Raw genomic sequence first — 57,032 nt, forward strand, 5'->3', positions numbered from 1 at the left:
TCCGGAAATGGAACGCCGTGGTTATCCCCGGGAGTTCGCCACGGCAGTGACCGTCAGCGGTTCGGTGCAAGCGCTGCTGACACCGCCCAGCCACAACTCGGTGCTCTACTCCCTGGCCGCCGGCGGCACGGTGTCGATTGCCTCGCTGTTCATGGCCGGTGTGGTGCCGGGCCTGTTGATGAGCGCGTGCCTGATGGTGCTGTGCCTGATCTTCGCCAAGAAGCGCGACTACCCGAAAGGCGAAGTCATCCCGATGCGCGAAGCGCTGAAGATCTGCGGCGAAGCGTTGTGGGGCCTGATGGCGATGGTGATCATCCTCGGCGGCATCCTGTCGGGTATTTTCACCGCCACCGAGTCGGCGGCGATTGCCGTGCTGTGGTCGTTCTTCGTGACCATGTTCATCTACCGCGACTACAAATGGAGCGAACTGCCCAAACTGATGCACCGCACCGTGCGCACGATTTCGATCGTGATGATCCTGATCGGTTTCGCCGCCAGCTTCGGCTACATCATGACCCTGATGCAGATCCCGGCGAAGATCACCACGCTGTTCCTGACCCTGTCGGACAACCGCTACGTGATCCTGATGTGCATCAACGTCATGCTGCTGTTGCTCGGTACGGTCATGGACATGGCGCCGTTGATCCTGATTCTCACGCCGATCCTGATGCCGGTGATCCTCGGCATAGGCGTGGATCCGGTGCAGTTCGGCATGATCATGCTGGTGAACCTGGGCATTGGCTTGATTACACCGCCGGTGGGTGCGGTACTCTTTGTGGGGTCAGCCGTGGGTAAAGTCAGCATTGAATCCACCGTCAAAGCCCTGCTGCCGTTCTACGGCGTGCTGTTCCTGGTGCTGTTGGCCGTGACCTACATTCCGGCACTGTCGCTGTGGTTGCCGCATCTGGTGTTGTAAACCCTTAAAAAGATCACAGCCTTCGGCAGCTCCTGCGTCGGACACGGTTTCCTGTAGGAGCTGCCGCAGGCTGCGATCTTTTCCACCATTGAACGCGAATCGATAAACCATGAACCTTCTGCAACTCGAAGACGAATTCACCCACCTCACCCTCGCCCCGGAACTCGGCGCCAGCCTCGTCAACTGGACCGTGCGCAGCACTGGCCAGCCCTTGTTGCGACACGCTGATGCTCATGCCCTGAACACCGGCCTTCCCGGCAAGCTCGGCTGTTTTCCCTTGATCCCCTGGTCCAACCGTATCGCCGATGGCGGTTTCGATTGCCCCGATGGCTGGCTGGCACTGGCGCCCAACAGCCTCACCGATCCCCTGCCGATTCACGGCAGCGCCTGGCAGCAGGCGTGGGACGTGGTTTCGCGGTCGAAAAATGAAGTGCTCCTGCAACTCGACAGCACAACCCCCTTCGCTTATCGCGCCCGGCAACGTTTCCATTTGAGCGCGGGCAAGCTGAGCATCGAACTGCACGTCACGCACCTGGCTGAACACGCTGCGTGGCATGGCCTGGGACTGCATCCGTACCTGCCGCGCACACCGAACACCCGCCTACAGGCGCCCGCCCGGCATGTGTGGATGTGCGACGGGGCAAAACTGCCGACCGAACTCGGCGCATTGCCGGTCGAGTGGGATTTCCAGCAACTGAAGGCATTGCCACAATCCCTGGTGGACAACAGTTTCTGCGAATGGAACGGCCACTGCCTGATCGAGCAAGCGGATCTTGGTTACGCGCTCGACTGCCAGGCCACCGGCAGCGACTACTACCTGCTCTACTGCCCTGTGGGCCTGGGGTTTTTCTGCATCGAACCGGTGAGCCACCCGGTCAACGCGCACCACCTGCCCGGCCGGCCAGGGTTGCGTTTGCTGGAACAGGGTCAATCCACCGAACTGGGCTTCACCCTGCAGTACCGGCCGCTTCAGGCAGATACCCCCAACAATTGACTCAACACCGCTCGCAACTTGCCGGGCTTCACCGGTTTGTTCAGCAAGGGTGCGTTGAGTCGCTGCAACGCACGCCGACAATGGTCGGTGCGGTCGGCGGTAATGATCACCGCGGGAATGTCCTGGTGAAAATGCTCGCGCAAATGTCGCACCACATCACAGCCGACCACCCCGTGATCGAGGTGATAGTCCGCCAGAATCAGTTCCGGCGCCTGCCCGCGCAGCGCCGCCAGCGCAGCCTCTTCATCGGTGGCGACCAGGACGTCGCAGCCCCACTGCCCGAGCAACGCGCTCATGCTGTCGAGAATGCTCACTTCGTTGTCGATCACCAGTAAACGGCGGCCCGGCAGCGGGTTGCCGGTGCCCGGTTGTGGCACCGCCTGGCTCACGGGCAGCGGAACCTCGTCGGATATCGGCACCTCGATGCTGAACATCGAACCCCGCCCCGGTAACGAGTACACGCCGATCCTGTAGCCAAGGATCTTGGCGATGCGCTCGACAATCGCCAGCCCCAGGCCCACGCCCTTGCGGTCGGCGGCGCGGCCGACGTCCAGCTGGTTGAACTCGAGGAAGATCGAATCGAGCCGGTCGGCGGCTATGCCACGCCCGGTGTCCCAGACCTCCAGGCGCAACATCTCGCCCCGACGCCTTGCCGCCAGCAGGATGCTGCCTTCATCGGTGTAGCGGCAGGCATTGCTGAGAAAGTTGCGCAGGATCCGCGTCATCAGGCGCAAGTCGGTACTGATGGCGTAATCGGCCATGCGCACCCGCAGGTTCAAGCCGGCCGCCTGGGTGACAGACTGGAACTCCGACACCAGCGGCCCGAGCAGTTCGTCGAGGCGGTACAACGCAACGTCCGGTTTGACCGCGGCCTGGTCGAGCCGGGAAATGTCGAGCAGATCCGTCAGCAGGTCTTCGGCCCCTTCCAGGGCCTGGTGAGTGCGCTCCACCAGCACCTGTTCGGCTTCCGGCAATTTGCGTTCACGCAAGGTCGAGATCAGCAACCGCGCGGCGTTCAGCGGTTGCAGCAGGTCGTGGCTGGCGGCGGCGAGGTATTTGTCCTTGCTGTGATTGGCGGCCTCGGCGGCATCGCGGGCGTCGCGCAAGGCCTTGGCGATCTGTTTACGCTGGGTGATCTGCTGCTGAAGGTTACGGTTGGCCTCGAGCAATTCATCGGTGCGCGCCACGACGCGCTGCTCCAGTTCGTCATTGAGTTGCTGCAGGCGTCGCTGGGCCAGTTTGCGCTCGGTGATATCGGAGACGAACCCTTCCACCAGCCCCTCCTGGCCGGGCTTGAGCAGCAGGTTCATCAATACATCCAGGTGACTGCCGTCCTTGCGCCGCAAACGGGTTTCATAGCCGTGCAGGCTGCGCTGGTGCCGGAGGATTTCGCCAATGCTTTCCAGCTCCTGCGCGCCGTCGACGAACAGGGTGCTGCCCAGGTCAGTCAGGGAGAACAGCACCTCCTGCGGGTCCTGGTAACCGAGCATGCGTGCCAGTGCCGGGTTGGCGGCGCGCATGCCGTCGTGCAGGCTGGCCTGGAAGATGCCGTGCACCGCGTTTTCGAACAGCCACTTGTAGCGGTTACGCTCGGCTTCCAGATCATCCAGGCGCGCGGCCAGTTCCGGGTAATGACTCTTGCGCGCCGAGTGGCTGCCCAGCCCCAGCAGCCCGGCCAGGGCCCGTTGTTGCTCGTCAGAGGGCTTCGCCATAGACGACCTCGACATCACGCTGGCTGGATTCGCGCGGGTTGGTCAGGATGCACGGGTCGTGCATCGCATGCTGCGACAGGAACGGAATATCCGAGGTCCTGACGCCATGCAAACCAAGGGTTTCGTGAAAGCCGATGGCGTGCTTGAGGGCGATCAGGTGTTCGACCAGGCGCCCGCAGATCTGCCGGTGATTCAGGCCTCGGCAGTCGATGCCCAACGTCTCGGCGATCACCTTGAAGCGGTCTGGCGCCGAGTTGTAGTTGAAGGCCACCACGTGCTCGACAAGGACCGCGTTGCACAGGCCGTGGGGCAGATCGAGAAAGCCGCCGAGGCTGTGGGACATGGCATGCACGGCACCAAGGATGGCGTTGGAGAACGCCAGCCCGGCCTGCATGCTGCCGAGCATGATCTTCTCGCGCAGGGCGATGTCCGTCGGGTTGGCGATCATTTGCACCAGGTTGCCATTGATCAGGCGCATCGCCTCCAGCGCATGGGGGTCGGTCAGCGGCCCGTGGCCGGTGGACACGAAGGCTTCGATGGCATGCACCAACGCGTCAATGCCGGTACAGGCCGACAGGAACGGGTCCATGCTCAGGGTGGTTTCCGGGTCGATCAGCGAAACGTCCGGTACCACCGCCTTGCTGACGATGGAGAACTTCATGCGTTCCTGCTGGTTGGAAATGATCACGAACTGCGAGACGTCCGCCGAGGTGCCGGCGGTGGTCGGAATCAGGATCAGCGGCGGGCTGGGCACGCGGATGGTGTCCACACCCTCGAAATCGAGAATGCTGCGGCCATGGGCAACGACGATACCGATGCCTTTGCCGCAGTCCATCGGGCTGCCACCACCGACGGCGACGATCACGTCGCAGTGGTTTTCCCGGTACATCTCGGCACCGAGCATTACCTCTTCGACCCGAGGGTTGGGCGAGACATCACTGTAAAGGCAATACTCGATACCCAGGGCTTGCAGGCTGGCTTCGACATCGGCGACCCAGCCAGCGGCAATCACGCCGGGATCACTGACCACCAGGACCTTGCGTGCGCCAAAGGTCTTGGCGTAATTGCCGACACTGTGCCGGCTACCGGCACCGAAGATGATTTCAGGTGAAACGAACTTACGCAGCTGGTTGAGACTCTGGCTCATTGGAAAGCCTGTTTTTATTGTTTTGGAAGGTAGAAACCACACTAAACCATCCAGCTGTGAATGCAATCAGACCAAAGAACAGCGCTGCCCGGGCTGTAACAGATCCCTGTGGGAGCGGGCTTGCTCGCGAAAGCGGAGTGTCAGTCACCATCAATATTGACTGACAGGGCCTCTTCGCGAGCAAGCCGGCTCCCACAGGGGATCTGCGGCGCTAGAACTATCCGCGATAGATCAGCTGCGAAGCCTTCGCATTACGCAATGTGAGGTGTTCGATCCCCAACCCCGGTGCCTGCGCTTCCTCCCGGGCCTTGAGGATCACGCCGTGGTGCGCAGACTTGCTGCACACCGGGTCGGCATTGCTGGCATCGCCGGTCAGCATGAAAGCCTGGCAGCGACACCCGCCCAGGTCCTTGTGCTTTTCATCGCAGGAGCGGCATGGCTCCTTCATCCAGTCATCGCCGCGAAAACGATTGAAGCCGAACGAGTCGTTCCAGATGTGCGAGAGGCTGTGCTCGCGCACATTGGGAAACTGCACCGGTAACTGCCGGGCGCTGTGGCAAGGCAAGGCCGTGCCGTCGGGAGTGATGTCGAGAAACAGGTTGGCCCAGCCGTTCATGCAGGTCTTGGGACGCTCTTCGTAGTAGTCCGGGGTGACGAAGATCAGCTTGCACGGGTGGCCCTGGGCTTCAAGGCGTTGGCGGTACTCGTTGGTGATGCGCTCGGCACGCTGCAATTGCTCGCGGGTGGGCAACAGGCCGACGCGATTCAGTTCGGCCCAGCCATAGAACTGGCAGGTGGCCAATTCGACGAAGTCCGCTTCCAGCTCCAGGCACAGTTCGATGATCTGCGCGATCCGGTCGATGTTGTGCCGATGGGTGACGAAGTTCAGCACCATCGGATAACCCTGGGCTTTCACCGCACGGGCCATGGCGAGTTTCTGGGCGAAGGCCTTGCGCGAACCGGCGAGCATGTTGTTCACCGCCTCGTCGGCGGCCTGGAAGCTGATCTGGATATGGTCCAGCCCGGCCACCTTGAAGTCACGCACCTTCTGCTCGGTCAGGCCGATGCCGGAGGTGATCAGGTTGGTGTAGTAGCCCATGTCCCGGGCGGCCTTGATCAGTTCGGCGAGGTCCTGGCGTACCAGCGGCTCGCCACCGGAAAAGCCCAATTGCGCGGCGCCCATGTCCCGCGCTTCACGGAATACACGAATCCATTCCTCCGTGCTCAGTTCCTCGCCGTGCCGGGCAAAATCCAGCGGGTTGGAGCAATAGGGGCACTGCAGCGGACAGCGGTAGGTCAGCTCGGCGAGCAGCCACAACGGCGGTCCGGGCAGCGTCTCACTCGATCCAGAATTGCGCATGGGCCACCTCCAGAAACGCCAGCACGTCTTCGTCGATCCCCGGTACGCCGGGAAAATTCGCGCTCAATCGCTCGATGATCGCCGCCACGCTGCGCTGGCCATCCACCAGGTCGAGAATCTGTCCGGCACTGGCATTGAGCTTGATCATGCCTTCGGGGTACAGCAGCACGTGGCAGTCCTGACGGGGCTCCCATTGCAGACGAAAACCGCGACGCAAGGCCGGTGACTGTTGGCGATTGATCAGGCTCACAGGGCGATCCCCCGGTGCCAGACTTTGTTATCGGTAACCGTGTGATACGGCGGGCGCGCAAGCTCGTAGGCCATGCTCATGGCATCGAGCATGCTCCACAGCACGTCGAGCTTGAATTGCAGAATCTGCAGCATGCGTTGTTGCCCCTCGGCCGTCACGTAGTGCGCCAGGGTGACGCGCAAGCCATGCTCGACATCGCGCCGCGCCTGGCTCAGGCGCGTGCGGAAATAGTCGTAGCCAGCAGCGTCGATCCATGGGTAGTGGGTCGGCCAGGCGTCGAGTCGCGACTGATGGATCTGGGGGGCAAAGAGTTCGGTCAGCGAACTGCTGGCCGCTTCCTGCCAGCACGCGCGACGGGCGAAATTGACGTAGGCGTCCACCGCGAAACGCACGCCGGGCAGCACCCGTTCCTGGGAGAGGATCTGCTCGCGATCCAGCCCCACCGCTTCGCCCAGGCGTAGCCAGGCTTCGATGCCGCCCTCGCTGCCGGGGACACCATCGTGGTCGAGGATCCGTTGCAGCCATTCCCGGCGCACGTCGCGGTCCGGGCAGTTGGCGAGAATCGCGGCGTCCTTCAGGGGGATGTTGATCTGATAGTAGAAGCGATTGGCGACCCAGCCCTGGATCTGCTCGCGGCTGGCGCGGCCGGCGTACATGGCTTGGTGGAAGGGATGGTGGATGTGGTAGTAGGCGCCCTTGGCGCGCAGGGCGGCTTCGAATTCTGTGGGGGACATGGGGGTGTCAGTCATTTTGTTCTCCGGGAATTTTTGCGGTGCCCGCGCTGGCCCTATCGCGAGCAAGCTCGCTCCCACAGGTGTTCGGTGGGAACACAAATTTCATGTACTGCAGAAATCCATTGTGGGAGCGGGCTTGCTCGCGAAGGTGTCAGTCGCTACAGCACGATATCCATGCCGTCATAAGCCACTTCGATCCCCCGCCGCTCCAGCAGCGCCCGCTCGGCCGAGTCTTCATCGAGAATGGGATTGGTGTTGTTGATGTGGATCAGCACCTTGCGCTGGCGGTTGAACCCCTCCAGCACTTCAAGCATCCCGCCGGGGCCGCTTTGCGGGAGGTGCCCCATTTCGCTGCCCAGGCTCTGGCCGACTTCGCAAATACGCATCTCGTCGTCGCGCCACATTGTGCCGTCCAGCAGCAGGCAATCGGCGCGCTGCATCCAGCCCAGCACTTCATCGTCGATTCGACCAAGGCCCGGGGCATAGAACAGCGATGCGCCGTTGCGCAGGTCTTCAATGAACAAGCCAATGGTGTCGCCCGGTTGCGGATTGCCGCGATTGGGCGAATACGGCGGCGCGTTGCTCACCAGGGGAACCGCGCGAAATTGCAGATGCCCGCAGGCCGCGATGCTGAATGGCTGGCGATCGAGGCCGACCGGTTGCCAGTGCAATCCGCCGTTCCAGTGTCCGAGCATGTTGAACAACGGGAAACCGCTGCTCAGGTCCTGGTGCACGCGCTCGGTGCACCACACGTCATGCGGGCAACCTTCACGCAGGCTGAGCAAACCGGTGCAATGGTCAATCTGGCTGTCCAGCAGCACGATGCCGGCGATGGCGCTGTCACGCAGGCGCCGCGCCGGTTGCAATGGCGCAAAACTCTCGAATTGCGCGCGAATGTCCGGTGACGCGTTACACAGCACCCACTCGACACCGTCGTCACTCAGGGCAATCGACGACTGCGTACGGCGCTGTGCCCGCAGGCTGCCATTGCGCACCCCGGCGCACTGGCTGCAGTTGCAATTCCACTGGGGGAAACCACCGCCAGCGGCGGAACCGAGAACGCGGATGTGCATGGCGGATGCTCCAGAAGGCAGGCCCGGCCAACGCATCGGCTGGCCGGGTGATCAATCAACGGTTGGCGAAATACATCGTCACTTCGAAGCCAATGCGCAGATCGGTAAACGCGGGTTTAGTCCACATGGGTCATTCCTCTTCTTGTGCCCGGGTGATTCCGGTAGAGCCATTAATGCACGGGGCAACGGGTGCCCGAATGCTACTTTCGAAGGAGTTGGCGGGGTGATTTGGTAGGGGGTGTTGCACAAATTCTGTACACACCAAAAACCAATGTGGGAGCGAGCTTGCTCGCGATGACGGCGCAACAGTCAACATAGATGTTGGATGTCATGGCCTCATCGCGAGCAAGCTCGCTCCCACAGGTTTTTCAGTGTTCTTGAGGAATCAGAAGAACCCCAGCGGATTGATGTCGTAGCTCACCAGCAGGTTTTTGGTCTGCTGATAGTGGTCAAGCATCATCTTGTGGTTTTCCCGACCGACGCCGGACTTCTTGTAGCCACCGAACGCCGCGTGCGCCGGGTACAGGTGGTAGCAGTTGGTCCACACGCGCCCGGCCTTGATCGCCCGGCCCATGCGGTAGGCGCGGTTGATGTCGCGGGTCCACAGGCCGGCACCGAGGCCGAACTCGCTGTCGTTGGCAATAGCCAGGGCTTCGGCTTCGTCCTTGAAGGTGGTGATCCCCACCACCGGGCCGAAGATTTCTTCCTGGAACACACGCATCTTGTTGTGACCCTTGAGCAGGGTCGGCTGGATGTAGTAACCGCTGGACAGGTCGCCCTCCAGACGTTCGGCCGCGCCGCCGGTGAGCAGCTCGGCGCCCTCCTCCTGGGCAATGGTCAGGTACGAGAGAATCTTGTCGTATTGCTGCTCGGACGCCTGGGCGCCGACCATGGTCTCGGTGTCCAGCGGGTTACCACGCTTGATCTTGACGATTTTCTTCATCACCTCGGCCATGAACGGCTCGTAGATCGACTCCTGGACCAGCGCCCGGGACGGGCAGGTGCAGACTTCGCCCTGGTTGAAGAACGCCAGCACCAGGCCTTCGGCGGCTTTTTCGATGAACTCGGGTTCCGCGTTCATGATGTCTTCGAAGAAGATGTTCGGCGACTTGCCTCCCAGCTCGACGGTGCTCGGGATGATGTTCTCGGCGGCGCAATGCATGATGTGCGCGCCCACCGGGGTCGAGCCGGTGAAGGCGATCTTGGCGATGCGCTTGCTGGTGGCCAGGGCCTCGCCGGCTTCGCGACCGAAGCCCTGGACGATGTTCAGCACGCCCGCCGGCAGCAGGTCGGCGATCAGCTCGGCGAAGACCATGATCGACAGCGGTGTTTGCTCGGCAGGCTTGAGCACGATGCAGTTGCCGGCGGCCAGGGCCGGGGCGAGTTTCCAGGCGGCCATCAGCAGCGGGAAGTTCCACGGAATGATCTGCCCGACCACGCCCAAGGGTTCATGGAAGTGATAGGCCGTGGTCAGCTCGTTGATCTCCGCAGCCCCGCCTTCCTGGGCGCGGATGCAGCCGGCGAAGTAACGGAAGTGGTCGGCCGCCAGCGGCACGTCGGCGTTCAGGGTTTCGCGCACGGCCTTGCCGTTATCCCAGGTTTCGGTGACGGCCAGCACTTCCAGGTTCTGCTCGATGCGGTCGGCGATTTTCAGCAGCACCAGGGAGCGGTCCTGGGCCGAGGTTTTGCCCCAGGCGTCGGCAGCGGCATGGGCAGCGTCGAGAGCCTTGTCGATGTCGGCGGCGCTGGAGCGCGGGAATTCGGCGATCACTTCACCGTTGACCGGCGAGGTGTTGGTGAAGTACTCGCCATTGATCGGGGCAACAAACTCGCCACCGATGAAGTTGCCGTAGCGCGGCTTGAAGGTAATGACGGCGCCTGGGGTTCCGGGTTGTGCGTAGATCATGGTGGGCCTCTGTCTGGGTCGATGCCTGTCGTACTGACAGGCGATGAACCGATACTAGAGAGCCCCGCGTGCCAGACGAATGCATCGTTGGCAGGAGGGGCTCTCGTTATTTGGTCGTAGATTTCACACAAAACACTGTGGGAGCGAGCTTGCTCCGGGCGGCGTTCCGACGATGAGGCCAGCACATTCGCCATTGATGTCGACTGTCAGACCGCTATCGCGAGCAAGCTCGCTCCCACAGGTTATGTGGTGGTCCTGACGTTAATGCTTGGCGACAAGATCCTTGGGCAGCTTGAAGGTCCAGAGCATGCCGCCCTGGTTGAAGTCCTTCACCCGCTTGGCCACTTCACCGCCCCACAGCGGTACCGCGCCGCCCCAGCCGGAGAGCACCGAGACGTACTGTTCGCCGTCCATTTCCCAGGTCACGGGCGAGCCGAGCACGCCGGAACCGGTCTGGAATTCCCAGACCTTTTCGCCGGTCTTGGCGTTGAACGCCTGCAGGAAGCCTTCAGGCGTGCCGGTAAACACCAGATTGCCCTTGGTGGTCAGCACCCCGCCCCACAGCGGCGCGTAGTTCTTGTGGCGCCAGACTTCCTTGCCGGTTTTCGGATCGATGGCCCGCAACACGCCGATGTAGTCTTCGTTCAACGGTTTGATGGTGAAGCCGGCGCCGAGGAACGCCGCGCCTTTCTTGTAGGCGATGCCTTCGTTCCAGATGTCCATGCCCCACTCGTTGGACGGCACATAGAACAGCCCGGTGTCTTGGTTGTAGGCCATCGGCATCCAGTTTTTCGCGCCGAGGAACGCCGGTGCCACGAAGACCGAACTGCCCTTGACTTCCGAGCCTGGGGCACCGGGACGGCTGGCCTCGTTGTAGATCGGCCGGCCGTTCTTATCCAGGCCGGTGGCCCAGGTGATCTTGTCCACGAACGGGAAGCCGCGGATGAATTTGCCGTTGGTACGATCCAGCACGTAGAAGAAGCCGTTACGGTCGGCAGTGGCCGCCGCCTTGATCTCCTTGCCGCCTTCGCTGTAGTTGAACGACACCAGCTCGTTCACGCCGTCGTAGTCCCAACCGTCGTGGGGCGTGCTCTGGAAGTGCCACTTGATGGTGCCATCGTCCGGGTTGAGCGCCAGGCGCGATGAGGAGTAGAGGTTGTCGCCAGGGCGCAGGTGCGAGTTCCACGGTGCCGGGTTGCCGGTACCGAACAGCAGCAGGTTGGTTTCCGGGTCGTAATAGCCGCCCAGCCACGGGGCCGCGCCGCCGGTTTTCCAGAGATCGCCCGGCCAGGTCTTGCCTGCCTCGCCGCCGGAGATGCCGTTTTCCACCGCTTTGCCGTCCTTGTAGACGTAGCCCATATGGCCTTCGACCGTTGGCCGGGTCCACAGCAGATCACCGTTTTTCGGGTCGTAGGCCTCGATCTTGCCCACCACGCCAAACTCGCCACCGGCCACGCCGGTAATCAGCTTGCCGTTGATCACCAGCGGCGCGGCACTGATCGAGTAGCCTTCCTTGTGGTCGGCGACTTTCTTGCTCCACACCACCTTGCCGGTGTCCTTGTTCAGCGCCACGAGCTTGGCGTCGAGGGTGCCGAAAATCACCAGGTCACCATACAGCGCGACGCCGCGGTTGATCACGTCGCAACAAGGACGGATGTCATCGGGCAGGCGTGCATCGTATTGCCAGAGTTTCTTGCCGGTGCGCGCATCCACGGCGAACACCCGGGAATAGGAACCGGTCATGTACATCACGCCGTCCTTGACCATCGGCTGCGCTTGCTGGCCACGTTGTTTTTCACCGCCGAAGGAAAACGCCCACACCGGGCGCAGCTCCTTGACGTTGTCGACGTTGAGAATATCCAGCGGGCTGTAGCGCTGCCCTTGAACGCCGAGTCCGTTGGTCACGACCTGTTCCGGGTTCTTCGGGTCCTGGAGAATGTCCTGGTCGGAAACCCCGGCCAATGCCTGGCCGGACAACAGCATGGCACTGAGCAGCAGGCTCAAGACGAAGGGCTGGCGACGTGCGGGTTGGGTCATGACGGCTTCCTCTGCGGATTTTTGTTATGTCCGGAAAGTTTTCCCGGTCTGGTGCAGATTCTTGAGCGCCGCCGCCCTGGCAACAATTGCCCGCAATGAGGAGATTGCTAGTTCCTTGGTACAGGGTGGGGGGTGATGAGCCGCGGATTTTGTGCCCGATGAAAGTCCCCCAGGGGTCTGTGTTTGCTCACTTTTGCGCGTTGGAATCCACCCGCGTCATCCGCCCACGCTCGTAGCGCGGGTACAGATGACTGACGCTGCGGATCAGTTCGTAGCGGCTCAGGTTGATCCCGGCGAAACGTTCGGGGACGGGGCTGCGGATCATCTCGGCCATGTCGCTGCCATTGGCGGCGCCGTCGCGCATCAGTTGATCGAGCCAGGTCAGGTAATCGCGCATTTGCTCGAAGGGTTGAGGGTCGCTCGCCACCGGGCCATGGCCCGGCACAACCTGCGTCCAGGGCAAGCCTTGCAGGGTCGCGATGTCCGCCAGCCACACTGCCAGCCCTGGACTGTTGGGTGTGGTCAGCGCCCGTTGATAAAACACCAGGTCCCCGGCAAACAACACGCCGGTTCGCTGGTCGAGAATAGCCAGATCCGCGCCCGTATGCCCACCCAGGCTCAGCAGACGCAGATCGTGATTCCCAAAACTTTTCACGCCGGGTGTCAGCACCTGGGTAGGCATCACCACTTCGGTGCCACGCATCCAGTCGCCGACCATCCGGTACATATTCTCGGCCATGGCATCGCCTTGCCGGTGCAACAGCTCGGTGGTGCCGGCCAAGGCGCCGATCGGCACGTCGCTGAAGGCTTGGTTGCCCAGCACATGGTCCGGGTGATGATGGGTCAGCAAGACCTCGATCACTGGCTTGTCGGTGGTGGCGGCAATGGCCTTGCGCATCGCTTCGCCGTAGCGCTTCGACGGACCGGTATCGATCACCACCACACCCCGGTCAGTGACGATGAACGCGGTGTTGACGATGTTGCCGCCGTTGGCCTTGGCAAAATTATCGGTGCTGCCTTCCAGCAGCCAGGTGTCCCGGGCGATCTGCCGGGGCTTGAGTGAGTACTCGAGATCGGCCAGGGCCGGCAGACTGACGCTCAGCACCATCAACAGGATCCAGCGCATGCCACGCTCCTTGAGGTCACGCTCCTTGGGGTCAGAGGATCGACGCATTGAACTCATTGCCACTGTTGTCCCGTATTAACAGGCGCGTTTGCCCTGCTCCTTCGATGTCGAAGGCCAGGTTGGGGTTTTCGCTGACTGCGGGAAACAGCTCCAGCCGGGCCAGCACCTGCTCGTTGTGGTCGCGCAACTCGACATGGTTGATGAAGAACTCCGGAATGCCGCTGACCATGCCATTGTCCATGGGATGGGCCACCTGCAACCGCAAACGGCTGAATTCGCCCCGGGGGTAACGGCCGCCGAACACTTCGCCGATGTGCTCTTCCCAGCCTGGTTGCGTGCGCACCACGCTCGGCGCGGTGCAGCCGCCACCCGCCGCATCAATCAGGGTCGAGCCGACATGCCACACGCCGTCGCGGGTCAACACCGCCGCGCGCAAGGGCGTGGCCTGTTCGATGCGAATGCGCAACGACAGCCAAGGCAAAACCGAATCAAGCGGCTGGAAGTCGACGATTTTCGGCAACGGGTTCAGCTCTGCCCAGGCGAGGATTTTCACCACCTCGCCCTTGAACGCCCGGGCGTCGATTTCCAGCGGCACCTGCCGGGCATCTTCGGCAAACGGCGGCGCCAGCAACTTGACCCGCTCATCGAAAACGAACGGCGCATTACCGAGGAACTGCTGCTGATAGAAATTCCACATCACCGATGGCACCGGGTCCTTACCGGGATCGATAGCGCCAGCTTGTGCCGCCAGGCTTAACCAGCAGGCCAACAGACAACTCCCTCGCCATTTCATCGCCTGCTCCTTATTGATACATCTCGGGCACGTCGTACTGCAGGCCGTAATGGCCGTAGATGGTCTTCACCGAACCCTCGCGGATCAGGCCTTCGAGCGCCTCTTCCACGGCATAGGCCAGTTGCCGGTTGCTTTCGTGCACCGCCATGCCGATTTCCCAAAGTTGCTTGCCCATGTTCGGGTAGGCGTTCTCAGCCAGTGCCACTTGCGGGTCGGCCGCTTCATGGATCTGCCAGTCGATTTCGCCGCGCATGGCCATCACCGCGTCGACCTCGCCGACCTTCATCCCGGCAAACGCCTGGGGCACGCCGGGATAGTGATGGGTCTTGCCAGCGAGCATGCCGTTGAACACCGACGTCAGGTAGAACGACGGCACGCTGTCGACTTCGACACCAATCGGGTGATGCTCGAACACCGCGACGCTGGCGACCTTGTCCAGCCGCCGGCGGTCATAGGCCACCTGCCATTGTTCGTTCTGGTACGGACCGAACATCACCACTTGGCCGTTGACCAGTTCGCCGAACTCGTTGCGCTTCTGCGCGTAGTCACGGTCGTAGGGCACGCGCATCATCAGGTCGGCCAGTTGCTGGTTGTGCAAGGCACTGGCACGCCAGATGTAATCGCGCAGGTCGTCGTCGAGCTTTTCCCCGGCCGGTGCCCAGATCAGTGTCAGGCGCACGCCGAGCGCCTTGGCCAGGGCCTCGGCGAGCTCGACATCGACACCCTGGGGCTTTCCGGCGCGTTCAAAGCTGTAGGGGGCGAAGTCCTTGTAGACCGCCACCTTAAGCTCCCCGGCGGCGATCATTTCGTCGTAGTTGCGAACCTGCGCCTGCGCCGCCTGGCAGCACAGCCACAGAGCGCCGATCAACACCGCGAGCAGGCGCATGGGTCACTCCTCGACGTGCACAGTGTCCAGATAAGTGCGCACTGCCCACAGGGCTTCCTGACTCAGGTAGTCGGCCATCTTCGGCATGTACACCCGACCGTCGCGCACCGCGCCATGGCGCACCCGTTCGGCGAACCATTCATCGCCCGACTCACCGACATCAAGCATGCGCAAGTCGGGGGCGATACCGCCGGACTTGGCTTCCAGGCCATGACAGGCCGCGCAGTTCTGGGTGTACGCAGAAGCACCGATTTCCACTGCTTTGTCATGTTCCGGGGCGGTGCGATACGGGTTCACCGCGGCCCAGCCATCGGCATCGAGTTGCACACCGGCGTCCTTGATCGGGGTCAGCCCCGGGGTGGCCACGGCCTGTGGCACCACGTTGCCGTGGGCCCAGACGGAACCTGCACTGATCAAACTGGCCAATAGCCCGGTCACGAGCAAGGCGTTGCGTCTTGTTGTCATTGTTATGCCCTCTGGATTGCACGCAAAACCTCTTGGCAGAGGCTATGGCAGCCATCTTAGAAACGGTATCGCACTCACCCCATGCTGCTTTGGTGGTCGCCACCTAGTCCCTTGGTAGTAAGGCGCTGGATGGACACCACCGGTACTTTCTGCATATTTCCTCAGCTTCACGGGCTACCTAAGCTGGCGCTACCTGTAATGGAGTGCCCTATGCGCCCGCTCATCCCTTACGCCCTGATCTACCTGCTGGCGATTGCCTGCGCCGCCGGCCTGGCCACCCAGAGCCAGGCCAGCGAAGCGCCCTTGCAGGTGCGGATCGGCTACCTGGGTTATCGCCCCGACCCCGGCCCGCTGCTGTCCAGCGTCATCCCCGAGCCCACCGATGCCGGGCTGCGCGGCGCCGAACTGGCGATCACCGACAGCAACAGCACCGGGCGTTTTCTCAACCACGGCTACAACCTGGTCAGCGCCAATGTCGACAGCCCCGAGGCCTTGCTCGAAGCGGCAAAGGCGCAGCATGAACAAGGCCTGCGCCTGTTTGTAGTCAATGCCCCCGCCACCAGCCTGCGCCAATTGAGTGCAGCGCTGCCCGACAGTCTGCTGTTCAACGCCGGTAGCCCCGATGACAGCCTGCGCACCACCGATTGCCTGGCGAACGTGCTGCATACCTTGCCGAGCCGGGCGATGCTCGCCGATGCGCTGGCGCAGTTTCTGGTGCTGCGCAAATGGCAGCGGGCGCTGCTGATCGTCGGCCCGACGCCCGACGATCAAGCCTATGCCGCCGCCCTGCGCCGCGGGGCCAAGCGCTTTGGCTTGCAACTGGTGGCGGAAAAACCCTGGAGCTTCGATAACGACCAACGCCGCAGCGCCCAGGCGGACATGCCGCTGTTCACCCAGACCGCCGAGTACGACGTGGTACTGGTGGCCGATGAACGCGGCGACTTCGGAGAATACGTGCCCTACCAGACCTGGTACCCGCGCCCGGTCGCCGGCACCCAGGGCCTGACCCCGGTGGGCTGGCACAAGACCGTGGAAACCTACGGCGCCGCGCAGCTGCAAAAACGCTTCGAAGCCCTGACCGGGCGCTGGATGAATGACCGTGATTTCGCGGCATGGATGGCCGTGCGCAGTATCGCCAGCGCCGTGAGCAAACTGCGCCAGGCCGAGCCGAGGGCGATCCGTACGCTGGAAATCAGCGACCAGTTGCCCCTCGACGGCTTCAAGGGCCGCAAGCTCAGCTATCGGCCGTGGAACGGCCAGTTGCGCCAGCCGATTCCCATCGTCCAGCCACGGGCGCTGGTCAGCACCTCACCCCAGGACGGCTTTCTGCACCCCTTCAACGAGATGGACAGCCTGGGCTACGACAAACCCGAGGTCAGCTGCCGTTTTCCCTGATCCGATAATCACAACAACAAGGAATCCGCCATGCGCCGCACCCTGCTCTCTTGCATCATGCTGCTCGCCGCTGGCCATGCCGTTGCCAGCACTGCCTGGGTCTCCAACGAAAAGGACAACAGCCTGAGCCTGATCGACCTGCAGACCCTGCAAGTCACCGACACCCTGCCCGTCGGCCAGCGCCCCCGCGGCCTGCTGCTGTCCCATGACAACAAACTGCTGTACATCTGCGCCAGCGACTCGGACCGGGTCCAGGTGATGGACGTGGCCACGCGCAAGATCATCAAGGAACTGCCCTCGGGCAAAGACCCCGAGCAATTCGCCCTGCATCCGAATAATCGCTGGTTGTACGTCTCCAACGAGGACGATGCGCTGGTCACGGTGATCGACACCGAGACGTCCAAGGTGCTCGGCCAGATCAACGTCGGTGTCGAACCCGAAGGCATGGCCGTCAGCCCTGACGGCAAGTGGGCGGTCAACACCAGCGAAACCACCAACATGCTGCACTGGATCGACACCAGCACCCAGACCCTGGCCGACAGCACCCTGGTCGACCAGCGCCCGCGCTTCGTCGAGTTCTCCCCCGATGGCGCCCAGCTCTGGGCCTCGGCGGAAATCGGCGGCACCGTGACCATTCTCGATGTGGCCAGCCGCACCGTGCTCAAGACCCTGAACTTCCAGATCAAGGGCGTGCACCCGGACAAGGTCCAGCCGGTCGGCATCAAGCTCAGCGCCGATGGCAAGTACGGCTTCGTCGCACTGGGCCCGGCCAATCATGTGGCGGTGATCGATGCCAAGACCTTCGAGATTCTCGATTACCTGCTGGTGGGTCGACGAGTCTGGCAGATGGCATTCACCCCGGATCAGAAGCAACTGCTGGCCACCAACGGCGTCAGCGGCGATGTCTCGGTGATCGATGTCGACAGCCTCAAGGTCAGCAAATCGGTGAAAGTCGGACGCTACCCTTGGGGCGTAGTGGTGACGCCATGAACGCCCTTGAAGTCAGCGACCTGAGTTTCGCCTACGGCGCCCGAGAGGCCTTGCGCAAGGTGAGTTTCAGCCTGGAACCCGGGCGTTTCGCCGCGCTGTTGGGTCCCAATGGCGCGGGCAAGTCGACCCTGATTGCCCTGCTCACCCGGCTCTATGATCTGCAGCACGGCGAGATCCGCGTCGGTGGCAATTCATTGCGCAGCGCGGCACGCCCGGCACTCAAGCAATTGGGTGTAGTGTTCCAGCAAAGCACCCTGGACCTAGACCTCAGCGTCGAGCAAAACCTGCGTTATCACGCCGCATTGCATGGCCTGTCCCGGCGCCAGACCGACCTTCGGGTCGACGCCGAACTGGCCCGTCAGACCCTGACCGATCGCCGTCGCGAACGGGTGCGCGAACTCAATGGCGGCCATCGTCGCCGGGTGGAAATTGCCCGTGCCCTGTTGCATGAGCCGCGCCTGTTGCTGCTCGATGAAGCCAGTGTCGGCCTCGACCCGGCGAGTCGACTGGCACTCAACCAGCACATCCGCAGCCTGTGTCGCGAGGAGCGCATCAGCGTGCTCTGGACCACCCACCTGCTCGACGAAGTGCAGCCCAGGGATGACTTGCTGATCCTGCATCAAGGCCGGCTGGTGGCCAGTGGGCAGGCCGATGCCCTGAGCCTGGAACACGGTGGTGACCTCGGTTCGGCCTTCACCCGCCTGACAACATCGGGAGTTGCCCAATGAACGCTTACTGGCAATGCTTTAGCGGCATCGTGCTGCGCGAGTGGCTGCGCTTTGTGCTGCAACGCACGCGGTTTCTCAGCGCCCTGGTGCGGCCGCTGCTGTGGCTACTGGTGTTCGCCGCCGGTTTTCGCGCAGCGCTGGGGATCGCGATCATCGAGCCCTACGACACCTACATCCCGTACGAGGTCTACATTATTCCCGGCCTGGCCTGCATGATCCTGCTGTTCAACGGCATGCAGGGATCACTGTCGATGGTCTACGACCGCGAGATGGGCAGCATGCGGGTGCTGCTGACCAGTCCCCTGCCCCGCACCTTTCTGCTGTGCAGCAAACTGTTGGCCACGTCGCTGATTTCGCTGTTGCAGGTGTATGCCTTCCTGGCGATTGCCTGGGTCTACGGCGTGCAGCCACCGGCCATGGGCCTGTTGCTGGCGTTGCCGGCCCTGCTGCTGGTGGCGTTGATGCTCAGCGCCTTGGGCCTGTTGCTGTCGAATGCGATCCGCCAGCTGGAGAACTTTGCCGGGGTGATGAATTTCGTGATCTTCCCGCTGTTTTTCCTGTCATCGGCGCTGTATCCGCTGTGGAAGATGCGCGAGGCCAGCGAGTGGCTGTATTGGCTGTGCGCGGTGAATCCCTTTACCCATGCGGTGGAACTGGTGCGTTTTGCCCTGTATGAACGCTTCAATCCGCTGGCGCTGGCGGTGTGCGTGGGCCTGACGCTGCTGTTCGCCCTGCTCGCCGTGCTGACCTTCAACCCGCAGCATGCTGCCTTGCGCAAAGCCAGCTAACACCACAATCCCCGGTGGGGGATCTTCATTGAACAGGGAGAATTACTACTTTAGTACTGGTTTACCTGTCTATCGTCGCATTCCCAACGCCCCCCGACTGGCATGTAATAGGTCCATAACTATAAGGACCGAACCCATGCCACGTGCCCGACGTTGCCTGTTGCGCCCCGCTCTCGCCGCCCTGTCGCTGGGCCTGCTGCTGAGCACCGCGCAGGCCGACACAGCGCTGTTCTCCGCCGAGGGTTATCGCATCGGCCTGTACCGCAGCCCGACGCCCGACCAACTGCAAGGCGCAACCATCGTCGATACCCTCACCCTGCAAACCCTGCTCGGCCAAACCCCACGCCCACTGCTGATCGACGTCTACCGCCGTCAGTGGCTGCAAGGGCAATTCATCGAAGACCAGCCCCATGAAAACCTGCCCGGCAGCCATTGGCTGGCCAATACCGGGGATGGCGACCTGACGCCGCAATGGCAGGACTACTTCGCCGGCAACCTGCAAAAGCTGACCGCCGGCGACCCGACCCAACCGCTGGTCTTCTATTGCCGCTCCGACTGCTGGTTGAGCTGGAATGCGGTCAAGCGCGCAGCCACCATGGGCTATAAGACTCTGTATTGGTATCGCGATGGCCTGGACGCCTGGCAAGCGGCCAACCTGCCGGTTTCGCCTGCCCGGCCCGAACCCTTTCCCTGAGCTTTACGCGTGCGTGTTGTTGCCACACCATAATCAAAATAATGAGGTGAAAGGCCATGTACAAAATCCTGATTGCCGACGATCACCCGCTGTTTCGTGAAGCCATTCACAACGTCATCAGCGACGGTTTTGCCGGCAGCGAAGTGATGGAAACCGCCGACCTGGACAGCGCCCTGGCCCTGACCCAGGAACACGACGACCTGGACCTGATCCTGCTCGACCTGAACATGCCCGGCATGCACGGGCTCAATGGCCTGATCAACCTGCGCAACGAAGCGCCGACCATTCCGGTGGTGATTGTTTCCGCCGAGCAGGACAAACAGATCGTGCTGCAAGCCATCACCTACGGCGCGGTGGGTTTCATCACCAAATCGTCACCCCGCGCCCAGATGACCGATGCGATCCAGCAGATTCTCAATGGCAATGTCTACCTGCCCCCGGACATCATCCGCACCGCCAAAAGCAGCACCCACCGACGGATGAACGACACCCCGAGCTTCCCGCCCGAACTGCTCCAGGCCCTGACCCGCAAGCAACTGCAAGTGCTGGAGCGCATGACCAAGGGCGAATCGAACAAGCAGATCGCCTACACCCTGGAAATCGCCGAGACCACGGTCAAGGCCCACGTCTCGGCAATCCTGCGCAAGCTCAACGTGCACAACCGGGTGCAGGCGATCCTGAGTGCCGGGGATATTGATTTCGGGTCTTATCTGCGGCGTTGAGTCAGCAAGACCGCGGCGCCCCCTTCGCGAGCAAGCCCGCTCCCACACTGGACCTGCGTCGTACACAAAATCTGTGTTTGATGAAGATCAAATGTGGGAGCGGGCTTGCTCGCGAAGAGGCCAGCACCGACACCCAGAAAATCAAGGCCTGCCGAGCAAATGACTCATCGCCGTCTTCAGTTTCATCGGCCGCACCGGCTTGTGCATCAGGGTGTGGCCCAGTTCGCGGATCTGCTGCTTGAGCTCATTGCTGTAGTTGGCCGTGATCATCATCGCCGGGATCGGTGAGGCACGACGGGCATTGATCCGGGCCACTGCATCGACACCGTTCTGATCGTTATCCAGATGATAGTCGGCGATCAGCAAGTCGGCTTCGGCGCGGTAGTTGTCCACTTGCCGTGCCAGGTCCTCCTCCGACAGCGCCGTCACCACCCGACACCCCCACCCCTCCAGCAAGGTGCGCATGCCGGCACAGATGGTCGCGTCATTGTCCAGCACCCATATCCTGGCACCCCGCAGGCGCTCAAGCATCGGCTCGCTCATCTGCAGCGTCGGCGGCGGTGTCGGCGCGGTGGCGCTCAAGGGTACTTCGACCGAGAACATCGAACCCCGGCCCGGCCACGAGCGCACATGAATGGGATGCCCGAGGATGCCGGCAATTTTCTCGACGATCGCCAGGCCCAGGCCCAGTCCGCGATCCTGATCCGGTCGCTGCACATCGCCGCGCTTGAATTCCTGGAAAATCTCCTCCAGGCGATGCTCGGCAATGCCCATGCCGCTGTCCCAGACTTCGATCGTCAGGCACTGATGATGCCGCCGGCAACCGAGCACCACGCGACCACTGTAGGTATAGCGAATCGCGTTGCTCAGCAGGTTGCGCAGAATCCGCGCCAGCAACTGGATGTCGCTGCGCACCAGCGCCGAACAGCCGATGAAGTGCAATTGCAGGCCTTCACTGCGCGCCACCTGGGTGTATTCGGCGGCCAGGTTGTCCAGCAGTTCACTGAGGGCAAACGGCGCGACGTCGGCCTTGATCACCCCCGCATCGAGCTTGGAAATATCCACCAGGGTGCCGAGCAGGTTCTCCACGTCTTCCAGGGAATTACTCACGTTGCGTACCAGAATCTCGCTGGACATCGGCTCTCGGCGTTCCAGCAAGGCACTGGTGAACAATCGCGCCGCATTCAGCGGTTGCAGCAGGTCGTGGCTGACGGCGGCGAGGAACTTGGTTTTCGACAGGTTGGCTTGCTCGGCTTCCTGCTTGGCTTCGCGCAAGCGTGACTCGACCAGGCGCCGCTCATCGATCTCGCGCAGCAACTGGTCGTTGAGGGTGGTCAACTCCGCCGTGCGCTCGCGTACCCGCAGCTCAAGGTTCTGATACGCCTGATGCAGCGCCTCGGCGGTGCGGCGGCGTTCGGTGATGTCGCGGATCAGCACGAAAATCCCCACCACCTCGCCACTGGCCAGACGGTTGGGCACATAGGAGCGCAGCATGTAGCGCTCCTGGTTGTTGACGTTGGTTTCGGCGAACTCGAAGGTCACGCTCTCGCCGGCCAGTGCCCTGGCCACATAGGACTCCAGGCGCTGGTAATGCTGTTCGCTGTGCACTTCACGCAGGCTCTGGCCGAGCATCACGCCGCGGGGCCAGCAGTACCACTCCTCGTAGACCTTGTTGGTGAACTCGTAGACCAGGTCGGCATTGAGGTAGGCAATCAATGCCGGTACGTGATCGGTGATCAGGCGGATCCAGTGTTCGCTTTCACTCAGCGCTTCGGCGTGCTGGTAGCGCTCGGTAATGTCGGTGAAGGTGTTGACGAAACCGCCGGTGGGCAACGGATGGGTGCGGATTTCCAGGACCCGGCCATCGTACAGGCGCTGCTCGCATTCGCGGACCGGTCGCCCGTTGCCGTCGCGACTGGCAGGGGTCAGCAGGTTCAACTCGCTGTCGGCGATCACTTCGGCAAAAGGGCGATGGGCCGCCACCGGCGCCAGGCCGCTCAATTCCAGGAAGCGCCGGTTCCACAATTCCAGGATGCCCTCGGCGCTGACCATCGCCACCCCTTGGGACAGGTTGTCGACCGCCCGTTGCAACAGGTGCGACTTCTGCGCCACCGCCTGCTCGCGGCGCATGGTTTCGCTGAGTTTGACGTCGGTAATGTCGGTGAACAGAATCACCCGCCCCCCTTCCTGGGTCGGCCGCTCGCTGACTTGCAGCCAACGCCCGTTCTGCAGACGGTAAAGCAGGTTTTCGTCGGCGTGCCCGCGAGGCTCTTCGGTGAACAGGGCGTTGTTCATCATCAGCCGCTTGACCTCGGTCAGGCGCATGCCGGCATTGATCCGCACCCGGCTGTTGCTCCAGAACGCCTTGAAGCGACTGTTGAACAGCACGATGCGCTGGTCGGCGTCGAACAGCACGAAGGCGTCGGAAATGCTTTCGATGGCATCGATCAGGTGTTGATGCGCCGTTTCCGCGCGCAGGCGGGCTTCACTGAGCAGATGATTACCGGCCTTGAGTTCGGCCATGGCCTGGTTCAGGGCATCGGTGCGTTCACGCACTTGCTCGGCCAGCACCACCGAATGCTGGAATGCCGCGTACGGATCGTTGCCGCGAGTCCCCCCGGACTCGACCCGTTCGATCAGCGCGCCATTGATGCGCTGCAGTTTATGGTTTTCCAGGCGCAGCCTGGCCAGTTCGGCCTGCAGCTCAGCGATGTCCCGGGGCACGGCCGCGGGCAATGGCAACGCCGGTGAAGGTCTGGTTGATGTGCATGCCATTGAACTGTTCTCCGTAGGTGTTGAAACCCATCACCCGTTGCTCACGCAAAAACGCGCCGATCTGATCAAGACTGCCGTCGTCTTCGAGTTCCAGACGCCGCAGGAAACAGTCGCAACCGATGGTCAGCAGCAAATCGCCCAGACGCTCCTGCAACCCCTCGAACAGGCTCTGCAGGTTCGGCAGCATCGGCCCCGGGGTCATGGCGGTGAGGACGATGCCGTTTTCCACGGCGCAGTAGAAACTCAGGCTCAGGTCCGGATGCACCTGCTGGATGGCCCGCACGTAGTACTGCTGGTTGATCCGCACCGCCAACGGGTGCGCGGCGAAAACCCGGTGATCGAGCTGCGCCACCGGCACGCCGATGTGCCGGGCGTACTCCTCGGCAGCCGGCTCGGCATTGAGTTCGAAGACCCGGCGCAAGGCGCTGTCGGCCCCGGTGACCACCAGCTTCTCGGCGCGGGGCAGCACGTGGTGGGTGGTGAACACTTCGAAATCCAGCCAGGTATTGACCAGCACCACCACGGCCGCGCCGCTGTGGAACTCGCCATCGAAGTACACATGGGTATGGGTCAGGTAGTTGTCGTCGCCGGCCGAACCGCCGAAATGCGGAATGTCGCCCAGTGCCGCGCTCAAGGCCGCCAGGACCATTTCCTCGCGGCTGGACAGGCCATCGAGCAGGGTCAGGGCAAAGCTGTTGCCCTTGATCGGCGCCAGGGTGTTGCTGCGACAGCCACTGACCAGGCGCTCGACCATTTGCTGGGCGTCGATCAGGCTGAAGTGCTCCATCTGGTCGATCAGCTCGATCGCAATGGAAAAGTGCCGGTGATCGAAACCCACCGCCGTCACGCAATTGCGCCCGTAGCCCAGGGGGGTGATTTCCCCGGCGCTGGTGCAGCCCACCAGGCGAATGCCGCCGAAGCTTTGCTGCAAGGCCTGGCCCAGCGCCTGCAAGTCGTACTCGGCGGAACAGAAGAACAGCACGAACCCCAGGTGCGGATGCAACAACTGTCGTGCCAGTTCCTGCGCCACCTGCCGGGCATCGGCGGCCTGGGACATTGCACTGACGATTCCTTCGTTCTGGCCCTGCTGCATCGTCGCCTCCCGCAGGTGCGTGTGTATGAGGCACGAGTGTACGAAGCCTGCGAGGTGCAACGAATGCTACTTGGGTAGCGGGTAGCCGCTTCGATGGGATGAGACGGTTGGCGACCCTCGCCGCGATGCGCACGGCCAGGGCCACCTCCCGGGGTTACCAGGTCAGCACCGCACCCACGGCAAAGGTGTCGGTGTCTTCGTTCTGCTCGTCGGTGTCGTGGCCGTTGATTTCGAACTGGTTGTACTCGGCCACCAGCTTGAGGTTGTCGTTCACGTCATGGAACAACGCGATGCCGCGGGTCTCGTAGTCCGCGCCGCTGCCGACCACGCCGTTGCCATCGTCATTGGTCTTGCCGTAGGACAAGGCCAGGCGGTTCTTGCCCAGTTTGTAGGAGCCCTGCATCAGGTAGCCGTCGCTGTCGACGTTGCGCAGGGTCGGCTCGCCGGCATTGTTGGTGAAAAACGGGTTGATGCCCTTGGCCTGGAAACCGGACCCGGTGAGGGACAAGCCGCCCATCTTCGCCTGCACGCCATAACCGACACCCTTGGAGGTGACGGTCTCGACCGTGGAGTCAGTGTTGTCCGAGGTCTGGTAGCTGCCGTTGACCCAGCTGTAGATCTTGGCCCCGGCCAGGTCGAACTGATAGGTGACTTCGCTCTCGGTACGCGGGTTTTCCTGATAGGCCTTGCCCGTCGGGCTGCTGTCGTTGGTGTCCACCGGGTCCATGATGCCGACCGCCACGCGCAGACCGTCCATTACCGGGGTGCGATAGGTGATCTGCGAGGTCGGGAACGGATACGGGTAACCGGTGCCGATGTTGCCGAACGACACCCCGCCGCCATCCACCAGCCCCAACGTATCGCTGACCTGACCATAACCGGCAAGCATTTCGTCGAGCAGGATGTTGGAACGGGCGAACAGGCCGAAGTCCTTGCCGATCAGCACTTCGCCCCATTCCGGGTTGGCCACGGTGCCGAAGAACTGCCGCACATCGATGGCGGTGTCGGTGCCGTTGGTTTCGCTGTCGTTGATGGTGACCCAGAACGAGGCACGGGCACCGAGCTTGAGGTCGTCTACCTGCTTGCCCATGTTGAACCCCAGGTAGTTGGGCAAAAAGCCCATCTTGACCCGCGCCTGTCGACGGTCGAACTGATCGCCGGCGCGGTCGACATCGCTGTTCACGTAGAAGGCGTTGATGTAGCCGTCGGTGGAGAACGTGGTCTGGTCCTTGTCGTACAGCATGATGTCTGCCTCGGCCACCTGGCTCAGGCCAAGGGCAGACAGGCTGGCGATAAAGGCAGGCAGAAAACGATGCGTGACGTTCTTATTGTTGTGCATGGCGCGCTCCGAAACGGGGACTGAGTGTCGGAGGCGATTATCGAAACCTGACGAGCGGCGCCATACGCTGCCTTGGGGCTGGTTTGCAGCTGCTTTGGATGGGCCGGCGGTGCGTGAGCACCATGGCGTAAGACCGCCGGTCGGCGAGGCTCGCCACTTAGGATGTAGGCCTGTGGACCCCGGTGGCGTCCACAGGAACCGGTACCGGCTAGGCGTTGGCCCGAAACAGCATGTAGGCGGCGACCACGACGCAGATGCTGGCGAAACCGACTTGCAACGCCCGCGCCGGCACCCGGGCGCAGAGCTTGCGGCCGATGATCATGCCAACGATGCTGGAGACGATGAAGGCGATGCCCAAACCATCGATGCGCACCCCGGCATGGAAGGCGCCGATCACGCCGATCGCCGAAATCAGGCTGATCACCATCAGCGACGTGGCAACGATCCCGCGCATCTGCACATCGGTCAGTTGCTTGAAGGCCGGGACGATCAGAAAACCACCGCCCACCCCCAGCAATCCCGAGACCACGCCAGTCACGGCCCCGAGCGCGGCGAGGGTCGCGGTGCATTTGGCGGTCCAGGAAAAGCGCCCGGTCTGTTGATCGAGCATGCAGTTCTTCTGGCCCCAGTTGGCCTGACCGTGATCGCTGGGGCCCGCATCCTTGCGCTCGCGGCGCAACATCCGCCCGGCCACAACGACCATCAGCAGGCTGAACAGGATCATCAGGATTTTTTCCGGCAACTGATGGGCAAAGTAGATGCCCACCGGCGAAAACACCGCACCGAGCGCGGCGATCAGCAGCGCCGCGCGATAACGCACCAGGCCATGGCGCAAGCCGTCGATGGCGCCGACCGCTGCCGCACTGCCCACCGCGAACAACGCCACCGGAGCGGCCTGGGTCATGCTCCAGCCCAGTCCCAACACCAGGGCCGGGACCGCAAGGATACCGCCGCCGGCGCCAGTCAAGCCGAGCACCAACCCCATCACTACACCAAACAGACTTGCCAGCAACATAGGGAGTTCTCAGTCCACCTTGGACACACGTGTCAGCCACTCGCGGCCCTTGAGCATGCCGTTCCAGTAGAACCACGGCAGCAGTGTCGCCTTCAGCCACCACGCCGAGCAGCGCGGTATCGTCGGGTCAAGGGGAAAGGTCGGCAGCAACTTGCCCGCGTACCCGAACTCGGCAAGGATCACCTTGCCCTTCTCCACCGTCAGCGGACAGGAGCCATAGCCGTCGTACTTCAGCGGCAGCGGCTGTTGCTTGCGCCAGGCCAACAGGTTTTCGGCCACCACCACGATCTGCTTGCGCGCCGCCGCGGCGGTTTTTGCATTGGTGGTGCCGCAGATATCACCCAGGGCGAAGACGCCGGGGTAACACGGATGCTGCAGGCTGTGGGGATCGACCTCACACCAGCCGGCGGCGTCGGCCAACGGGCTGCGGGCGACAAAATCCGGGGCCACCTGAGGCGGAACGACATGCAGCAGGTCAAAGGTCTTTGCCTGGCGGGTGACACTGCCATCGGCATCCCTGACGTCGAACCACGCGGTTTTCGCCGGGCCGTCGACCTTGACCAGATTCGAGTTGAACGCCAACCGGGCTTTGTACTTCTCGATGTATTTCATCAGCGGCGGGACAAAGGTCGGCACTCCGAACAGCGCCGCGCCGGCAAGATTGAACTCGACCTCGATGTTGTTCAGCACACCGGTCTTGTTCCAGTGATCGCAGGACAGGTACAGCGCCTTTTGTGGCGCGCCGGCACACTTGATCGGCATGCCCGGCTGGGTGAACAGCACCTTGCCGCCGCGCAATTTCCGCACCTGGTCCCAGGTGTAGGTCGCGTGGCGATAGCTGTAATTGGAGGTCACACCATGCTGGCCGAGGGTGTCCTCCAGGCCTTCGATTTTCTCCCAGGCCAGGCGCAGGCCGGGGCAGACCACCAGGTTTTGATAGCTGACCGTGCGCCCGTCACCGAGGGTGAGTTGGCACTTGTCGGGATCGATGCCCGTCACGGCAGCCTGCAGCCAATGGGCCCCGCGTGGCATCACCGACGCCATCGGCCGCACGGTGTTTTCCACGTTGTAGGCACCGCCGCCGACCAGCGTCCAGGCCGGTTGATAGTAGTGCCGGGAGTCGGGTTCGATCACGGTGATGTTCAGCTGCGGGCTACGCTTGAGCAGGCTGGCGACCAGGCCGATGCCTGCGGTGCCGCCGCCGATGACCACGATATCTGCACTGATGGATGGGCCCCAGTGTTGATCGTTCATTGCTTGTTCCTTTTGCTGCACGCAAGGATTTTTCTAGTCAATACACAAAACCAATGTGGGAGCGGCGGTGCGACGATTCGACTTGCTCGCGAAAGCATTGTGTCAGTAGACATAAACATTGGCTGACACACCGCCTTCGCGAGCAAGCCCGCTCCCACAGGGTTATGTTGAGTTGGCTGGCATCAGGGCTGAACCCAGCTTTTAAACACCGCCCCACAATAAAGCCCGGAGAGGGTTTTCATCACCTGGATCACTTCGTGGCTGGCGAGACCGTAAAAAATGTACTTGCCTTCACGACGGGTCGCGACCAGTCCTTCATCGCGCAGGATCCCCAATTGCTGGGACAGGGTCGGTTGGCGTACGCCGGTCATTTTTTCCAGTTCGCCTACGTTGCGTTCGCCCTGGGTCAGCTGGCACAGGATCAACAGGCGATCCTCATTGGCCAGGGCCTTGAGCAGCGCACAGGCCTTGGAGGCCGATGCGCGCAGTTGGGCGACTTCACATTCGGTCAGACTGGATTGCATTTGCAGGATGCCTTCAACGTCACTTAAGCTGCGAACATTATGTCTTTACATAAAGTGTTGCAACCCATGGCTGACTTTCCGTCGTCCGACTTTTCTACCCCTGCACAGGTTCGTGTCCATGCCCGCGCTGATTGAAGCTTTCCTCGACCCCGCCTCCTCGACCTACAGCTACGTGGTCTACGAGGCTGATGGCGGGCAGTGTGCGATTGTCGACCCGGTGCTCGACTACGACGGGGCCTCCGGGCGTACCGCGACCACCCAGGCCGACAGGATCATCGCCTTCGTTCGCGCCCGCCACTTGCAAGTGCAATGGCTGCTGGAAACCCACGCCCATGCCGATCACCTGTCCGCCGCGCCGTATCTGCGCAGGGAGCTTGGCGGCAAAATCGCCATTGGCGAATCGATCAGCAAGGTCCAGGACGTGTTCAAGGCGCTGTTCAATCTGGAGCCTTCCTTTCACGTCGACGGTTCCCAGTTCGACCACCTGTTCGCCCCCGACGAATCGTTCATGATCGGCAACCTCAAGGCGACCGCCCTGCACGTGCCTGGCCATACCCCGGCGGACATGGCTTACCTGATCGACGGTGATGTGATTCTGGTGGGCGATACGATGTTCATGCCCGACGTCGGCTCTGCCCGATGTGACTTCCCCGGTGGCAATGCCAACCAGATGTTTGCCTCGATCCGGAAACTGCTGGCCTTCCCCGCCAGCGTGCGCCTCTACGTGTGCCACGACTATCCGCCCGAGGGTCGCGTGTCCCAATGCATGACTACCGTGGGTGAACAGCGCAAAAGCAATATCCACGTGCGAGACGGCATCGACGAAAAGGCCTTTGTGCAAATGCGCACCCGGCGCGATGCGGGGTTGGGGATGCCGACACTGTTGCTGCCGGCGATCCAGGTGAATGTGCGGGCGGGGAACTTGCCGCCCGCGGAAGACAATGGTGTGACTTACTTGAAGATTCCGATCAATCAGTTGTGACTGCCGGGCAGCACCTCCTGCTTGTGCCACTGCCGGGACGCCGTGCTGTAGGTAAACGCGAGAACCTGACCGGCAGAGATGACATGTTCAAGTTCATCCGTGCCCTGGGAGTGGCCGATTCGGGTGGTATAGAGTGCATCGCACACGATCAGCACCACACTGTTGGCGGGAGCTTCCGCCGGCAAGTACACCAACGGCGCGTAATTGCCGACCGACAATGTATAGCGAATAAATTTCTCGCCGTCGCAAGGCGCCGCAATCACATGTCCGTGCTCATTCGGCGAGCATTCGCGCACCTGCAACGCCCATTGGCGCGAGCCATCAAGACACACCAGGGCAACCACCTCCCCCTTCGATAGACGGACGCCAGGCAGCGGAACATCACTGCCACGCAGATCCAGCTCACATTCGGCGTCCGCATCCGAGCAAACCAGCAACCGGTGTGGCTCTTCATCAAGAATCGGCGGCAGCGCCACTGTTTCAGTCCAGTGCGCGTCATCGATCTGCAAGATCATATGCCGGGCGCTTGGCATGCCTTGAACGCCAATGCTCGTCGGGCTGGCCTGTACAACATCAGGAATGCCCAACGCTCGGCTGCGGAACTGGTTGGAAAAGATGATGTTGTCCACCAGGCGATGCCGTAACGACCAATCGCAATTGATGATGTAGTACTTCATGATCGGATGGCTGGCGGAGCCGGCAGCAAACCATGACATCAACGAGCCCGAAATATCTTTGGCGCCGTCGAATGGAAAAGTCATGCGATGGGCTTGAATTGCCCGCAACTCACCAAAGGGTTTGGTTTCATTGCCGACCCGGTCAATAAACGCTTTTAGCTCACCATTCGACGGTGTATTCGAGCCTATCCAGCGTTGATTGACGCCGTTCCAAAAAAGCGCATCCCTGGGATCGGCGTTGTATGAAATGACGACATTTTTATAGTTTGGCAACGCCCATATTTGCGACACCGTCAGATCTCGATACACAGGCGATATGATCGATTCGCCCAAATAGGACTTTATTATTCCAGCTAGTTCACGATGGGCTGCGGCCGTAAAATTCCTGAACTGATGAAAATTCAGAATCACGATCTCGCGTTTAGTGTCCCCTTCAGAGTTTTGACGAAACATGCGCACAGCATCGAGAACATCGCCCTGGACCGTTCGCCCGTTGTTTGTCGAATGAAAAATCGAATAACGCCGTGGATCACCAACCGATAGTCCCGAATAATGTTGAACCCTGAGATCCAGCACTCGAATACCGGCAGTCAATTGATGGTACGGCGCGACGTCCTGACATACCTCCAGACTAGGGACATACTTTGCTTGTTTATCGAAACCTGAATTGTGAGTACCGGGTAGAATCGCCATATGAATCGGCAAGTTGCTGACAACACCGTAAGCGCGCATCCAGTGGTTACGAATGTTATTGAAGGGTTTGCATATCCCGCCACTCCAGCTCCCGTTCGGGCACCAACCGGCGGTAATTCCAATATCGCTCTCCAGGGCAGATGGACCCGGCCCTCCGTCCAGAGCGGCCTGGATATCCATCAAATCAGTTCCACCCATGTCCTCGACAAAGGGCTCAAAAACAGGAGGAACATATTCTTTTATATTTCCGTAATCATCCAAATCATCTGGATTGACGTCCAGCGAGTAGGCCAAAGCAATTTTATCTAATACAGGCTTCATTATGTTTCACTCTAGTTAATCAATAGTGGAGAGCAAAACATAAAGAAAACCGCACCACACAAATACAAGCTCAAACTGTAGAACGGCGTTGTACAGCTGTGACTTATTGCGTCAGTAAAAGCAGTGACACCGCCAATCCTTATTTATCCAGCGTCAACCCATTGGCCGGTAACGGCAGCGCGGTCTTGTACCGCACTTGCTTGAGCGCAAAGCTCGAACGGATGTTCGCTACCCCCGGCACCTTGGTCAGAAAGTCCATCATGAAACGCTCCAGCGACTGAATGGTCGGCACCAGCACCCGGATCAGATAGTCCGGGTCGCCTGCCATCAGGTAGCACTCCATCACCTCGGGACGATCGGAAATCGCCTCTTCGAAATGCTGCAACGCCTCCTCCACCTGTTTCTCCAGGCTGACGTGAATGAACACGTTCACATGCAGCCCCAGCAGGTCGGCGTCCAGCAGCGTCACTTGCTCGCGAATCACCCCCAGTTCTTCCATGGCCTTGACCCGGTTGAAACACGGCGTCGGCGACAGGTTCACCGAACGCGCCAGGTCGGCGTTGGTGATGCGCGCGTTCTCCTGAAGGCTGTTGAGAATGCCGATATCGGTACGGTCCAGTTTGCGCATGAGATAAAAACACCTGCTTTTTATGTTTATGCAGGTTTTTTATCTGCAAATGATCTTCAGCGCAACGAAACAGAGAGAAATATTCTTCTTCGGCGGGCCTATGATTGTTGTAGGACAAGATTTCTTCTACCGAACGAAATCTGTCAGCTCACTACAAGAAATTCACAAGATCGAGCGTAGAAGCCATGACCCAAGCGTATGAACCGCTGCGCCTGCACGTCCCCGAACCCTCGGGCCGTCCCGGCTGTAAAACCGACTTCTCCTACCTGCATCTGACCGATGCCGGCACGGTGCGCAAACCCCAAATCGACGTTGAACCGGCTGACACGGCTGACCTGGCCCGTGGCCTGATTCGCGTGCTCGACGACCAGGGCAATGCCCTCGGTCCCTGGGCCGAAGGCGTCTCTAGCGAGATCCTGCGCAAGGGCATGCGTGCCATGCTCAAGACCCGCATCTACGACAACCGCATGGTGGTCGCCCAGCGTCAGAAAAAGATGTCGTTCTACATGCAGAGCCTTGGCGAAGAAGCCATCGGCAGCGCCCAGGCCCTGGCCCTGAACATCGACGACATGTGTTTCCCGACCTACCGCCAGCAAAGCATCCTGATGGCCCGCGACGTGCCGCTGGTCGGCCTGATCTGCCAGTTGCTGTCCAACGAGCGCGATCCGCTCAAGGGACGTCAGTTGCCAATCATGTACTCGGTCAAGGAGTCCGGTTTCTTCACCATCTCCGGCAACCTCGCCACCCAGTTCATCCAGGGCGTGGGCTGGGGCATGGCTTCGGCGATCAAGGGCGACACCAAAATCGCCTCGGCCTGGATCGGCGACGGCGCCACCGCCGAGTCGGACTTCCACACCGCCCTGACCTTCGCCCACGTGTACCGCGCGCCGGTGATCCTCAACGTGGTCAACAACCAGTGGGCGATCTCCACCTTCCAGGCGATTGCCGGTGGTGAAGCGACCACCTTCGCCGGGCGCGGCGTCGGTTGCGGCATTGCCTCCCTGCGGGTCGACGGCAACGATTTCTATGCGGTCTACGCCGCCTCGGCCTGGGCTGCCGAACGTGCGCGCCGTGGCCTCGGTCCGACCATGATCGAATGGGTCACCTACCGCGCCGGCCCGCACTCGACCTCCGATGATCCGTCGAAATACCGTCCCGCCGATGACTGGAGCCACTTCCCCCTGGGTGATCCGATCGCACGCCTCAAGCAGCACCTGATCAAGACCGGTCACTGGTCCGAAGAGGAGCACGCTGCGGTCAGCGCCGAGCTGGAAGCCGAAGTGATCGCCGCACAGAAAGAAGCCGAACAGTACGGCACCCTCGCCGGCGGCCAGATTCCAAGCGCCGCGACCATGTTCGAAGACGTCTACAAAGAGATGCCGGAGCACTTGAAGCGCCAGCGCCAAGAGTTGGGGATCTGACATGAACGATCACAACAACAATATCGAGCTGGAAACCGCCATGACCACGACCACCATGACCATGATCCAGGCCCTGCGCTCGGCCATGGATGTGATGCTTGAGCGTGATGACAACGTCGTGGTCTTCGGCCAGGACGTGGGCTACTTCGGCGGAGTGTTCCGCTGCACCGAAGGCCTGCAGAACAAATACGGCACCTCCCGGGTGTTCGACGCGCCGATCTCTGAAAGCGGCATCGTCGGTGTCGCCGTGGGCATGGGCGCCTACGGCCTGCGTCCGGTGGCCGAGATCCAGTTCGCCGACTACGTCTACCCGGCCTCCGACCAGATCATTTCCGAAGCCGCCCGCCTGCGTTATCGCTCGGCCGGCGAGTTCACCGCGCCGATGACCCTGCGCATGCCTTGCGGCGGCGGCATCTACGGCGGCCAGACCCACAGCCAGAGCATCGAGGCGATGTTCACCCAGGTCTGCGGTTTGCGCACGGTGATGCCGTCCAACCCGTACGACGCCAAGGGCCTTTTGATTGCCTCCATCGAAAACGATGACCCGGTGATCTTCCTCGAGCCAAAACGCCTGTACAACGGCCCGTTCGACGGCCATCACGACCGCCCGGTAACCCCGTGGTCGAAGCACCCCGCGGCGCAAGTGCCGGATGGCTACTACACCGTGCCGCTGGACGTCGCTGCGATCACCCGTCCGGGCAAGGACGTCACCGTGCTGACCTACGGCACCACCGTGTACGTGTCGCAAGTCGCTGCTGAAGAAAGCGGCGTCGACGCCGAAGTCATCGACCTGCGCAGCCTGTGGCCGCTGGACCTGGAAACCATCGTCAAGTCGGTGAAAAAGACCGGCCGTTGCGTGGTGGTGCACGAAGCCACACGCACCTGCGGCTTCGGCGCCGAACTGGTGTCGCTGGTGCAGGAACATTGCTTCCATCACCTGGAAGCGCCGATCGAACGCGTCACCGGTTGGGACACCCCTTACCCGCACGCGCAAGAGTGGGCGTATTTCCCAGGTCCGTCCCGAGTGGGCGCGGCGTTGAAACGGGTCATGGAGGTTTGAATGGGCACGCACGTCATTAAAATGCCGGACATTGGTGAAGGCATTGCAGAAGTTGAATTGTCGGTATGGCACGTCAAGGTCGGCGACATGGTCGTCGAAGATCAGGTACTGGCCGATGTGATGACCGACAAGGCGATGGTCGATATCCCGTCGCCAGTGCATGGCAAGGTCATCGCCCTCGGCGGACAGCCGGGCGAAGTCATGGCGGTCGGCAGTGTGCTGATCAGCATTGAAGTCGAAGGCGCGGGCAACGTTAAGGAGTCGGCGCAACCGGCACCTGTTAAAGAAGCCCCGGTGGCCGCAGCCAAAGTTGAAACCGTAGTTGAAAGCAAACCGGTCGCTGCCCCATCGCCGAAAGCTGCCGTCTGCCAGGGCCCGATGGTGGCTCGCGCAGCCGATGAGCGTCCGCTGGCCTCCCCGGCCGTGCGCAAGCATGCGCTGGACCTCGGCATTCAATTGCGCCTGGTGCGTGGCACCGGCCCCGCCGGCCGCGTACTGCATGAAGACCTCGAGGCCTACCTGACCCAGGGTCAGTCGAACGCTTCGGCACCGGTGGCGGCTGCTTACGCCCAACGTACCGATGAACAGCAGATCCCGGTGATCGGCATGCGCCGCAAGATCGCCCAGCGCATGCAGGACGCCACCCAGCGTGCCGCCCACTTCAGTTATGTCGAAGAAATCGACGTCACCGCCGTGGAAGAGCTGCGCACGCACCTCAATGAAAAACACGGTGCGACCCGTGGCAAGCTGACTTTGCTGCCGTTCCTGGTCCGCGCCATGGTCGTCGCCCTGCGCGACTTCCCGCAAATGAACGCTCGCTACGACGACGAAGCCCAGGTCATCACCCGCCTCGGCGCGGTGCATGTGGGCGTCGCTACCCAGAGCGATGTCGGCCTGATGGTACCGGTGGTACGTCATGCCGAAGCTCGCAGCCTGTGGGACAGCGCGGCGGAAATCGCTCGCCTGGCCAACGCTGCGCGCAACGGCAAGGCCAGCCGCGATGAACTGTCCGGCTCGACCATCACCCTGACCAGCCTTGGCGCCTTGGGCGGCATCGTCAGCACGCCGGTGCTGAACCTGCCGGAAGTGGCGATCGTCGGCGTGAACAAGATCGTCGAACGACCAATGGTGATCAAAGGCCAGATCGTGATCCGCAAGATGATGAACCTCTCCAGCTCCTTCGATCACCGCGTGGTCGACGGCATGGACGCGGCGCTATTCATCCAGGCCATCCGTGGCTTGCTCGAACAACCCGCTACCTTGTTTGTGGACTGATTGTTGGAGAGCACCATGCAAACTTTGAACACCACGCTGCTGATCATCGGCGGCGGTCCTGGCGGTTATGTGACAGCGATCCGTGCCGGCCAGTTGGGCATCCCGACCATCCTGGTAGAAGGCCAATCCCTGGGCGGCACCTGCCTGAACATCGGCTGCATTCCGTCCAAGGCACTGATTCACGTCGCCGAGCAGTTTCACCAGACCCGGCACCACCATCAGCTTTCGCCCCTGGGCATCAGCGTTTCCGCGCCGACGCTGGACATCACCAAGAGCGTCGAATGGAAAGACGGCATCGTCGATCGCCTGACCACCGGCGTTGCCGCGCTGCTGAAAAAGAACAAGGTCCAGGTCATCCAAGGCTGGGCCAAAGTGGTTGACGGTAAAACCGTGGATGTCGGCGACACGCGCATCCAGTGCGAGCACCTGGTGCTGGCCACCGGTTCGAAAAGCGTGAACCTGCCGATGTTGCCGATTGGCGGACCGATCATCTCGTCCACCGAAGCCCTGGTGCCGACCTCCGTGCCCAAGCGCTTGATTGTGGTCGGCGGTGGCTACATCGGCCTGGAGCTGGGCATTGCCTATCGCAAGCTCGGCGCCGAGGTCAGCGTGGTGGAAGCGCAGGAACGCATCCTGCCGGCCTACGATGCCGAACTGACCCAGCCGGTGCACGACGAACTGAGAAAACTCGGTGTGAAGCTTTACTTGAAGCATAGCGTGCAAGGCTTTGATTCAAAAGAAAATACCTTGCAGATTTTGGCCCCGAACGGCGCGACCCTGAACCTGGAAACCGATCAGGTGCTGGTGGCCGTCGGTCGCAAGCCGAACACCCAGGGCTGGAACCTCGAAGCGCTGAACCTGGACATGAACGGTTCGTCGATCAAGATCGACCACCGCTGCCAGACCAGCATGCGCAACGTGTATGCCATCGGTGACCTGAGCGGCGAACCGATGCTCGCGCACCGGGCCATGGCCCAGGGCGAGATGGTCGCCGAGCTGATCAGCGGTAAATCCCGTGAGTTCAACCCGACCGCCATCGCCGCCGTGTGCTTCACCGACCCGGAACTGGTGGTGGTCGGCAAGACCCCGGACGAGGCCAATGCCGCCGGCCTGGATTGCATCGTGTCGAGCTTCCCGTTCGCCGCCAATGGCCGGGCGATGACCCTGGAGTCGAAAAGCGGCTTCGTGCGGGTGGTCGCCCGTCGGGACAATCATGTGATTGTCGGCTGGCAGGCGGTGGGCGTCGGCGTGTCGGAGTTGTCCACGGCGTTCGCGCAAAGCCAGGAGATGGGCGCGCGGCTGGAAGACATCGGCGGCACCATCCATGCGCACCCGACCCTGGGTGAGGCGGTGCAGGAAGCGGCGTTGCGCGCTCTGGGGCATGCGTTGCACCTGTAAAGATCAAAAGATCGCAGCCTTCGGCAGCTCCTACAGGTGGCCGCCGATCCCGTAGGAGCTGCCGCAGGCTGCGATCTTTTCGACGAAGAACCGGGAAGTTTAATAAGCAGGCTAATAAATCTGCTTCTCCCCCTATCGTCTGGGCTGCGATTTAGCCCAAGAATGAAGTATTGTTGTCCCCATCCAAAAAACGTCAGAAGCCTTGAACCGTTTCGACGGTTGTTCAGTGATAGAGGGTGTCATGGGTAACGAAAGCATCAATTGGGACAAGCTGGGTTTTGACTACATCAAGACCGACAAGCGCTATCTGTCGTACTTTCGCAATGGCGAGTGGGACAAAGGCACCCTGACCGAAGATAACGTGCTGCACATCAGCGAAGGCTCCACAGCCCTTCACTATGGCCAGCAATGCTTCGAGGGCATGAAGGCCTATCGTTGCAAGGACGGCTCGATCAACCTGTTCCGCCCGGACCAGAACGCCCTGCGCATGCAGCGCAGCTGCGCCCGCCTGCTGATGCCGCAGGTGGAAACCGAGCAGTTCATCGAAGCCTGCAAGGCAGTGGTGCGTGCCAACGAGCGTTTCATTCCACCGTACGGCACCGGCGGCGCGCTGTACCTGCGCCCGTTCGTGATCGGCGTGGGTGACAACATCGGCGTGCGTACCGCCCCCGAGTTCATCTTCTCGATCTTCTGCATTCCGGTCGGCGCCTACTTCAAGGGCGGCCTGACCCCGCACAACTTCCAGATTTCCAGCTACGACCGCGCCGCGCCACAAGGCACCGGAGCCGCCAAGGTCGGGGGCAACTACGCCGCCAGCCTGATGCCGGGCTCCAAGGCCAAGAAAGCCCACTTCGCCGACGCCATCTACCTGGATCCGATGACCCACACCAAGATCGAGGAAGTCGGTTCGGCCAACTTCTTCGGGATCACCCACGACAACAAGTTCGTGACCCCGAACTCGCCATCGGTACTGCCGGGCATCACCCGTCTGTCGCTGATCGAGCTGGCCAAGACCCGTCTGGGCCTGGAAGTGATCGAAGGCGACGTGTTCATCGACAAGCTCTCCGACTTCAAGGAAGCCGGTGCTTGCGGTACCGCTGCGGTGATCACGCCGATTGGCGGGATCGACTACAACGACCACCTGCACGTGTTCCACAGCGAAACCGAAGTCGGCCCGGTCACCCAGAAGCTCTACAAAGAGCTGACCGGCGTGCAAACCGGCGACATCGAAGCGCCAGCGGGCTGGATCGTCAAGGTTTGACCTGACGCCAGACGCACAAAAGCCCCCCATCGGGTGACCGATGGGGGGCTTTTTCATGAGCGTAAAAAGATCGCAGCCTGCGGCAGCTCCTACAATGGATATTTCGCAGCCCCTGTAGGAGCTGCCGCAGGCTGCGATCTTTTGCTCTTCTCCTCAATATCCAACCGCAACTCAACCCCGAACCGCCCCGCCATCTCCCTGCGCCCCAACGCCGTCAACGCCAATGCCCGACTGTCCAGATCCTGGGTCACCCACTTGCGCCTGAGCGCCGTTTGCAGCAACGCCGCCCCCAGCGACCCGCCCAGATGCGGCCGGCGCATGCTCCAGTCCAGGCACGGGCAGGCAAAACGACGGCGCAAGGTGCTCAAGTCCTGCACTTCGATCCCGAGTCCTTGAAACATTGCCGTACCGCTGTCGCTCAAGCGATAGGCCTGTTCGTCGGTTTCCTCAAGCCAGCCCGTTTCAAGCATCCGGTCATGCAACAGCACGGCCAGGGTTCCCGCCATGTGGTCGTAGCAGGTGCGGGCAAATTGCAGGCGATCCGGGGTGCGCGCCTGGAAACTTGGCGCGCTGTTCTGGCCGATCACCATCAGTGCCTCCAGGGCCTGGGCCACGCGTTTGTCCGCCAGGCTGTAATAGCGGTGACGTCCCTGAACGTGCAGCCGCACCAGTGCCAGTTCCTTGAGTTTGGCCAAGTGGGCACTGGCGGTCGACGCGCTGACTTCGGCCACCGCCGCCAGTTCGGTGCTGGTGCGGGCGTGGCCGTCCATCAGCGAGCAGAGGATTTTCGTCCGTGCCGGCTCAGCGATGGCTGCCGCCACCTGCGAGACGCCGATGTCGTGTTGTTCTGCGCTCATATTTCGCTCCCGGACGAATCAATGCCCTTTCGGACTGGAGATAGTAGCAACACTTTCCAACAACAAAAGGCTGTGCCCCATGGACCCGATCATCGCTGCAACCCATGCCGATCCTTATTCCTACTACGCACAATTGCGTGCCGAAGGTGGGCTGGCCTTTCATCCGGGGCTGAACCTGTGGGTGGCCAGCAGCGCCCGGGCGGTGGCCGCCGTGCTGGCGCATCCCGATTGCCACGTTCGCCCCGCGCACGAACCAGTCCCCAGGGCAATTGCCGACGGCATGGCCGGCCAGGTGTTCGGCCAATTGATGCGCATGAATGAAGGTGAGCGCCAACGTTGCCCACGGTCGGCGATTGCGCCGGGGCTGGAGTTGATCGATGCGCGGGAAGTCGAAGCCCTGGTTGGCGCCCGATTGATCACCGCGGATGCCGCTGGCCTGTACAATGCCATGTTTCGTGGACCGGTGTGCGTGGTGGCGGCGTTGTTGGGGTTCACCCCGGCCCAGGGCCGCGCCATCAGCGAGCTGACGGCGGATTTCGTCGCCTGCCTGTCGCCCTTGAGCAACGCGGCACAATTGACCGCCGCCCACGCTGCCGCCGAACAATTGAGCGGTTACTTCATCGAATTGCTCGACGATGCGCACAACCACAGCCAATTGCTTGCAGGTATCGGCCAGCGCTTCGCATCCGGCGCACCGCAAACCCTGATCGCCAACCTGATAGGCCTGCTCTCCCAGACCTTCGAGGCCACTGCCGGGCTCATCGGCAACGCCGTGCTGACATTGATTGAACACCCGTCGCTGCGCAGCGAATCACCCCCTGTCGAAGACCTGCTGGCCGAAGTGCAGCGCTTCGACCCGCCGGTACAGAACACCCGCCGCTTCGTCGCCGCCCCCTGCGAAATTGATGGCGTGAGGCTGAACGCCACCGACGTGATCCTGGTGCTGCTGGCCTCGGCCAATCGCGACCCGCAGCTCAACGACAACCCCGACACCTTCCTGCTCGAGCGCCCGAACCGGCGCAGCTTTACCTTCGGTGCGGGGCGCCATCAATGTCCGGGGCAACACCTGGCGTTGAGCATTGCCGGCGCCACGCTCAAGCAGCTTCTGGCGATAGGGCCGGCACTGGAGCAGCTGAAATGGCAATACCGCCCATCCACGAATGGACGGATTGCGCTGTTCAGTGATTGAGCGAAAACCGCTCAAGCCGTGCGGTATTCGACGGTCAGGTGAGACAGTTCATGGACCGGCGCCAGGCGTTCGCGAATGGTGTCGGCACTGACATTGGCCGCGGCCACAACGCTGACAATCGCGGCCCGTGCCTGGGGGCCGACCTGCCAGACATGCAGATCGCTGATGCGCACATCGTCCGATGACTCCAGCAGTTCACGGATTTCATCGGCAACGTGCTCATCCGTGACATCGAGCAACACCGCAGCGCTGTCACGCATCAATCCAACGGCCCATTTCGCGATCACGATGGCGCCCACGATGCCCATCACCGGGTCCAGCCACACCCACCCCAGATAGCGCCCGGCCAGCAATGCGGCAATCGCCAGCACCGACGTCAAGGCATCGGCCAGCACATGGACATAAGCCGAGCGCAGGTTGTTGTCGTGATGGTGATGATGGCCGTGCTCATGGCTGTGTCCGTGATCGTGGCCATGATGACCGTGGCCGCCCGCCAGCAAAAAGGCACTGGCGATGTTCACCGCCAGCCCCACCACTGCAATCACCGTCGCTTCGGTGAATGCCACGGTCGTTGGTTGAAACAGACGATAAACGGATTCACCGGCAATGCCGATCGCCACCACCCCCAGCACCATGGCCGAGGCAAATCCGGCGAGATCCCCGACCTTGCCGGTGCCGAAGCTGTAACGCGCGTTATTGGCATTGCGCCGTGCGAATCCATAGGCCGCCGCCGCGATGCCCAAGGCCCCGGCATGGGTGGCCATGTGAAAACCATCGGCCAGCAGCGCCATGGAACCGGTGAGGTAACCGGCGGCAATTTCACCAATCATCATCACGAACGTCAGCGCCACCACCCATAAGGTGCGTCGGGCGTTTTCATCATGGGATGCACCGAGAAACACATGGTCATGGGCAAAACGCGAAGCCTGGGGTGTCTGTTTCATGGGATTCAGGCCTCTATTTGGCATAGCGGCGGATGGCCAGCAACAAGTCTTCCACGCCCTGGGCGCGATCCTCATCGCTCAAGTCCGGATGGGCCACGTGCTCGCGGGCATGAGCGTCGATGAACTGCTCCAGCAAACCATTGACCGCGCCCCGGATGGCGGCGACCAGGTGCAGGGTCTTGGCACAATCGGCGTCGGACTCAAGCGCTCGCTCCACGGCTTCCACCTGCCCGGCAATCCGTCTGACCCGCTTGATCAAGTCATCCTTGTGTTCGTGAATGTGCGACATACCTATACCCCCTACCCCTATATGGCGCGTATGTTCGCCGAAAGAGCATAACCTGGCAAGTTGGCTGGCCAACTACAAGTCAATCATCCCGCGTCAGCACTTCCAGCAGCTCGATCTCGAAAATCAGGTTCGAATTCGGCGTGATCTTGCCCATGGTGCGTTCGCCATAGGCCAGGTGCGCCGGTACCAGCAATTTGCGCTTGCCACCGACTTGCATGCCCATGATGCCCTGGTCCCAACCCTTGATGACCCGCCCGGTACCGATCACGCACTGGAAGGGTTTGCCCCGGCTGTAGGAAGAGTCGAATTCGCTGCCGTCCTCCAGCCAGCCACGGTACTGGGTAGTGATCAGTGCGCCTTTTACGGCGGCTTTTCCGTCACCCACCTGAAGATTGATTACCTGAAGCTCGTCTTTCATTGAATTCACTCGTATGCTCTCTCGCCCTCAAGGGCCTGATGGGCGCCGTTTTCCCAGATTTGCCCTTGATTGGCAACCATTGCCACCTCCCGCGCGACGTTTAAAGCTGTTTGCTGAACTAAAATAATCAACAATTACCCTACGGTTCACCGCCCTGATGGCCATCCCCGAATGATCCTGCTCTGGACCAGCGTCATCCTTGGTTCAACGACGCTTACCCTGATCGTCGCGCTGGTCTGGCGCGAACGTTCGCTGCAAAAACAACTGGCCGAATATCGCAGCATCGTCACCCGCCTCTCCGAAGGCCAGAGCATCCACCAGGACGGCGATGTCGAGCGCTTCAAACGCAGCCAGTACTTTGCCCGCATCGGCACCTGGGACTGGGATGTCGACACCGACCGATTGTATTGGTCAGATGCGATTTTCGGCATGTTCGGCTTCAAGATCGGCGAAGTGACGCCCTCCTACGCGCTGTTTTGCTCCTGCGTTCATCCAGACGACCGGCCCAGGGTTCGGGCCGGCGAAATGCGCTGCCTGGAAACCGGCGAAAACCATGACGAGGAATACCGCGTGGTCTGGCCCGACGGAACGATCCGCTGGCTGCGGGAAACCGGCAACGTGGTCAAGAACGACCACGACGAAACGATCAAGATGATGGGCGTGGTGCGCGACATCACCGAAGAAAAGGCCTCGGCCAACTACCTCAAGCACTTGGCCCATTACGACCCCTTGACCGGTCTGCCCAATCGCCTGGTGCTCGAAGAGCGCCTGTCCGAAGCCCTGGAGCTCGCGCGCACCAGTGCCACGCGGGTGGCGCTGGTGTTTGTCGACCTCAATGGCTTCAAGGCCATCAACGATCATTATGGTCATGCCGCCGGCGACCGCGTGCTGGTCACGACCGCCACACGGCTCAAGCGCATCCTGCGCGGCACCGACACCGTCGCCCGGATCGGTGGCGACGAATTCGTGGTCATCCTCCAGGACCTGCCCCAAGGCAAAAGCCTGCAAGACGAAGCGCGCACCATCTGCCAGAAAATCTTCGTCGAACTTTCCCCGCCCGTCACCATCGGCAACGACCAGCGCCACATCGGCACCAGCCTCGGCGTCGCCGTGTTCCCCGATCATGCGCCAAGCATTGACCGCTTGCTGCACATTGCCGACCTGGCAATGTATGAGGCCAAGCGCAGTGGGAACAATCAGTATCGGCTGGGCACCGAAAGCGTGGTGCGGGCACATAGCGAATAGCGTTTCGTCGACGGGTGCCTGTACCGGTAACTGCACGAGCGTGTCCACCGATACATTGATTCACTTCGCGCATCAATGCATGCCAACAATGCAATTAACATATCGATGCCTCTGCTCCACTATCCGCCCCAATAAGAACCGTGCGCCGCGTCCAGGCAGCGCATGTCATAAAAGCGGTGGAGTACTTATCGATGACAGCCTCAATCCCGCGCGGACGCTCTCGCGCCAGTGCCATTTTCCGGGTCACCTCGGGCAACTTCCTCGAACAGTTCGACTTCTTCCTTTTCGGCTTCTATGCCACGCAGATCGCTGCCGTGTTCTTTCCGGCCAGCAGCGAATTCGCCTCTCTGATGATGACCTTCGCCGTGTTCGGTGCAGGCTTTTTGATGCGTCCGTTGGGCGCCGTGGTGCTGGGCGCCTATATCGATGATGTGGGTCGACGCAAAGGGTTGATCGTGACCCTGTCGATCATGGCCAGCGGCACCATCCTGATTGTGCTGGTGCCCGGTTACGAAACCATAGGTTTGTTCGCCCCGGCCCTGGTGCTGATCGGGCGGCTGCTGCAGGGCTTTTCCGCCGGTGCGGAACTGGGCGGCGTATCGGTGTATCTCGCCGAGATCGCCACACCCGGCCACAAGGGCTTTTTCACCAGTTGGCAGTCGGGCAGCCAGCAGGTGGCGATCATTGTCGCCGCTGCCCTGGGTTACGCCTTGAACCAGTGGATGGCACCGAGTGTGATTGTCGATTGGGGCTGGCGGATTCCGTTCTTCGTCGGCTGCATGATCGTGCCGTTCATCTTCCTGCTGCGCCGCAACCTGGAGGAAACCGAAGAGTTCGCCAACCGCAAACACCGCCCGAGCATGGGTGAAGTGTTCCGCACCCTGGGGAAAAACTGGCTGACGGTGTTCGCGGGCATGATGATGGTCGCCCTGACCACCACCGCGTTCTACCTGATCACGGTGTACGCGCCGACCTTCGGTAAAACCGTGCTGCACCTGAGCACGTCCGATGCGTTGCTGGTGACATTGCTGGTGGGCGTTTCGAATTTCATCTGGCTGCCGATCGGCGGCGCACTCTCGGACCGCATCGGTCGACGCCCGGTGTTGATCGCCATGGCCCTGCTGGCCATCGCCACCACTTACCCGGTGCTGACCTATCTGGTGAACGCGCCCAGCTTCCTCCACATGCTAATGGTGCTGTTGTGGCTGTCGTTCATCTACGGCCTGTACAACGGCGCGATGATCCCGGCGCTGACGGAGATCATGCCCGTGGAAGTCCGGGTGGCCGGTTTCTCCCTTGCCTATAGCCTGGCCACGGCCGTGTTCGGCGGGTTCACCCCGGCGATGTCGACCTTGCTGATCCAGTACACCGGCGACAAGGCGGCACCGGGTTACTGGATGAGCTTTGCAGCACTTTGCGCACTGTGCGCCACGCTCATGCTCTATCGCCGCGCCTCGAATCATCTGCAACCGGTGGCGTCGTGAACCGACCCTTCATCGAGAACATGACCATGAAAAAAATCTTCAATCTTGCCGCCCTCGCATTGGTGGCCAGCCTGGGCTTGAGCAGCATTGCCCAGGCTGAAGAGATCCGTGTGATGACCTCCGGCGGCTTCACGGCAGCCTACAAGATCCTCGGCCCGAAGTTCGCCGCCGCCACCGGCAACACACTCGACACCGCGCTCGGTCCCTCCATGGGCAAGGCCCCGGAAGCGATTCCCAATCGCCTGGCCCGGGGTGAGCAAGCCGACGTGGTGATCATGGTCGGCTACGCACTGGACGACTTGATCAAACAGGGCAAGGTCGATCCGGCTTCCCGTGTCGAACTGGCGGACTCACGCATTGGCCTGGTGGTGCGCGAAGGTGCACCGAAACCGGATATCAGCAACGTCGAGGGCCTGAAAAAGACCCTGCTTGACGCTAAATCAGTGGCCTACTCCGACAGCGCCAGCGGCGTGTACATCGAGCAGCAACTGTTCAAGCGCCTGGGGATCGAGGACCAGCTCAAGCCCAAGTCGACCATGGTGCCGAAAGTCCCCGTGGGCTCGGTGGTTGCCACTGGCGACTATCAACTGGGCTTCCAGCAGGTCAGCGAATTGTTGCCGGTGCCGGGGGTCAGTTTCGTGGCGAAGATTCCGGAGTCGGTGCAGTCGGTCACCCGGTTTGCCGCCGGCATCCCGGTAGGTGCCCGGCACCCGGCCGAAGCCAAGGCCTTGCTGCAATACATGGCCTCGGCCCAGGCTCAACCGGACGTGAAAGCGACCGGGCTGGACTCGGTCAGTCGCTGACCGACGGCTGCAGGACTTTCATTTCCACCACCAGCCGTTCCAGCTCCAATGCCGCCGGGGTCAGGGTTCGACCCCGGCGCTTGATCAGACCGACGCTGCGCATCACCTGCGGATCGGTCAACGGTACCCGCGTCAGGATCGGATGGTCCGCTGCCGGCATCGCCATCAGCGGCACCGCCGCCACGCCCAACCCGGCCTCCACCAGACCGATCATAGTGGTCACGTGACGGGTTTCGCAGATACTCGGCCGCTGCGGCACCACGCCGGTCAACGCCTGATCCAGCAGAAAACGGTTGCCCGAGGTTTTATCCAGCGAGATGTAATCCTGCTGATAGAACTCGTCCCAGGTGACGCTGCTTCGCCCCGCCAGTGGATGATCGCGCCGGCACGCTACGACATACCCTTCTTGCACCAGGGGCTCGAAATCCACTTCGGCTTCCAGCGTGCCCATGAAGCTCAGGCCGAAATCCGCTTCGCCATTGACCACCGCGCTCAATACGTCGTGGGCGCTGGAGTCCAGCACCTTGACCTTGATCCGCGGAAACTGCCGGTGATAATGCGCGATCACCCGTGGCATGAAGTAGTAAGCCGCCGAGGGCACGCAAGCAACCGTGACATGGCCGAGCCGGGTCGAAGCGACTTCGCTGATGCCCAGCAATGCCACGTCCAGATCGTCCAGCAGGCGCTCGACGCTGGGCATGAACCCCCGTCCGGCCTGGGTCAGGCTGACCTTGCGCGTGGTGCGCTCGAACAGCCGCACGCCGAGGGCGTCTTCAAGCTTTTCGATGCGCCGGCTCAAGGCTGGCTGGGAAATGCGCACCGTATCGGCTGCCTTGCGAAAGCTGCCCTGCTCGACCACGGCACGGAAGGCCTGCAGGTCATTGAGGTCGAAGTTGATCGCCATGGGGGACTACTCGAGAGGGACCGTTGGATTGATCAGCTAATTCTATAAATGTAACTAATTAATGCAAATTGTAACATCTAAGCCCGAGCGTTTTGCTGACGCCGAAGGGCTCAGCCTTTATTCTTGTCACCCCCGCAGTACCGAGTCCTGGAGTTTTCTCATGCCCCATGAAGGCAACCTGCTACAAGCCGCTGTCGTGTTTCTGATGGCGGCCGTGCTCATCGTTCCCTTGGCCAAGCGCCTGCAACTGGGGGCGGTTCTGGGCTATCTGTTTGCCGGGGTGATCATCGGCCCGTCGGTGCTGGGCCTGATCGACAATCCGCAAAGCGTCGCGAACATTTCCGAACTCGGCGTGGTGTTGCTGCTGTTCATCATCGGCCTGGAACTGTCGCCGCGACGCCTGTGGGTGATGCGCAAGTCAGTGTTCGGCGTGGGTCTGGCGCAAGTGTTGCTCACCGGCACGGTGATTGGCGTGGTGGCGCTGTGGCTGTTTGGCCAGCCGTTGAACACCGCGATCGTCCTGGGCCTGGGCCTGGCGCTATCGTCCACGGCGTTCGGCCTGCAAAGCCTGGCTGAACGCAAGGAACTGACCAGCCCCCACGGGCGGCTGGCGTTCGCGATCCTGTTGTTTCAGGACATCGCCGCCATCCCCTTGATCGCCATGGTGCCGTTGCTTGCCGGTGGCGATCACAGCACCAGCGCCAGCGAAAACCTGAACCACGGCCTGCAAGTGCTGGCCAGCATCGCCGTGGTGGTGATCGGCGGGCGATATCTGCTGCGGCCGGTGTTTCGCGTGGTGACCAAGACCGCATTGCCTGAAGTCTCCACCGCCACGGCGTTGCTGGTGGTGATCGGCACGGCATGGCTGATGGAGCTGGTCGGCATTTCCATGGCCCTGGGCGCCTTCCTCGCCGGCCTGCTGCTGGCGGACTCCGAGTATCGCCATGAACTGGAAGCCCAGATCGAACCGTTCAAGGGCCTGTTGCTGGGGCTGTTTTTCATCAGCGTCGGCATGGGCGCAAACCTGAGCCTGTTGCTGAGCATGCCGGTGGCGGTGCTGGGCCTGACCCTGCTGCTGATCGCGATCAAACTGCCGCTGCTGTTCCTGGTCGGTCGCCTGGCCGGAGGCTTGAAAAAGGTCAGTGCGATCCGCTTGGGCATCGTGTTGGCGGCCGGTGGTGAATTTGCCTTTGTGGTGTTCAAGATCGGTCGCGACCACGGGCTGTTCGCCACCGGACTGTATGACTTGCTGGTGCTGACCATCACCCTGTCCATGGCCGTGACGCCGCTGTTGCTGCTACTTTGCGCACGCTTGGTCAGCCCGAAGGTGCAACCGGTGGAAGTGCCGGAGAAGTTCCGCGAAATCGACGCCGACGCGCCACGGGTGGTGATCGCCGGCATGGGTCGCATGGGCCAGATCGTTGCGCGGATTCTGCGCGCACAGAACATCAAGTTCGTGGCCCTCGACACCTCGGTGGAAACCATCGAACTGTCCCGCAGCTTTGGTGGCGTGCCAGTGTTCTACGGCGACCCGATGCGCCCGGAAATCCTCAACGCGGCCAAGGTCGGGGAAGCGGAGTATTTCGTGATCGCCACCGATGACCCGGACACCAACATCAAGACCGCGGAACTGGTGCGCAAGCTCTACCCGCACATGAAAATCATCGCCCGGGCCCGTAACCGCCAGCATGTACACCGGCTGATGGACGTCGGCGCCCACGCCGTGCGCGAAACCTTTTATTCGAGCCTGGAAATGAGCCGGCAAACCCTGATCGGCCTGGGGCTGACCCAGGCCCAGGCGGATGCGCGGATCAAACGCTTCAAGCAGCACGACGAAGAGGTGCTTGAAGCCCAGCATGCGGTGTATGACGACGCGGTGAAGGTGATGCAGACGGCGCAGGAAGCGCGGGTCGAACTGGCCAGGTTATTCGAGTCGGATCAACTGCAGGAGCAGGCGGGCAAGAACTGAGGTGACTATTCGGGCCTCTTCGTCGGAACGCCGCCCGGAGCAAGCCCGCTCCCCCACTGGATCTGAGGTGCTCACAAATATTGAGTCTGGCAGAGCCCCCTTGTGGGAGCGGGCTTGCTCCGGGCGGCGTTCCGACGAAGAACGATAACGCGGTGTGATGGAATAACCACAACTTCAAAGGGACCACCATGACTGACCAACCTGCCCCCGCCCTCAAGGAAATCTTCAACACCGAGCGCCTCCAACACATCGCCAGTGAAATGACCGCGGTCTATCCATCATTCGAGGCCGCACGTTTCCTGAAGCTGGCCCGGTCCGGCCTGGCGGACCTCAGCGTCATGCAGCGCATGGCCCGGGTCAGCGAGAGCCTGCACACCGTACTGCCCCTGGACTACGAGGCATCGCTGCAGGTGCTGCGCGCCCTCGCACCGCGCCTGAACAGCGGCTTCGTCAGCATGTGCCTGCCGCACTACGTCGCCAGTTACGGCGCCCATGCGTTCGAGCAGTCGATGGACGCGCTGAAGTACTTCACCGCTTTTGGCTCTTCGGAGTTCGCAATCCGTCACTTTCTGCGCCGTGACCTCGAGCGTTCGCTCAAGCTGATGCATGCCTGGTCGCTGGACGACAACGAGCATGTACGGCGCCTGGCCAGCGAAGGATGCCGGCCACGCCTGCCCTGGTCATTCCGGCTGGAGACCATCCAGGCCGATCCGACACTGGCCGCGAACATCCTCGACAACCTCAAGGCCGACACCAGTCTGTACGTGCGCAAATCCGTGGCTAACCACCTCAACGACATCACCAAGGATCATCCCGACTGGGTGCTGGACCTGATCGAAGGCTGGTCGCTGGACAACCGGCACACCGCATGGATCGCCAAACACGCCCTGCGCAGCCTGATCAAACAGGGCAACCGGCGGGCACTGGCGATCATCGGCGCGGGCGGCAAGCCTGAGGTCGAGATCGTTGATGTGAAAGTCGAACCGCCGGTGATTGGCCTGGGAGAAAAGATCACATTGTCGTTTGCCGTCAAATCCACGGTAGAAAACAGTCAACGCCTGGTGATCGACTACGCCATCGATTACGTCAAGGCCAACGGCAGCACTTCGGCGAAGGTGTTCAAGCTCAAGGCACTGACGCTGCCTGGTAACGCCGTCGAAGCCGTCAGCCGTGGCCAGCAGATCAAGGAACTCACCACCCGCCGGCATTATGCGGGCGTTCACACCGTACACATCATGGTGAATGGTGAACGGCTGGCCAGCACGGCGTTCGAAATCACGCCTTGAAACACCGCCGACCGTAGGAGCTGCCGCAGGCTGCGATCTTTTGATTCTGATGTTTCAAGGTCAAAAAATCGCAGCCTGCGGCAGCTCCTACGGGGGATTTTCGCCGAACAACAGGGGTTGCTCCCGCTCACACAACTCCACCACATAATCCCACAACACCCGCAACCGCACCGATTTGTGCAGCTCTCGGCGGGTGCTGATCCAGTAGCTGCGCTGGATGCTTTCGTCCGGCAACAATGGCACCAGACCGGGATCGGCACTGGCCATGTAGCACGGCAGCACGGCAATCCCCAGGCCTGAGCGCGCCGCCTGCTGTTGGGCGATCACGCTGGTGCTGTGAAACACCACCCGCGGGTTGCGACAGAAGCTATTGAGGAACATCAATTCCTGGCTGAACAGCAGGTCGTCGACATAGCCGATCCACGCATGGCGTCCCAGATCCTCACGAGTGCGCAACGGCGGTGAACGGTCGAGGTAGTCCTGACTGGCATAGAGCGCCAGGCGATAATCGGTGAGTTTACGGGTGACCAGCATGTCGGCGGCCGGGCGTTCGAGGTGGATGCTGATTTCCGCCTCGCGGTTGAGGATGCTGACAAAACGCGGCACCGCTACCAACTCCACCTCCAGCCCCGGATAGCGCTCGAACAAACCGTTCATGCGACTGGCCAGGAACATGATGCCCAGCCCTTCCGTTACCCCGACGCGGATCTTGCCCAACGGCGCGGTGGACTGGGTGATTTCCTCCTGGGCCAGCAGCGCCACGTTCTCCATCGCCTCGGCGTGTTTAAGCAACGCCTCGCCCGCCGGGGTCATCTCGTAACCCTGGGCATGCTGGACGAACAACGCCGTACCGAGGCTTTTTTCGATGGCCTCGATATGCCGCGCTACGGTGGCGTGGGTGGTGTTCAGGCGACGGGCAGCCGTGAGCAAACGCCCGCTGCGCTGCAATTCGAGAAAAAACCGCAGGTCATTCCAGTCGAACATGAAGCGTCCTTGTTCGTTGCCGTTCGGAACGCTGTTTAAAAACGCACAGCGGCTGCGCAAAAACTAACATTCTTTTGACGAAAGCTAACAACTAGGATGACAGACAACAAGAACAACAACACGAGGTCAGGGATGCAGACTCCCCTGGATGAATACGATTACATCGTGGTCGGGGCCGGGCCGGCCGGGTGTCTGCTGGCCAATCGACTGTCGGCTGATGCACAGCATCGCGTGTTGCTGCTCGAGGCCGGCGGCCGCGACAACTATGCGTGGATTCACATCCCCGTGGGCTACCTGTTCTGCATCGGCAACCCGCGCACCGACTGGTGCTTCAAGACCGAAGCGCAACCGGGCCTGCAAGGCCGCGCCCTGAGCTACCCGCGCGGCAAGGTGCTGGGCGGCTGCTCCTCGATCAACGGCATGATCTACATGCGCGGCCAGGCCGGCGACTACGACCGCTGGGCCGCCGACGGCAACCCTGGCTGGAGCTGGCAAGACGTGTTGCCGCTGTTCAAACAGAGTGAAAACCACTTTGCCGGCGCCGCCGAATTCCACGGCGCCGCGGGCGAATGGCGGGTCGAACGCCAGCGCCTGTCATGGCCGATTCTCGATGCGTTTCGCAGCGCCGCCGAGCAAAGCGGCATCGCCAGCATCGATGACTTCAACCAGGGCGACAACGAAGGTTGCGGCTATTTCCAGGTCAACCAGAAGGCCGGCATCCGCTGGAACGCGTCCAAGGCCTTTCTCAAACCCATTCGCCAGCGCCCCAATCTCACCGTACTGACCGGTGTCGAAGTCGACCGCGTGTTGCTGGACAATGGCCGCGCCTCGGCGGTCAGCGCACGCTGGCAAGGCCAGGCGAGAACCTTCAAGGCGCGCAAGGAGATCGTCCTGTGTGCCGGCTCCATCGGTTCGCCCAGCATCCTGCAACGCTCCGGCATCGGCCCGCGCCCGCTGCTGGAACGGCTGGGAATCGGCGTCGCCCATGAACTACCCGGCGTCGGTGGCAACCTGCAGGATCACCTGCAACTGCGGCTGATCTACAAGCTGGAAAATGCCCGCACCCTGAACCAGATTGCCGGCAGCCTGTGGGGCAAGATGGGCATGGGCCTGCGCTACCTGTATGACCGCAGCGGCCCGCTGTCCATGGCGCCGAGCCAATTGGGCGCCTTTGCCCGCTCGGGGCCGGAGCAGACGACAGCCAACCTCGAATACCACGTGCAACCGCTGTCGCTGGAGCGCTTTGGCGAACCGCTGCATGCTTTCCCGGCGTTCACCGCATCGGTCTGCGATCTGCGTCCGCAAAGCCGTGGCCGGGTGGACATCCGCTCCGCCGACCCGCAAGAAGCCCCGCTGATTCAACCCAACTACCTCAGCCACCCGGAAGACCTGCGGGTCGCCGCCGACGCCATTCGCCTGACCCGGCGCATCGTCGCCGCCCCGGCCCTGCGCGCCTTCAAACCGGTGGAATACCTGCCCGGCGACAGCCTGCAAAGCGAGGATCAACTGCACGAAGCCGCCGCGCGGATCGGCACCACGATTTTCCACCCGGTGGGCACCTGCCGCATGGGCAATGACGCCGACGCCGTGGTCGATGCGCAACTCAAGGTCCATGGCATCCCCGGCCTGCGCATTGCCGATGCGTCGATCATGCCGCGCATCACCTCGGGCAACACCTGCTCGCCGACGTTGATGATTGCCGAGAAGGCTGCGCAGATGATCCTCAACCCTTCTGTAAACACATCAACTGTGGGAGCGGGCTTGCTCGCGAAGGCGGTGGATCATTCACATTGATGTTGAATGGCACGACGCTTTCGTCGGAACGCCGCCCGGAGCAAGCCCGCTCCCACAAGGACCGCATTAGATTCACGGACATCGAGCATCACCCCTGCAAGGAACACGCAACACCAGTGGAACAACAAAAACAATCACTGTGAGGGATACCGGTATGTCAGAGAACGTTCAAACCCTGGAGGCCGTGCGCAGCGCGGGCACCAGCCAGGAAACCCAGAAAGTCATCTTCGCCTCGTCCTTGGGGACGGTCTTCGAGTGGTACGACTTTTTCCTCTATGGCGCCCTCGCGGCGGTCATCAGCAAACAGTTTTTCGCCGGGGTCAACGACACCACGGCGTTTATCTTTGCGTTGATGGCCTTCGCCGCCGGCTTCATCGTCCGGCCGTTCGGCGCGCTGGTGTTCGGGCGGTTGGGGGACATGATCGGGCGCAAGTACACCTTCCTCGCCACCATCGTCCTCATGGGCCTGGCGACGTTCTGCGTCGGGCTGCTGCCAACCTACGCCAGCATCGGCATCGCGGCGCCGATCATCCTGGTGGTGCTGCGCATGCTCCAGGGCCTGGCCCTGGGCGGTGAATACGGTGGCGCCGCGACCTATGTCGCCGAGCACGCGCCCATCGGCAAGCGTGGCTTCCACACCAGCTGGATTCAGTCCACCGCGACCCTCGGCCTGCTGCTGTCGCTGCTGGTGGTGCTGGGTTGCCGCTACTTTACCGGCGATCAGTTCGAAGTCTGGGGCTGGCGCATTCCGTTCCTGTTTTCCATCGTGCTGCTGGGCATCTCGACCTGGATTCGCATGAGCCTGCATGAGTCGCCGGCCTTCGTGAAAATGAAAGAAGAAGGCAAGCTTTGCAAACAGCCGATTCGCGACTCCTTCGGCAAATGGGAAAACCTCAAGGTGGTGTTGATCGCCCTGTTCAGCATCAATGCCGGGCAAGCGGTGACCTTCTACGCCGCGCAATTCTATGTGCTGTTCTTCCTCACCCAGTTCCTGAAAATGGACCCGGCGGTGGCCAACGGTCTGCTGATTGTCAGCGTGACCATTGGTGCCCCGTTTTTCATCTTCTTTGGCTGGCTGTCGGACAAGGTCGGGCGTAAACCGGTGCTGATGATCGGCCTGCTGCTGGCCACCGCGCTGTACTTCCCGATCTTCAAGACCCTGGCCCACTACGCCAACCCGGCCATCGACCAGGCCAGCCGCCAGGCACCGATCACCGTGATGGCCGACCCCGCCACCTGCACCTTCCAGTTCGACCCGGTGGGCAAGGCGAAATTCGACAGCCCCTGTGACAAGGTCAAGACCTTCCTGGTCAAGCAGGGCCTGCCGTACCAAAGCGCAGCGGCCCCGGCCGGCAGTGGCGTGCAGGTGAGCGTCGGTGACGTGAAGATCGACGGGTTCGACGAAGCCGCCCTGCGCGGTGCCGTGACCCTCGCCGGCTACCCGCAACAGGCGGACATGCAGCAGATCAACAAACCGATGATCGTGGCGCTGATCGTCGCACTGATCATCATCTCCGCGATGTGCTACGGCCCGCTGGCGGCGTTGATGGTCGAACTGTTCCCGACCCGCATCCGCTACACCTCGATGTCCCTGCCCTACCACATTGGCAACGGCTGGTTCGGCGGTTTCCTGCCGACCGTGTCGTTCGCGTTGGTGGTGTACACCGGGGACATCTTCTACGGGCTGTGGTACCCGGTGGTGATCACCGGGGTGAGCCTGGTGGTGGGGATGATTTGTCTGCGTGAGACGCGCAACGTCGATCTCGACAAGAACTGAAGCAATGCCTGACGACGAGGGAGCGGGCTCCCTCGTCGCGGCGATCAGCTCCAATCAAACTTCGGCATCAAGCAGTTCGAACTTCACTTGATCCGGATAGAACGCCAGGTAACCGCGGATTTGCTCCACCGACACCTTGGGGTCTTCGTAACTCCACACCGCGTTGGCGCTTTCATGCCCCGGTACCTGCAGGCTGAAATAGCTGGCATCGCCTTTGTACGGGCAATAACTGGTGTGGTCGGTGCGGGCGAAATACTTCTCGTCGATGTCCTCTCGCGGCACGTAGTACACCGGCGGGTAGTTGGCCTCCAGCAACACCAGGGCCCGCGCCGAGGCGGCCACTTGAATACCGTGAAATCTCACCAGCAGACAGCCAGGCTGCTCGGCGATGGTGATGACAGGACTAGGACCGGAGCTTTTCATGGAAAACGTTCCTCATGACGGTGATGGACCTGCAAATCGATGTGGGAGCGTGGCTGGCCCGCGATGGGCTGCGCAGCAGCCCCAAAACCTGAAACCACGATTTATCAGGTATAACCCAAGTTTTACCCTCGCGACTGCTTCGCAGCCGAACGGGAGCGACACACAAAGCTGTACATCCATACAGATAAAGATTGCTCCATCGCCCGTCAAGCGCCATTCTGTGCAGCCTTGGCATATTGATCGACGATGGTGGTTATGCGGCTGTACCTCTGTGAAAAACCTTCCCAGGCCAAAGACATTGCGGCAGTCCTCGGCGCCCGGCGCCGGGGCGATGGCTGCTGGCTGGGAACGGACGTCACGGTGACCTGGTGCATCGGCCACCTGCTGGAAACCGCACCGCCGGATGCCTACGACGCGCGCTACAAGCGCTGGGTGCTGGCGGACCTGCCGATCATTCCCGAAAAATGGAAAATGACCGTCAAGCCGCGTACCGCCAGCCAGTACAAGGCGGTCAAGCGCCTGCTCGGTGAAGCCTGCGAACTGATCATCGCCACGGACGCCGACCGCGAGGGCGAGATGATCGCCCGGGAACTGGTGGAACATTGCCGCTATCGCGGGCCGATCCGCCGCCTCTGGTTGTCGGCGCTGGACGATGCGTCCATTCGCAAGGCCCTCGCGGCGCTCAAACCGGGGAGCGAGACCTTCAGCCTCTATCACTCGGCGCTGGGGCGTTCCCGGGCCGACTGGCTGATCGGCATGAACATGAGTCGGCTGTTCACCCTGCTGGGGCGCCAGTCCGGCTATCAAGGCGTGTTGCCGGTGGGCCGGGTGCAAACGCCGACCTTGCGCCTGGTGGTGGATCGCGATCGCAGCATTGCCGACTTTGTGCCCGTCCCCTATTGGGCCATCGACGTGCAGTTACAGCACAACGGCACCGCGTTCACGGCGCAATGGCGCGCGCCGTCGCAGCTTTGCGACGATCAGGACCGCTGCCTGAACCAGGCATTGGCGCAACAAGCGGCGGCCGCCATGAGCGGCGCGGCCTGTGCGCGGGTGATCAAGCTGCGCACCGAACGGATGCGCGAAGTGGCCCCGCTGCCGTTCGACCTGGGCACCCTGCAGGAAGTCTGCTCGAAGAAGCTCGGCCTCGGCGCCCAGGAAACCCTGGACATCGCCCAGGCGCTCTACGAAACCCACAAAGTCATCACCTATCCGCGCAGTGATTGCGGCTACTTGCCCATCAGCCAACACAGCGAGGCACCGGCCATTCTGGCGGCACTGCGCCAGGCCGATCCAGCGCTGAACGCCTTGCACGATCATCTTGATCCGCAACGGCGCTCACGGGCCTGGAACGATGCCAAGGTCAGCGCCCACCACGGCATCATCCCCACCGCTGCGGCGAAGAATCTCGACAAGCTGGCGGGCAAACAGCGTGCGGTCTACACCCTGATCCGCGCCCGATACCTGGCGCAGTTCCTGCCCAATCACGAATACGATCGCACCCAGGCCGACTTCGACTGTGCCGGCGAGGCCCTGCGCGCTGTCGGCAAGCAGATCATCGAGCCGGGCTGGAAACGCGCCCTGCCCGAAGCGCTGGCTCCGGCCAAGGGGCGCGAAGCCCCGGCACCGCAGACACTGCCCAACCTGGCCGAAGGCATCGATTGCACAGTGGCCGGCGTGCAATTCAAGGACCTGTGGACGCAACCGCCAAAGCCGTTCACGGAAGGCGACCTGATCAAGGCCATGAAGAATGTCGCCAAACTGGTGAAAGACCCGCTGCTCAAGCAAAAGCTCAAGGACACCACCGGCATCGGCACCGAAGCGACCCGTGCGTCGATCATCCAGGGCCTGCTCGACCGTGGTTACCTGGTCAAGAACGGCAAGGCCCTGGCCGCCACGCCGGCCGCGTTCAGCCTGATCGACGCGGTACCGCGGGCCATCGCCGATCCGGGTACCACGGCGATCTGGGAGCAGGCCCTGGACATGGTGCAAAGCGGCGAAATGAGCCTGGAAGAGTTCGTCACCAAACAGGCCGCCTGGATGAGCAAGCAGGTCAGTCGCTGTGCCGGGCTGAGCCTGACCATCAGCGGCCCACCGCCCGGCGGCTCCGCTGCAGCCCCCTGGAAGAAAAAACGAAAAGGCGCCCCGCGTAAACCAGCAAGCGGCACCAAGCGCAGGGCAAAACCGGCAAGCAAAACCTAGACCTTACAGCGAACCCTGTGGCGAGGGAGCTT

General features: G+C 61.8%; 51 protein-coding genes (1 of these 51 only partly in view). 23 read left to right on the top strand and 28 right to left on the bottom strand.

All coding sequences use genetic code 11. The annotated features are described in order from the left end of the window. Positions 1 to 916, top strand: partial view of a TRAP transporter large permease gene (locus ASD95_RS23395; protein WP_046037280.1) — the 3' portion only. The gene continues 365 nt to the left of window position 1, outside the view; the window shows 916 of its 1,281 coding nt (coding positions 366–1,281); the start codon falls outside the window, past its left edge; it ends in the stop codon at positions 914 to 916. 109 nt (positions 917 to 1,025) lie between these two features. Then, a complete protein-coding gene (locus ASD95_RS23400) occupies positions 1,026 to 1,910 on the top strand; it encodes an aldose 1-epimerase (RefSeq protein WP_056727772.1) in 885 nt (294 codons plus the stop codon). Here ASD95_RS23400 and ASD95_RS23405 read toward each other — a convergent pair. From ASD95_RS23405 to pedF, 13 genes are all read right to left on the bottom strand, one after another. Then, positions 1,886 to 3,622 carry a PAS domain-containing hybrid sensor histidine kinase/response regulator gene (locus ASD95_RS23405; protein ID WP_056727775.1) on the bottom strand — a complete coding sequence of 579 codons (1,737 nt, stop codon included), beginning with the start codon at positions 3,620 to 3,622 and terminating at the stop codon, positions 1,886 to 1,888. The genes ASD95_RS23400 and ASD95_RS23405 overlap by 25 nt on opposite strands. Continuing rightward, a complete protein-coding gene (ercA, locus tag ASD95_RS23410) occupies positions 3,606 to 4,769 on the bottom strand; it encodes an alcohol dehydrogenase-like regulatory protein ErcA (RefSeq protein WP_056727778.1) in 1,164 nt (387 codons plus the stop codon). Before ercA ends, ASD95_RS23405 begins: the two co-directional genes overlap by 17 nt. A 217-nt stretch (positions 4,770 to 4,986) precedes the next feature. Beyond that, positions 4,987 to 6,129, bottom strand: coding sequence for a pyrroloquinoline quinone biosynthesis protein PqqE (gene pqqE, locus ASD95_RS23415; protein WP_056727781.1), 1,143 nt, complete (start codon positions 6,127 to 6,129; stop codon positions 4,987 to 4,989). Continuing rightward, positions 6,107 to 6,379, bottom strand: coding sequence for a pyrroloquinoline quinone biosynthesis peptide chaperone PqqD (pqqD, locus tag ASD95_RS23420; RefSeq protein ID WP_056727783.1), 273 nt, complete (start codon positions 6,377 to 6,379; stop codon positions 6,107 to 6,109). The genes pqqE and pqqD overlap by 23 nt, the downstream gene beginning before the upstream one ends. Beyond that, entirely contained in the window at positions 6,376 to 7,128 is a 753-nt protein-coding gene (gene pqqC, locus ASD95_RS23425; protein WP_056727785.1) for a pyrroloquinoline-quinone synthase PqqC, read from the bottom strand. Before pqqC ends, pqqD begins: the two co-directional genes overlap by 4 nt. A 143-nt stretch (positions 7,129 to 7,271) precedes the next feature. Then, on the bottom strand, positions 7,272 to 8,186 hold the full coding sequence (gene pqqB, locus ASD95_RS23430) for a pyrroloquinoline quinone biosynthesis protein PqqB (protein ID WP_056727787.1): 915 nt from the start codon (positions 8,184 to 8,186) through the stop codon (positions 7,272 to 7,274). Positions 8,187 to 8,241: 55 nt separating this feature from the next. Then, positions 8,242 to 8,313, bottom strand: coding sequence for a pyrroloquinoline quinone precursor peptide PqqA (pqqA, locus tag ASD95_RS28905; protein ID WP_003253598.1), 72 nt, complete (start codon positions 8,311 to 8,313; stop codon positions 8,242 to 8,244). Between the two features lie 258 nt (positions 8,314 to 8,571). After that, on the bottom strand, positions 8,572 to 10,092 hold the full coding sequence (gene exaC, locus ASD95_RS23435; protein WP_056727788.1) for an acetaldehyde dehydrogenase ExaC: 1,521 nt from the start codon (positions 10,090 to 10,092) through the stop codon (positions 8,572 to 8,574). Between the two features lie 261 nt (positions 10,093 to 10,353). Beyond that, complete coding sequence (locus ASD95_RS23440) at positions 10,354 to 12,129, bottom strand: PQQ-dependent methanol/ethanol family dehydrogenase (protein WP_056727790.1); 1,776 nt, start codon at positions 12,127 to 12,129, stop codon at positions 10,354 to 10,356. A 187-nt stretch (positions 12,130 to 12,316) separates the two neighbouring features. Beyond that, on the bottom strand, positions 12,317 to 13,255 hold the full coding sequence (locus tag ASD95_RS23445) for a quinoprotein relay system zinc metallohydrolase 1 (RefSeq protein ID WP_056727792.1): 939 nt from the start codon (positions 13,253 to 13,255) through the stop codon (positions 12,317 to 12,319). A 31-nt stretch (positions 13,256 to 13,286) separates the two neighbouring features. After that, positions 13,287 to 14,048, bottom strand: a complete 762-nt coding sequence (locus ASD95_RS23450; RefSeq protein ID WP_056727794.1) for a quinoprotein dehydrogenase-associated SoxYZ-like carrier — start codon at positions 14,046 to 14,048, stop codon at positions 13,287 to 13,289. A 10-nt stretch (positions 14,049 to 14,058) separates the two neighbouring features. After that, a complete protein-coding gene (locus ASD95_RS23455) occupies positions 14,059 to 14,934 on the bottom strand; it encodes a substrate-binding periplasmic protein (RefSeq protein WP_056727796.1) in 876 nt (291 codons plus the stop codon). 3 nt (positions 14,935 to 14,937) lie between these two features. Next, on the bottom strand, positions 14,938 to 15,399 hold the full coding sequence (pedF, locus tag ASD95_RS23460; RefSeq protein WP_056727798.1) for a cytochrome c-550 PedF: 462 nt from the start codon (positions 15,397 to 15,399) through the stop codon (positions 14,938 to 14,940). Positions 15,400 to 15,609: 210 nt separating this feature from the next. Here pedF and ASD95_RS23465 point away from each other — a divergent pair, with 210 nt between their 5' ends. The 6 genes from ASD95_RS23465 (at position 15,610) to ASD95_RS23490 (ending at position 20,716) form a co-directional block, all read left to right on the top strand. Continuing rightward, positions 15,610 to 16,794 carry an ABC transporter substrate-binding protein gene (locus tag ASD95_RS23465; protein WP_056727799.1) on the top strand — a complete coding sequence of 395 codons (1,185 nt, stop codon included), beginning with the start codon at positions 15,610 to 15,612 and terminating at the stop codon, positions 16,792 to 16,794. Between the two features lie 30 nt (positions 16,795 to 16,824). After that, a complete protein-coding gene (locus ASD95_RS23470; protein ID WP_056727801.1) occupies positions 16,825 to 17,784 on the top strand; it encodes a YVTN family beta-propeller repeat protein in 960 nt (319 codons plus the stop codon). Beyond that, on the top strand, positions 17,781 to 18,512 hold the full coding sequence (locus ASD95_RS23475; protein ID WP_056727803.1) for an ABC transporter ATP-binding protein: 732 nt from the start codon (positions 17,781 to 17,783) through the stop codon (positions 18,510 to 18,512). The genes ASD95_RS23470 and ASD95_RS23475 overlap by 4 nt, the downstream gene beginning before the upstream one ends. Next, positions 18,509 to 19,300, top strand: coding sequence for an ABC transporter permease (locus tag ASD95_RS23480; protein ID WP_056727804.1), 792 nt, complete (start codon positions 18,509 to 18,511; stop codon positions 19,298 to 19,300). The genes ASD95_RS23475 and ASD95_RS23480 overlap by 4 nt, the downstream gene beginning before the upstream one ends. A 136-nt stretch (positions 19,301 to 19,436) precedes the next feature. Continuing rightward, positions 19,437 to 19,994 (top strand): PQQ-dependent catabolism-associated CXXCW motif protein, encoded by a 558-nt coding sequence (locus ASD95_RS23485; protein WP_056727806.1) that lies wholly within the window; start codon positions 19,437 to 19,439, stop codon positions 19,992 to 19,994. 56 nt (positions 19,995 to 20,050) lie between these two features. After that, positions 20,051 to 20,716, top strand: a complete 666-nt coding sequence (locus ASD95_RS23490; RefSeq protein ID WP_007976602.1) for a response regulator transcription factor — start codon at positions 20,051 to 20,053, stop codon at positions 20,714 to 20,716. Positions 20,717 to 20,857: 141 nt separating this feature from the next. On the opposite strand, the gene nahK is transcribed toward ASD95_RS23490, so the two are convergent. The 6 genes from nahK to ASD95_RS23520 form a co-directional block, all read right to left on the bottom strand. Beyond that, positions 20,858 to 23,491 (bottom strand): hybrid sensor histidine kinase/response regulator NahK/ErcS', encoded by a 2,634-nt coding sequence (gene nahK, locus ASD95_RS23495; RefSeq protein ID WP_082563028.1) that lies wholly within the window; start codon positions 23,489 to 23,491, stop codon positions 20,858 to 20,860. Then, entirely contained in the window at positions 23,421 to 24,584 is a 1,164-nt protein-coding gene (gene nosP, locus ASD95_RS23500) for a nitric oxide-sensing protein NosP (protein ID WP_056727811.1), read from the bottom strand. Before nosP ends, nahK begins: the two co-directional genes overlap by 71 nt. A gap of 154 nt (positions 24,585 to 24,738) precedes the next feature. After that, positions 24,739 to 25,923 (bottom strand): porin, encoded by a 1,185-nt coding sequence (locus ASD95_RS23505; protein WP_056727813.1) that lies wholly within the window; start codon positions 25,921 to 25,923, stop codon positions 24,739 to 24,741. A 208-nt stretch (positions 25,924 to 26,131) separates the two neighbouring features. Beyond that, on the bottom strand, positions 26,132 to 26,938 hold the full coding sequence (locus tag ASD95_RS23510) for a sulfite exporter TauE/SafE family protein (protein ID WP_056727814.1): 807 nt from the start codon (positions 26,936 to 26,938) through the stop codon (positions 26,132 to 26,134). Positions 26,939 to 26,947: 9 nt separating this feature from the next. Continuing rightward, complete coding sequence (locus tag ASD95_RS23515; protein ID WP_056727816.1) at positions 26,948 to 28,192, bottom strand: FAD/NAD(P)-binding oxidoreductase; 1,245 nt, start codon at positions 28,190 to 28,192, stop codon at positions 26,948 to 26,950. 182 nt (positions 28,193 to 28,374) lie between these two features. After that, positions 28,375 to 28,716, bottom strand: coding sequence for an ArsR/SmtB family transcription factor (locus tag ASD95_RS23520; protein WP_056727818.1), 342 nt, complete (start codon positions 28,714 to 28,716; stop codon positions 28,375 to 28,377). Between the two features lie 118 nt (positions 28,717 to 28,834). Between ASD95_RS23520 and ASD95_RS23525 the strand changes: the two genes are divergently transcribed. Next, positions 28,835 to 29,698, top strand: a complete 864-nt coding sequence (locus ASD95_RS23525; protein WP_056727821.1) for an MBL fold metallo-hydrolase — start codon at positions 28,835 to 28,837, stop codon at positions 29,696 to 29,698. Here ASD95_RS23525 and ASD95_RS29255 read toward each other — a convergent pair. Both ASD95_RS29255 and bkdR read right to left on the bottom strand, forming a co-directional pair. Further along, on the bottom strand, positions 29,689 to 31,389 hold the full coding sequence (locus ASD95_RS29255) for a hypothetical protein (RefSeq protein ID WP_156385870.1): 1,701 nt from the start codon (positions 31,387 to 31,389) through the stop codon (positions 29,689 to 29,691). The two genes, ASD95_RS23525 and ASD95_RS29255, sit on opposite strands and share 10 nt — an antisense overlap. A 139-nt stretch (positions 31,390 to 31,528) precedes the next feature. Further along, a complete protein-coding gene (gene bkdR / locus ASD95_RS23540) occupies positions 31,529 to 32,017 on the bottom strand; it encodes a Bkd operon transcriptional regulator BkdR (protein ID WP_046037311.1) in 489 nt (162 codons plus the stop codon). 185 nt (positions 32,018 to 32,202) lie between these two features. Between bkdR and ASD95_RS23550 the strand changes: the two genes are divergently transcribed. From ASD95_RS23550 to ASD95_RS23570, 5 genes are all read left to right on the top strand, one after another. Next, positions 32,203 to 33,438, top strand: a complete 1,236-nt coding sequence (locus ASD95_RS23550) for a 3-methyl-2-oxobutanoate dehydrogenase (2-methylpropanoyl-transferring) subunit alpha (protein ID WP_056727828.1) — start codon at positions 32,203 to 32,205, stop codon at positions 33,436 to 33,438. 1 nt (position 33,439) lies between these two features. After that, positions 33,440 to 34,498: an alpha-ketoacid dehydrogenase subunit beta gene (locus tag ASD95_RS23555; protein ID WP_015095444.1), complete on the top strand. Its 1,059-nt coding sequence runs from the start codon at positions 33,440 to 33,442 to the stop codon at positions 34,496 to 34,498. Further along, complete coding sequence (locus tag ASD95_RS23560) at positions 34,499 to 35,773, top strand: dihydrolipoamide acetyltransferase family protein (protein ID WP_056727830.1); 1,275 nt, start codon at positions 34,499 to 34,501, stop codon at positions 35,771 to 35,773. A 15-nt stretch (positions 35,774 to 35,788) separates the two neighbouring features. Beyond that, positions 35,789 to 37,171, top strand: a complete 1,383-nt coding sequence (lpdA, locus tag ASD95_RS23565) for a dihydrolipoyl dehydrogenase (RefSeq protein ID WP_056727832.1) — start codon at positions 35,789 to 35,791, stop codon at positions 37,169 to 37,171. A 241-nt stretch (positions 37,172 to 37,412) separates the two neighbouring features. Continuing rightward, positions 37,413 to 38,432 (top strand): branched-chain amino acid aminotransferase, encoded by a 1,020-nt coding sequence (locus ASD95_RS23570; RefSeq protein ID WP_008052737.1) that lies wholly within the window; start codon positions 37,413 to 37,415, stop codon positions 38,430 to 38,432. 89 nt (positions 38,433 to 38,521) lie between these two features. Here ASD95_RS23570 and ASD95_RS23575 read toward each other — a convergent pair whose 3' ends face one another. Then, positions 38,522 to 39,289, bottom strand: coding sequence for an ArsR/SmtB family transcription factor (locus tag ASD95_RS23575; RefSeq protein WP_056727833.1), 768 nt, complete (start codon positions 39,287 to 39,289; stop codon positions 38,522 to 38,524). 79 nt (positions 39,290 to 39,368) lie between these two features. On the opposite strand from ASD95_RS23575, the gene ASD95_RS23580 reads away from it, so the two are divergent. Then, a complete protein-coding gene (locus ASD95_RS23580) occupies positions 39,369 to 40,478 on the top strand; it encodes a cytochrome P450 (protein WP_056727835.1) in 1,110 nt (369 codons plus the stop codon). 11 nt (positions 40,479 to 40,489) lie between these two features. Here the strand turns inward: ASD95_RS23580 and dmeF are convergent, their stop codons facing one another. From dmeF to ASD95_RS23595, 3 genes are all read right to left on the bottom strand, one after another. Then, complete coding sequence (gene dmeF, locus ASD95_RS23585) at positions 40,490 to 41,422, bottom strand: CDF family Co(II)/Ni(II) efflux transporter DmeF (protein ID WP_056727836.1); 933 nt, start codon at positions 41,420 to 41,422, stop codon at positions 40,490 to 40,492. A gap of 13 nt (positions 41,423 to 41,435) precedes the next feature. Then, the gene (locus tag ASD95_RS23590) at positions 41,436 to 41,711 is read right to left on the bottom strand and encodes a metal/formaldehyde-sensitive transcriptional repressor (protein WP_008052742.1); all 276 of its coding nucleotides are present in this window, start codon (positions 41,709 to 41,711) and stop codon (positions 41,436 to 41,438) included. A gap of 79 nt (positions 41,712 to 41,790) precedes the next feature. Continuing rightward, complete coding sequence (locus ASD95_RS23595) at positions 41,791 to 42,129, bottom strand: FKBP-type peptidyl-prolyl cis-trans isomerase (RefSeq protein WP_056727838.1); 339 nt, start codon at positions 42,127 to 42,129, stop codon at positions 41,791 to 41,793. Between the two features lie 171 nt (positions 42,130 to 42,300). Between ASD95_RS23595 and ASD95_RS23600 the strand changes: the two genes are divergently transcribed. From ASD95_RS23600 to ASD95_RS23610, 3 genes are all read left to right on the top strand, one after another. Next, a complete protein-coding gene (locus tag ASD95_RS23600; protein WP_056727839.1) occupies positions 42,301 to 43,374 on the top strand; it encodes a sensor domain-containing diguanylate cyclase in 1,074 nt (357 codons plus the stop codon). A gap of 191 nt (positions 43,375 to 43,565) precedes the next feature. Further along, entirely contained in the window at positions 43,566 to 44,858 is a 1,293-nt protein-coding gene (locus ASD95_RS23605) for an MFS transporter (protein WP_056727841.1), read from the top strand. Between the two features lie 26 nt (positions 44,859 to 44,884). Next, positions 44,885 to 45,661: a substrate-binding domain-containing protein gene (locus tag ASD95_RS23610; protein ID WP_056727843.1), complete on the top strand. Its 777-nt coding sequence runs from the start codon at positions 44,885 to 44,887 to the stop codon at positions 45,659 to 45,661. Here the strand turns inward: ASD95_RS23610 and ASD95_RS23615 are convergent. After that, positions 45,651 to 46,565: a LysR family transcriptional regulator gene (locus tag ASD95_RS23615; RefSeq protein WP_056727844.1), complete on the bottom strand. Its 915-nt coding sequence runs from the start codon at positions 46,563 to 46,565 to the stop codon at positions 45,651 to 45,653. The two genes, ASD95_RS23610 and ASD95_RS23615, sit on opposite strands and share 11 nt — an antisense overlap. A gap of 160 nt (positions 46,566 to 46,725) precedes the next feature. Between ASD95_RS23615 and ASD95_RS23620 the strand changes: the two genes are divergently transcribed. Further along, positions 46,726 to 48,534, top strand: coding sequence for a monovalent cation:proton antiporter-2 (CPA2) family protein (locus tag ASD95_RS23620; protein WP_056727846.1), 1,809 nt, complete (start codon positions 46,726 to 46,728; stop codon positions 48,532 to 48,534). 188 nt (positions 48,535 to 48,722) lie between these two features. Further along, positions 48,723 to 49,820, top strand: coding sequence for a DNA alkylation repair protein (locus tag ASD95_RS23625; protein ID WP_056727847.1), 1,098 nt, complete (start codon positions 48,723 to 48,725; stop codon positions 49,818 to 49,820). Between the two features lie 87 nt (positions 49,821 to 49,907). Here the strand turns inward: ASD95_RS23625 and ASD95_RS23630 are convergent, their stop codons facing one another. Beyond that, entirely contained in the window at positions 49,908 to 50,804 is an 897-nt protein-coding gene (locus ASD95_RS23630) for a LysR family transcriptional regulator (protein WP_056727849.1), read from the bottom strand. A 132-nt stretch (positions 50,805 to 50,936) separates the two neighbouring features. On the opposite strand from ASD95_RS23630, the gene ASD95_RS23635 reads away from it, so the two are divergent. Next, on the top strand, positions 50,937 to 52,598 hold the full coding sequence (locus ASD95_RS23635; RefSeq protein ID WP_056727851.1) for a GMC family oxidoreductase: 1,662 nt from the start codon (positions 50,937 to 50,939) through the stop codon (positions 52,596 to 52,598). A gap of 154 nt (positions 52,599 to 52,752) precedes the next feature. Beyond that, positions 52,753 to 54,375 carry an MFS transporter gene (locus tag ASD95_RS23640; protein ID WP_056727853.1) on the top strand — a complete coding sequence of 541 codons (1,623 nt, stop codon included), beginning with the start codon at positions 52,753 to 52,755 and terminating at the stop codon, positions 54,373 to 54,375. A gap of 54 nt (positions 54,376 to 54,429) precedes the next feature. Here ASD95_RS23640 and ASD95_RS23645 read toward each other — a convergent pair whose 3' ends face one another. Then, complete coding sequence (locus ASD95_RS23645; protein WP_008046975.1) at positions 54,430 to 54,798, bottom strand: DUF427 domain-containing protein; 369 nt, start codon at positions 54,796 to 54,798, stop codon at positions 54,430 to 54,432. Positions 54,799 to 55,053: 255 nt separating this feature from the next. On the opposite strand from ASD95_RS23645, the gene ASD95_RS23650 reads away from it, so the two are divergent. Further along, positions 55,054 to 57,000, top strand: a complete 1,947-nt coding sequence (locus ASD95_RS23650; RefSeq protein ID WP_236709758.1) for a DNA topoisomerase III — start codon at positions 55,054 to 55,056, stop codon at positions 56,998 to 57,000. Positions 57,001 to 57,032: the final 32 nt, after the last annotated feature.

The organism is Pseudomonas sp. Root71, from assembly GCF_001429045.1.
GTDB classification, from domain to species: Bacteria; Pseudomonadota; Gammaproteobacteria; order Pseudomonadales; family Pseudomonadaceae; genus Aquipseudomonas; species Aquipseudomonas monachiensis.

Excerpts from the sequence above, each read along its gene's own strand:
- ASD95_RS23645 (WP_008046975.1), bottom strand. The coding sequence starts at position 54,798 with ATGAAAAGCTCCGGTCCTAGTCCTGTCATCACCATCGCCGAGCAGCCT.
- ASD95_RS23630 (WP_056727849.1), bottom strand. The coding sequence starts at position 50,804 with ATGTTCGACTGGAATGACCTGCGGTTTTTTCTCGAATTGCAGCGCAGC.
- ASD95_RS23555 (WP_015095444.1), top strand. The coding sequence starts at position 33,440 with ATGAACGATCACAACAACAATATCGAGCTGGAAACCGCCATGACCACG.
- ASD95_RS23560 (WP_056727830.1), top strand. The coding sequence starts at position 34,499 with ATGGGCACGCACGTCATTAAAATGCCGGACATTGGTGAAGGCATTGCA.
- ASD95_RS23515 (WP_056727816.1), bottom strand. The coding sequence starts at position 28,192 with ATGAACGATCAACACTGGGGCCCATCCATCAGTGCAGATATCGTGGTC.
- ASD95_RS23595 (WP_056727838.1), bottom strand. The coding sequence starts at position 42,129 with ATGAAAGACGAGCTTCAGGTAATCAATCTTCAGGTGGGTGACGGAAAA.
- ASD95_RS23405 (WP_056727775.1), bottom strand. The coding sequence starts at position 3,622 with ATGGCGAAGCCCTCTGACGAGCAACAACGGGCCCTGGCCGGGCTGCTG.
- pqqB (WP_056727787.1), bottom strand. The coding sequence starts at position 8,186 with ATGCACATCCGCGTTCTCGGTTCCGCCGCTGGCGGTGGTTTCCCCCAG.
- ASD95_RS23600 (WP_056727839.1), top strand. The coding sequence starts at position 42,301 with ATGATCCTGCTCTGGACCAGCGTCATCCTTGGTTCAACGACGCTTACC.
- ASD95_RS23575 (WP_056727833.1), bottom strand. The coding sequence starts at position 39,289 with ATGAGCGCAGAACAACACGACATCGGCGTCTCGCAGGTGGCGGCAGCC.
- ASD95_RS23625 (WP_056727847.1), top strand. The coding sequence starts at position 48,723 with ATGACTGACCAACCTGCCCCCGCCCTCAAGGAAATCTTCAACACCGAG.
- ASD95_RS23640 (WP_056727853.1), top strand. The coding sequence starts at position 52,753 with ATGTCAGAGAACGTTCAAACCCTGGAGGCCGTGCGCAGCGCGGGCACC.
- ASD95_RS23505 (WP_056727813.1), bottom strand. The coding sequence starts at position 25,923 with ATGCACAACAATAAGAACGTCACGCATCGTTTTCTGCCTGCCTTTATC.
- exaC (WP_056727788.1), bottom strand. The coding sequence starts at position 10,092 with ATGATCTACGCACAACCCGGAACCCCAGGCGCCGTCATTACCTTCAAG.
- nahK (WP_082563028.1), bottom strand. The coding sequence starts at position 23,491 with ATGGCATGCACATCAACCAGACCTTCACCGGCGTTGCCATTGCCCGCG.
- bkdR (WP_046037311.1), bottom strand. The coding sequence starts at position 32,017 with ATGCGCAAACTGGACCGTACCGATATCGGCATTCTCAACAGCCTTCAG.
- ASD95_RS23465 (WP_056727799.1), top strand. The coding sequence starts at position 15,610 with ATGCGCCCGCTCATCCCTTACGCCCTGATCTACCTGCTGGCGATTGCC.
- ASD95_RS23510 (WP_056727814.1), bottom strand. The coding sequence starts at position 26,938 with ATGTTGCTGGCAAGTCTGTTTGGTGTAGTGATGGGGTTGGTGCTCGGC.
- dmeF (WP_056727836.1), bottom strand. The coding sequence starts at position 41,422 with ATGAAACAGACACCCCAGGCTTCGCGTTTTGCCCATGACCATGTGTTT.
- ASD95_RS23485 (WP_056727806.1), top strand. The coding sequence starts at position 19,437 with ATGCCACGTGCCCGACGTTGCCTGTTGCGCCCCGCTCTCGCCGCCCTG.
- ASD95_RS23475 (WP_056727803.1), top strand. The coding sequence starts at position 17,781 with ATGAACGCCCTTGAAGTCAGCGACCTGAGTTTCGCCTACGGCGCCCGA.
- nosP (WP_056727811.1), bottom strand. The coding sequence starts at position 24,584 with ATGCAGCAGGGCCAGAACGAAGGAATCGTCAGTGCAATGTCCCAGGCC.
- ASD95_RS23525 (WP_056727821.1), top strand. The coding sequence starts at position 28,835 with ATGCCCGCGCTGATTGAAGCTTTCCTCGACCCCGCCTCCTCGACCTAC.
- ASD95_RS23455 (WP_056727796.1), bottom strand. The coding sequence starts at position 14,934 with ATGCGCCTGCTCGCGGTGTTGATCGGCGCTCTGTGGCTGTGCTGCCAG.
- ASD95_RS23480 (WP_056727804.1), top strand. The coding sequence starts at position 18,509 with ATGAACGCTTACTGGCAATGCTTTAGCGGCATCGTGCTGCGCGAGTGG.
- ASD95_RS23450 (WP_056727794.1), bottom strand. The coding sequence starts at position 14,048 with ATGAAATGGCGAGGGAGTTGTCTGTTGGCCTGCTGGTTAAGCCTGGCG.
- ASD95_RS29255 (WP_156385870.1), bottom strand. The coding sequence starts at position 31,389 with ATGAAGCCTGTATTAGATAAAATTGCTTTGGCCTACTCGCTGGACGTC.
- ASD95_RS23610 (WP_056727843.1), top strand. The coding sequence starts at position 44,885 with ATGAAAAAAATCTTCAATCTTGCCGCCCTCGCATTGGTGGCCAGCCTG.
- ASD95_RS23590 (WP_008052742.1), bottom strand. The coding sequence starts at position 41,711 with ATGTCGCACATTCACGAACACAAGGATGACTTGATCAAGCGGGTCAGA.
- ercA (WP_056727778.1), bottom strand. The coding sequence starts at position 4,769 with ATGAGCCAGAGTCTCAACCAGCTGCGTAAGTTCGTTTCACCTGAAATC.
- pqqC (WP_056727785.1), bottom strand. The coding sequence starts at position 7,128 with ATGACTGACACCCCCATGTCCCCCACAGAATTCGAAGCCGCCCTGCGC.
- ASD95_RS23445 (WP_056727792.1), bottom strand. The coding sequence starts at position 13,255 with ATGCGCTGGATCCTGTTGATGGTGCTGAGCGTCAGTCTGCCGGCCCTG.
- ASD95_RS23615 (WP_056727844.1), bottom strand. The coding sequence starts at position 46,565 with ATGGCGATCAACTTCGACCTCAATGACCTGCAGGCCTTCCGTGCCGTG.
- ASD95_RS23550 (WP_056727828.1), top strand. The coding sequence starts at position 32,203 with ATGACCCAAGCGTATGAACCGCTGCGCCTGCACGTCCCCGAACCCTCG.
- ASD95_RS23580 (WP_056727835.1), top strand. The coding sequence starts at position 39,369 with ATGGACCCGATCATCGCTGCAACCCATGCCGATCCTTATTCCTACTAC.
- ASD95_RS23635 (WP_056727851.1), top strand. The coding sequence starts at position 50,937 with ATGCAGACTCCCCTGGATGAATACGATTACATCGTGGTCGGGGCCGGG.
- ASD95_RS23620 (WP_056727846.1), top strand. The coding sequence starts at position 46,726 with ATGCCCCATGAAGGCAACCTGCTACAAGCCGCTGTCGTGTTTCTGATG.
- ASD95_RS23650 (WP_236709758.1), top strand. The coding sequence starts at position 55,054 with ATGCGGCTGTACCTCTGTGAAAAACCTTCCCAGGCCAAAGACATTGCG.
- ASD95_RS23490 (WP_007976602.1), top strand. The coding sequence starts at position 20,051 with ATGTACAAAATCCTGATTGCCGACGATCACCCGCTGTTTCGTGAAGCC.
- ASD95_RS23520 (WP_056727818.1), bottom strand. The coding sequence starts at position 28,716 with ATGCAATCCAGTCTGACCGAATGTGAAGTCGCCCAACTGCGCGCATCG.
- ASD95_RS23440 (WP_056727790.1), bottom strand. The coding sequence starts at position 12,129 with ATGACCCAACCCGCACGTCGCCAGCCCTTCGTCTTGAGCCTGCTGCTC.
- ASD95_RS23400 (WP_056727772.1), top strand. The coding sequence starts at position 1,026 with ATGAACCTTCTGCAACTCGAAGACGAATTCACCCACCTCACCCTCGCC.
- ASD95_RS23605 (WP_056727841.1), top strand. The coding sequence starts at position 43,566 with ATGACAGCCTCAATCCCGCGCGGACGCTCTCGCGCCAGTGCCATTTTC.
- pqqE (WP_056727781.1), bottom strand. The coding sequence starts at position 6,129 with ATGCGCAATTCTGGATCGAGTGAGACGCTGCCCGGACCGCCGTTGTGG.
- ASD95_RS23470 (WP_056727801.1), top strand. The coding sequence starts at position 16,825 with ATGCGCCGCACCCTGCTCTCTTGCATCATGCTGCTCGCCGCTGGCCAT.
- ASD95_RS23570 (WP_008052737.1), top strand. The coding sequence starts at position 37,413 with ATGGGTAACGAAAGCATCAATTGGGACAAGCTGGGTTTTGACTACATC.
- pedF (WP_056727798.1), bottom strand. The coding sequence starts at position 15,399 with ATGACAACAAGACGCAACGCCTTGCTCGTGACCGGGCTATTGGCCAGT.
- lpdA (WP_056727832.1), top strand. The coding sequence starts at position 35,789 with ATGCAAACTTTGAACACCACGCTGCTGATCATCGGCGGCGGTCCTGGC.